Source organism: Hungatella hominis (genome assembly GCF_014288005.1).
GTDB lineage: Bacteria > Bacillota > Clostridia > Lachnospirales > Lachnospiraceae > Hungatella > Hungatella effluvii.
On the sequence record NZ_JACOPB010000003.1, the window covers coordinates 1 to 57,671 of the forward strand.

The window sequence follows — 57,671 nt, forward strand, 5'->3', positions numbered from 1 at the left end:
TTTATATCTTATCACAGTGATTTGTTTTTGTCAACCACTTTTTTCATTTTCTTCAAAACTTTCTCAGCGGTTCAGCTGGAAGATTTTTGGAAAAGTTTGCCGCCGTTTTCAGCGGCGAGATATATCATATCAAAGCAGCCGACAAAAGTCAACATGTTTTTTAATTTTTTTCATTTCTTTCACAACTGCAATTTATCCAAAAATATTCAATCCTTCAAACACATCCATATTCTGCATCTCAGTCCCGTCTGGCTGAATATATATGGAGCCTTCAACTTTAATCCATCCGATTTCTCCGGAGACTTTCTTTTTTAGACAAATCCATTTACGGTTATCGCCTCCCACAATCACAACTATATCTTCTGTCTGAATGACCGGCCCATTAAGACTGCCCTCCTTTTTATCATAAGTCGGAATCTCTATCAACGCCTTCACTTCATTACCATGTTCATAAAACTCTCGTTCTGTTTCCTCCATTTTTCCGCCCTGCATTTGATACAGACGTTTTGTCATCCAACATTGCAGATGGATGGTATATTCATATGTATACACACCTTTAGCAGTAATTTGAATATTCCCCGGAAAACCTGGTATTCCCCACGCTTGCTTTATCTTTCCATTTACATAACTATAAGCAGTAATCCAACCATCATCACCATCAACTCTGTCTCCCACCAGTAACTGTGTTTGTTTTCCATCCAGATTAGCTATGTATAACCAGTTATATACATTATCTTCCCCACAGACGATGCTGCTGTCCACTTGTATCCTGTATCCACTATAATGAATAGTTGATTCAGACGTATCACCACTCTGAAATTGGATCTTCTCCTTTATACCATCTCCATCCAAATCATGCCATGATCCGGACACAATCGCAACTGGCAATTCATACTCTTGTCCTGGTTTCTTTCGATAGCCCCTGTTAATTTCATTTTGTACAATCAGCTTTATATTTTCCTTCTCAATGTCACTCAGCAGCTGATCTTCCTTTTCGGCAAACGTCATTGCATCATAACGGGGCAGATACCATGTATTTGAGGAAAATACTGCATTAAGAAACGGATCCTCAAAGATTCGGCCATGCCGCGCATAGATCAGGTTACGATAAATGGAGAGTTCTGTCTGACTGTAGTCATACAGACACAATTCATCAATAAGCTGAGTTGAAGTATTTAGTCCGTACTCCATATCACCACTGACATCAAATCCATTCTCCAGGACTTCGCAGAATCCAGCCTTATCAAATTTATTCCCAGCCAGAATCAGACGGTAATCATTTTCCTCACATTGAGAGTCCCGCCCGGACAAAAACAGCATAATACTTCCATCTTCCAGAGTAATATCTATCCGTTCCCGGGATTGGTTGAAGGTTCCCATATATCGGATATCTTCCATGTCTAAAAAAGCTTTAACCTGTGTCAAATCGGTTTTTTCTTCCGGCCAGCCAGTGGCGTTAATCACCACATCAAGCGCGCTATGCTCTGATTTATCCGCCAGTAATTCAATATATTCTCTGGTTCTCACAGTCTCAGCCAGCTCGCTGTCATCTGCTGAATGAAGATAATAGATTGTTTTCTGCTCTCCTCCTGACTCCATCTCAGAAATGCTGTCTGCCAGCTCCTCTGCTGTCACAGATTTCCCATTGACAGTTAATCCGTTACTGTTCCATCCATCTTCATACTCCAACTCTGCCACTAATACATTATCACGAACAGTCAGGTAACGGGTAAACTTCCCTTCCTGTGATTCCATAAGATAAACTTTACCTTCTTTATACAGAAACGTTGTTTCAGGACTTACATCTGTTCCCGGATTACTAATCCTGCATGGCCCCATGATATTCATCAGACCCTGTTCTGGTGAATATCCATAGATTACCTGCTGATCAACCACCTGACGCTCCGAATCACCAGCATACGCACAATAAAGTTCTTGTTTTCCATCGCCATCAAAATCAATCAACCTGATAATTGCAGTTCCATTCATAATCCCACCATTGTCGAAAGGCATACGATCAATTGCACCTTCTCCATGTAATAAGATTAACTGGTCTATAACGTTTAAGTATGCCTTTGCAGCCTCCTTAGTCACCCCATCACCTGTATCCACGTTCCTTTGCCTTATCGTTTCCTCTGCCGTCATTTCAGTCTCGATTGTCTCATGTACTGACTCCCTGAGCTGTGTCATTTCTTCTGGTAATGCATCCGTTGAGTCCGGAATGCCTGTCACTATCGTTTGGCTGCATCCACTAACGCATAAACTCACTGCCAGTAGTATAATAATAGCTTTATTATTCATTTGATTCTCCCACGATTTTTTTCACACACATCAATATATGGCAACTTTATTTTACAATCAACCTCCATTAGTGTTTGATTAGTCAAACCAAAGTTACCTATAATAATTATTAATGGCAATACCGATAGTAGCCCAATGATTTGCTTTCCTCGTTCCATCTCAAGCTTTATCTGCTTCTTCTATCATTTATTGGATGCTTTCGGCAATGGAGGGATGAAATACTCCAACACTACTATTTAAAAAATCAAAAAAGCGGTTCCGGGAAAACCCGAAACCGCAGATTTTCACTATAAATCAGGATAACTGAAGCAGCTTCCTGCAATACCAAATGATTACAAATCAAAATACCTCTGGAATTCCGCCGGATGCGGAATCTGAGACAGTTCCCGGCTCTCCGCTCTTTTCTTCTTAAGCCATATCTCAATCAGGCGCTCCGGGAACACACCTCCCGCTGTCAGATATTCATGATCGGCCTCCAGAGCATTAAGCGCCTCATCTAATGTCTTCGGCAGCGACTGGATCTTTGCTTTTTCTTCCTCCGAAAGATCATAAAGATTACAGTCAAATGGCCCCCAGCCATGTTTTTCCGGATCGATCTGATTCTGAATACCATCGAGTCCCGCCATCAGAATCGCCGCATATGCATAGTAAGGATTCGCTGTTGCATCCGGATTTCTCAGTTCAAACCGTTTTGCCTTCGGAGTCTTTGCATAAGCCGGAATCCTTATCACGGCGCTTCGGTTGGATGTGGCATATCCGATGGTCACCGGCGCTTCGTATCCAGGCACAAGACGCTTAAAGGAATTTGTGGACGGATTGGTAAATGCACATAAGGATGGGACGTGTTTTAACAGTCCTCCTATAAAGTAGTGTGCAGTCTTACTGAGACCGGAATATCCATCCTCATCGTAAAAAACCGGCTCCCCGTCTTTCATCAGCAGCATATGGACATGCATTCCGTTGCCGGCCTCTTTGTAAATGGGTTTCGGCATAAAGGTAGCAGTCCTTCCATCCTGAACCGCAGCGTTATGGATCACGTATTTGATAATCATGGTCTTGTCCGCCATATCCACCATATCGCCAAGCTCCACTTCGATCTCCATCTGCCCTGAACCGCCTACCTCATGGTGATGGTATTTTACATCCACGCCCCATTCCTGAAGCATCATACACATTCTGCTTCTTAAAGAATAGGCTGCATCCTGAGGCGCCGCGATATGATATCCGCCGCCTCCGGGTACTTGAAATCCTTTGTTGTCGGCCGTCTCCCTGCCGCTGTTCCAGGCCGCCTGCCTGGTATCCACGGTAAAAGCCATTCGCTGCGGTTCCACCATGTAGCTGACACTGTCAAATAAATGGAACTCGAATTCCGGCCCAATCAGCATCTGGTCCGCGATCCCCTGTTCCTTCATATATTGAATGGCCCGCAGGCTTACATTCCTGGGATACTGGTCAAATGGCTTGTTTTCCTTTCCTATGACGCATACGTCTCCGCACATGGTCAGCGTCGGAATCTCTGTAAATGGATCCACCACAGCAGTTTCGGGGTCCGGTATAAATACCATATCACTCTTTTCCACCGGGGCATATCCATAGTTCGAACCATCAAAACCAATCCCCTGCGTAAAAATCTCTTCATCAAACCGTTCTACCGGAATGGTGATGTGTCTCCAACGGCCGTTTAAATCCGTCATCTTGAAATCAATCATCCTGATTCCCTTTTCTTCGCAGATGCGCAGAACCTCTGTACTCTTTGACATAGTTTCCCCTCCAAATCAGATTGTCAGCAAAATTTGCCTGTTATATTGATTCTACCATATTCCGAAGAAATTATCGCCCCTTTAAACGGCTTTTCCTGCAATATTTTTTGTATTTTATCCTATGCCAATTGTTTTCTGGCAGCTCCGTATATTTGCAGTCCGCCTCCCTCATCAGCCGGGAGGCGGATATCCATTCCATACGGTAAACAACTGTACCGCCCTTCATTCTTGTTACATCAAAAAGGTTATGGATCAGACGCTGGATATCCAGGTTCTTATGGTATGCGATCCCAAGGTATTCCGCATACTGTTCCACAGTTACAGTTCACTCCCCACCAGTGGCACCGCAGTCCGGTTCGGCCGGGCAGGCTTCCTCAGCCTTTCCTGTGACTTTGCAGGGTATTAGAAGTTCTTAACGCGCAAAATTTTTCGTTCAGGTAAAATTCCCACTTGTCTGAGCGCAGCGAGTTTGGGAATTTCACCTGGTTTTTAGAAAAATTCTGCGCGTTTAGAACTTCTTATGCCCGAAACCGGAACTGGAAAGGCTGAGGAAGCCTGCCCGGCCGAACCGGACTGCGGTGCCACTGGTGGGGAGTGAACTGTAACGTTCCACAAGCAGAAACTTTCTCATCAGTAAAAGTTTGCTTGACAGTCCCCCTTTACAGGCATATAATTATACTGACCAGTCAGTACAACTTTGGAGGGATCACAATGGCAAGGGCAAGCAAAAAAGACTTAATTATAAAGACTGCAAAACAACTATTTGCGGAAAAAGGGTACGACGCCACAGGCATGGAGGAAATCGCAACCAATGCCGGTGTACCCAAATCTCTCATTTACTACCACTTTAATAGCAAGGAAGATCTGCTAAACGCTGTCATTACAAAATTTGTTGACGAATACAATGAGATCCTGCATGACAGCCGGGCTGAAGGAATTGAAAAGATATCCGTGTACATGGAATTTCTCAAACAGAATCGGGACTGCGCCAGAATTCTCATGAGCGAGTCTTTAAAAAGCGGAAGCAGCCAGACGATACTGTATCAGGTGCTGGCTCCGTTGATGGAGATCGACGGGGAACAATCATCAGATAATCCGAAAATGAACCATGCCCATTGGCTGACTGAATTCTTCACAAGTATTCTTCCCAGCATACTGTTTGTCTGTTATGAGGACAGTTGGTGCGATTACTTTGGCATATCGGCTGGTCAAATGGAAGAAGACTATTTTACCGCTTACAGCCTGACGCATGGGGCTTATCATGAGCATATCCACAAAGTTAGTAAATGAGAAATAATATAGGATGGGAAACAGATAAAATCAATTACACAATAAAATCCAGCGATAAACAGGGAGGACACACGAATGAATCAGGAACAAGCCCAAGCATCACAAGACAGATCCAGATCTATGCATAACATCTTTACAGTTGCATTCAGCCTGCTTCTTTTCATCGGGATAGCGGTATGCGCTATCTGTGATACCGCGATTTCACGATCGTTTACATGGTCGCTGTATCCGATCAGTGCGATTGTCTTTACATGGCTGGTATTCATCCCCATGATCAAATTCGGTAAAAAAGGAGTTTGCGGTTCCCTGCTCATGTGCAGTATTTTTATTGTACCGTTTTTGTATGCGCTTGATAGACTGATCGGGGTCAGCGATTTATTTTTTCCTGTCAGCATCAATATGGCTTTCATTGGAATTGTGTATCTGTGGTGTATTTTCTTCCTGTTCCGGGTATTTCGGACACGTAAATTACTGGCGTCAGGTATAACTCTGCTGTTGGTAATTCCTGTCGATCTGTTCGTTGCATTTACTCTTTCCAGATTCATCGCCGAGCCGTTCAATGCATGGCATATAATCAGTTATTTTACAATCGCAGTAATGGCCATGGTACTTATTATATATCAAAGTTATTCGCGTAATTAATTCTACAAAAAATGGCTGAAGTCTCACGACCTCAGCCATTTTTTCTGTTTGGGGAGTTTTTTCAGCCCCTTTTTCATCTATGCTTTTACACCTGTACTCCAGAACCAGCACTTTATGACATTACTGATAAATATTATTGATCTTCCAAACACCATTAAAACGATACATCGATAATCCGGAATCTCCGCCCATCTGCACGCCGGCGTCACCGACATTGGTCAGCTTATCCACGTCCGTCCGGTCTATGGCATCTCTCAGCTTTTCCGTAAACAGCTTATCTTCGCCCATTGCGACTAATTCCTGCGGATTTCTTATTTCTTTTAAATTACCATTTTCCTGGACGATCGTCAAAGGATAGTTGCACAGCTTTGCCATGGTGTCCATATCCTTGTATGAAAATGTCTTCTGGATCGTGACTGCTGCCTCCTTTATGTCTTTTATCGCCAGTCCGTCACCAGCCGCGGTATCCAGATAAATACTGTTTACTTTCCATTTCTTCTTGAATTTGTACAGGTTCAGGCCATTGTCTCCGCCCATCTGCGCGCCTGCGTTCCCCTCAGCCTGAAGCTTCGCTGCGTTGGTGGAGGCGATTGCATCCTGCATTTTACTGCTGAAAATGAGTCCGGAGTCCAGTTTCTTAAACGCTGCCTTATCTTTGATCTCCACCAGGGAACCGTCTCCGTAGACGATGGTCAATGGGAAATTACATAAACCGGCCAGCTTCTCCATATCTTTGTTTTGAAATGCAATCTGCACCGCCTGGGCCGTATCCTGAAGGCCGGACTGGGACTGCCTCGTTCTTGACTTCGCGGCCATCACCACATTTCCCGTAGCCGCAAAGGCCGGGACAGACGGCACTGCTCCTGCAATCGCCACCGCACACATACAAATCACTGCAAATCTTCTCATAATGAATACCTCGTCTTTCTATTTTCTTATTACAAACGATTAGACGTCTGGTATCGGTGAAAAGTTTCAGCAATCCAGTATTTCCTCCAGCGTTCGCCATCCCAGCACCGCGCATTTCACCCGGGCGGGCATATGGGCAATGTCCTGCAGGGCGGCAGCTTCCTCCAGTGCCTCTAGATCCGCCTCCCCTGCCGTGCCCCGAATCATCTGAAAGAAGTTTTCAGCCAGCTTCACGGCCTCTTCCTTTTTCTTTCCGATCACCAGGTCCAGCATCATATCCGCGGAAGCCTGGGAAATCGCGCATCCGTCGCCCACGAAGGATCCATCCTGTATTACTCCGTCCTCCACCTTCAGCTTTAGCCAGATATCATCTCCGCAGCTGGGGTTTACGCCCTCAAGCACCAGATTGGCATCCGGCAGATCGTGCTTGTGAGCCGGACGCAGATTGTGTTCCGTCAAAATCTCATTATAAAAACTTCTATTCTCCATATCCCATCTTCCTCCTGATTCCGGCTGTGCTCTTCAAAAATGCCTCTATCTCCTCACGGGTATTATAAAAATATATGCTGGCTCTGGCAGCAGAATTGACCTTTAAATATTCAAACAATGGCTGGGCACAATGATGCCCGGCGCGGACGGCGATGCCATCTGCATCCAGAATTGCGCTCACATCGTGAGGGTGAACGCCATCTATGGTAAAGGTCAGAATTCCACAGTGTTCTTCCGGCCGCTCAGATCCCAGGACATGGACGTGCGGTATCTGCTTAAGTCCCTCCAGGGCCATCGTTGTCAATGCAAGTTCCCGGCGATGCACCTCATCAAATCCAACACGTTTCAGATAGCGGATCGCTTCCATAAGCCCCCAGGCTCCCGCCGCGTTGACGGTGCCCGCCTCAAACTTATGAGGCACCGGGGCGAATACGGCCCCTGTTCTGGTGACAGAGTCAATCATCTCCCCTCCAGTGAGGAAGGGCGGCATCTCCTCCAGCAGTTCCCGTCTCCCGTACAGCACACCGATGCCCATGGGTCCCATGAGCTTATGGCCTGAGAAAGCCAGAAAATCCACGCCGGATTCCTGTACATCGATCGGCATATGAGGCGCGCTCTGTGCTGCATCCACGACCACAACAGCCCCTCGCTCCCTGGCCATGGCCGCGATCTGGCGTATGGGGTTCTCGCATCCCAGCACATTGGACACATGGGCCACAGCGACCAGCCTTGTACGGTCAGTAAATGCCGCCTCCAGACGTTCCTGCGTAATCCGGCCGTCCGCCTCGCACTCCAAAAATCGTAAAACTGCTCCCGTCTTTTCCGCAGCCATCTGCCAGGGCAGCAAGTTACTGTGGTGCTCCATGATGCTTACCAATACCTCATCCCCGGCCTTCAGCCGGGACAGTCCGTAGCTGTAGGCCACCAGATTCAGGCTCTCCGTGGTGTTTCTGGTGAAAATGATCTCGTCGGAGGACGACGCATTGATAAAGCGCCGCACTTCGTCTCTGGCTTCCTCCAGGCGTTTTGTGGCCTCCATGCTCAGGGCGTAGAAGCCGCGCATGGGATTTGCATAGCTGTGCTCATAAAAATCCCGCTCCGCCCGGAGTACACAGGAGGGCTTCTGAGCCGTGGCCGCACTGTCTAAGTAAATCACCGGATTCTCCTTAAGCAATGGAAAATTTTCGCGGTATGGATTTCTATCTTCCATTTTTCTCCACCTCCTCCAGATAATCCTGCACTATCTGCTCCGCGGCTTCGTCGCCAATCTTCCGACAGACGGCATCCAGCCGGGCCCTTGTTATCATTTCAGAGGCAGCCTCATGGCTCATGCCTCTGGAACAGAGATAGAACAGCAGTTCGTCATCCAGTCTTCCGATGGTAGCTCCATGGTTTCCCTGGACATCCTCCTCTGCACAGAGAATCAGGGGAATGGTCTGATTGATCACGTCGTCTCCCAGAAGCAGCACCTCCTCCTTCTCCTCTCCCTCTGCCCCAGCGGCTCCAAACTTAAAATCAATGGTTCCGCGAAAGAGCTTAAACGCCCGGTCCTTAAGCACGCCACTGGCCAGAATCCGGCTCCGGGATTTCTCTCCCCGATGGTTCGCCACGTAGTTCATGTCAAATCGCTGGCTGTCCCTTCCCAAGTAACCCACGTCGACGTTCATCGAACTCTCTTTCCCTGTAAGGTCCGCCTGGCAGCCTGCGTAAGTCTCCGCACCGCCCAAAAACAGCTGGATTACCTCCACGGATGATCCCTCGCCGCAGCTTCCGCCGATATCGCTTAAAAATGTATAGCCGCTTCCCAGTAGCTGGAGCTGAATCAGCCTCAGTCTGGCGTTTTTCCTGACCCGGAACCGGGTCTGGACAGCGGTCAGCCCCGCGGCCTCCGGCGCAGAGGTGAAATCCATAACCACGTTTAGAGTTTCGTCCTCCTGTACCAGAAGCTCCACGGTCTGGAAGCTCTTTGCTCCGCTGCCGCAGACAAAATGCAGCGCGGCCCGCCGCTCTTCTTTTGACGGCCCGGACTGGATCCGAATCGCGTCCGTATTCGACTCTCGCGCCAGTCGGTCCATATCTTCTCCCATCCCGGTAGCAATGGCCGAGAAATCTTCTCTCCACGCAACCGCTTCCGCAAATCCTTCCGTGATTATCGTGGGGGATTCCCCTGCCTCTATCCCATTCAAGCCTGCCTCATTCATTTTCAGCCAGTTCCAGGTCCTGGCCGGCAGCCTGTTTATCTTCAAATCAAGTCCCTGTCCCATAGGAGACCTCCTTTCCTAAACTAACCAATACTGCCCTTCATCTCCAGCCGGATCAGGTTATTCATCTCCACGGCATACTCTAATGGCAGCTCTTTGGATACATTATCCGCAAATCCGCTGACGATCATTGCCCTGGCATCCTCCTCGCTCAGTCCTCTGGACATGAGGTAAAAGACGGCCTCGTCGCTGATCCGCCCGATCTTGGCCTCATGGCCGATGTCCGCGTCCGGGGTCCGGATATCCATAGCAGGAATCGTGTCCGACCTTGATATCCGGTCCAGCATCAGGGATTGGCAGGAGACAGCCGATTTGCTGTTCTTCGCCCCCCTGGCCACCACCACGGAGCTGCGGAAGGTGCTTACGCCCCCGCTCTTGGATATGGATCTGGTGTTCATATAGGAGGTCGTCTCCGGAGCGGCATGAACCACTTTCGCACCTGTGTCCAGATTCTGCCCTTCACCTGCAAAGGTGATTCCGGTGAACTCCATTCTGGCCCCGCGGCCCTTAAGGATGCTCATGGGATATAAGTAGGAAACATGGGAGCCAAAGGAACCGGACACCCATTCGATGGTGCCTCCTTCCTCCACCTGGGCCCTCTTGGTGTTCAGGTTATACATGTTTTTAGACCAGTTTTCAATCGTGGAATAACGAAGCTTCGCATTCCTTCCCACAAACAGTTCTACACAGCCTGCGTGAAGATTGGCCACATTATATTTAGGTGCGGAACATCCCTCGATAAAGTGAAGGTCCGCCCCTTCATCCACGATGATCAGTGTATGTTCAAACTGCCCCGCTCCCGGCGCGTTCAGCCGGAAATAGGATTGCAGCGGTATTTCCACGGAAACTCCCGGCGGCACATAGACAAAGGAACCACCTGACCAGACGGCCCCGTGGAGCGCTGCAAATTTGTGATCCGAAGGCTTCACCAGCTTCATGAAATGCTTTTTCACCATGTCCGCGTATTCCCCCTTCATGGCGCTTTCCAGGTCCGTATATACCACGCCCATCTCCGCCACCTCCTGGCGGACATTGTGATAGACCAGCTCCGAGTCGTACTGGGCGCCTACGCCAGCCAGGGATTTCCGCTCCGCCTGGGGGATTCCCAGACGCTCGAAGGTATCCTTGATCTCCTCCGGCACATCGGACCACTTCGTCTTCATCTTTGTGTTGGGGCGCACATACGTGGCGATGTGGCTCATATCCAGCCCCTCCAGGGAGGGACCCCAATCGGGAACTCTCATATTATTGTATATCTGCAGGGACTTTAGGCGGAACAGCTCCATCCAAAGCGGATCCTTCTTCTCTTTTGAGATTTGCTCCACGATTTCCGGCTTTAAGCCTTCCTCTATACGGTAAACATCCGTTTCTTCATTTCGGATGTCGTAAATACTTCTGTCGATATCATTTACATATGTTTTTTCTTCCATCTCTGTCTTCCATCCTTTCCGGATGCGCGGACTGGAGTGTATCTGAAAATTACTTTTCGTCACACTCTCTAACAGCCCGCCTGATCCAAATATTGTTCAAACCCATGTTCGTTAATCTGTTCCACCAGGGAACCGTCTCCTGTCTTCACGATTCTGCCGTCTACCATAATATGGGTTTTGTCCACACGCAGGGACTCCAGAATCCGGGTGCTGTGGGTGATAATCAGAAGACCTCCATCCCGGCCCTTCTGGTACTCTTCCACGCCCTGGGACACGGTTCGTACCGCATCCACGTCCAGACCGGAATCCGTCTCATCCAGTATAGCCAGACTGGGCTTTAAGAGCAAAAGCTGAAGAATCTCCGCTTTCTTTTTCTCACCGCCGGAAAAACCTGCATTTAAATCGCGGTCTCCATAGGCCCGGTCCATCTGCAGCAGTTCCATGGCCTTCTCCAGCTCCTTGCGGAAATCCCACAGCCGCACTCTGGCGCCCCTGCGCTGTTCCACAGCGCTGCGGATAAATGTGCCCAGCGGAAGGCCCGGAACCTCCAGCGGATTCTGGAAGGAAAGAAACATTCCTGCCTTAGCCCGCTTATCGGCCGGCTCTTCGTTGATCCGTTTTCCCTGAAACCAGATATCTCCTTTCGTCACTTCATAGCGAGGATTTCCCATCAGCGCGTACCCCAGCGTGGACTTACCCGCTCCGTTCGGCCCCATCAGCACGTGAGTCTCCCCCTTTTTAATCTCCAGATTAATACCATGTAAAATCTCTTTATCTTCCACATTGACTGATAATCCATTTATTTTCAGCAATTGTTTTGACATATAGTCCTCCATTCCGCCTGAAAAGGCTTTTCTCTCAATAACCTACTTATTTACTTGGTTATATTCATCATAATATCATAAACCTACTTTGTCAATAGGTTTGTAACTATATTGGCTATTGATATTCCTATTTACCTTGTTGTATAATAGGATTATATAACCAGCGCCGCCCGGTACTGGTATTGCGGAAGGGAGGGATGTCAAATGATGATTTCAACGAGGGGACGTTACGCACTGCGGGTTATGCTGGATCTGGCACAGCAGAACACCGACAGGTACGTTCCTCTGAAAGAAATTGCGAACCGTCAGGACATTTCCGAGAAATATCTGGAGATTATCATAAAGGTCCTCGTTCAGAATCAGCTTCTGGCCGGCCTGCGCGGAAAAGGCGGCGGTTACCGTCTGACGAAGGAGCCCGGCGAATACACTCTGGGCGAGATTCTGCGTCTGACAGAGGGAAGCCTGGCACCGGTCGCCTGCGTAGAGGAATCCTATGCGGAATGCTCCCGGCTTGAATGCTGCCTGACGCGGCCTGTATGGCAGAAACTGGATACGATCATTAATGAGTATCTGGATGGGATTACGCTGGAGGATTTAATTAAAGCTCCGCAGAAACTGGTGTAAAAAGGAATGGAAACTTAGAAAAAAGGAACGTCGAAATTGACGTTCCTTAATTATCTCTATATCAACGCGTTAATTGCTCAACTGATAAGTGCTATCAGTAAATGCTATCCCTTTGCAGCGGCAGCGGTTTTCCTGTACTCCCCAGGAGTCATGTTCAGGGTCCTTTTAAACAGCGTACAGAAAAATTTTACATCCTCGTACCCTACAGACTGCGCGGCCTCCTGAATACACAGATCACTGCCGGCCAGCAGCTCACAGCACTTCTCAATCCGGATCTTCTGCAGGTATTCCAGCGCTGTCATCTCCGTCTCCTGACGAAATTTCCGGCTGATATACTGCTGGCTGTAATGGTATTCCCGGCAAAATTGCTTCAGTACAGCCTTTTCTCTGTAATTTTTATCCAGATACCGGATCGCTTCCAGCACTGCCGTGCTCCGCGGCTGTCTCTCCCTGTCATCCTTTTTGCTGTCACAGACGATTTTCCGTATGGTCAGAATCAGAATCTCGGTCAGCCGGCACCGGAATACCTCTGTGTATCCCACTTTTTTCTCCTGGTATTCCTCCTGAATTCCCAGGATCAGTGACAAAATACTCCCCTCCTCATCATGGAACACCCGATTCGCAGAAGGCTGCCCGAAGCACCATTTATAGTAACGGATCAGGGACACCCGCAGCACTTCTTCAAAGGACCGGCAGTCCGCCAGTGTATCATCTATCATCTCGGGCAGAAACAGGCAGTTAATCAGAGTAAAATCCCTGCATTCCCTGTAACTGTGCCTGCTGCCGTAATCAATGATAAAATAGTCTCCGGCCTCCACCTCTCCGGATCTCACCTCTCCGTCCGCATCACGGATCGTATGCAGCGCACTGCCTCCTGTAATATAGGCCAGTTCAAAAAAATCATGGTCATGCATCTCCACGTCCTGCTGGCAGAAAGGCATGACCACAATCTTGTCCTCCCGCTCCGCTGTCAGTCCTATCAGTTCAATTGTATTCCGTTCTCTCATAACAGGATAAATTCACCCCCCATTTTAGTCTGAAACAGTTCTTTTTATTCATATTACAATCTGGTATCCTAGAAGTCAAGACAAACACAAGCAGGAGGAATTCATTATGGATTGGAAAGCAAAATGGCTCAAGCCGGCCAACGATTTCGGAAACGCGGCTCCCGTATTTTCCACAGATTTTGCGTTGCCACGGACTGTAAAACAGGCCCGTCTCTTTATCACCGCGCTGGGCGTATATGAAGCTGCACTTAACGGCCGCAGGATAGGCCAGTTTGTGCTGGCTCCCGGATGGACGACCTACTACAAACGGCTTCAGTATCAGGAGTATGATGTGACGGATTTACTCAGGGCGGAGAACCGTCTGACTGTCACCGTCGGAAAGGGCTGGTATCACAGTCCCATGCCCGGATTTACCACATCGGACTTCCAGAAGGGCCTGGCCGCCCGCCCCATGGGGCTGCTGGCACAGTTGGAAATCACCTATGAGGACGGACAGCACAGCTTCATCGTCTCAGATGAAAGCTGGTCCGTTTCCGAAAGTGCGGTCCGCTTCTCTGAGATCTATGACGGAGAGATTTACGACGCTTCCTTTATCCCTCCATGCTCCGGGACGGCCGAGACCTTTGACGGGCCATACGAAACGCTGATTGAACAGCAGGGCGAAGAAATCCGCGAGCAGGAACGGATTGCGGCGGCCCGCATCTTTACGACTCCCAAAGGCGAAGTTGTGGCAGACTTCGGGCAGGAAATCACCGGTTACGTGGAAATCAGCGTAAATGCCAAAGCCGGGGAAGAGATCCGGCTTTCCCACGCAGAGGTTCTGGATAAGGATGGCTGTTTTTATACGGAAAATTACCGCAGTGCCAGGGCGGAATACTGCTGTATATGCCGTGATGGACTACAGAGCTGCCATCCGCACCTGACCTTTTTTGGTTTTCGCTATATTCGGATCGATGCATTTCCCGGAGGTCCCGGTGCGGCGAAACCGGAAAATTTCACGGCTGTGGTCCTCCACTCCCAGATGAAGCGAACGGGACGCTTGAGCTGTTCCAATCCTCTCTTAAACCGTCTCTTTGACAACATCATCTGGGGGCAGAAGGGGAATTTTGTCGATGTCCCTACCGACTGCCCGCAGAGGGATGAACGCCTCGGCTGGACCGGAGACGCCCAGGTATTTGTGCGCACCGCATGCCTGAACTATGATACCGAAAAATTCTTCACGAAATGGCTGGCTGATCTGGCTGCCGACCAGGGGGAGGACGGCTATGTGGGCCACGTAATTCCGGATCTGCTAAAGAAACAGCCTGCCAGCGCCGCCTGGGGCGACGCAGCCGCGATCTGCCCCTGGGCAGTTTATCAGGCATATGGAAATACAGAGATTCTCTCCCGCCAGTTTGAGTCTATGAGAAAATGGGTCGATTATATCACGGCGCATACCACGACGGAATATCTGTGGACCGGAGGCGCCCATTACGGGGACTGGCTGGGTCTCGATGCCCCCTCCGGCAGCTATAAGGGTTCCTCCAGAGAAGACTTCATTGCCTCCGCATTTTACGCGCATTCGGCTGCCCTGGTGATTAAGACCGGACTCGTTCTGGGAAAAGATATGGCAGCGTATGAAGCGCTCCTTCAAAACATTGTTTCCGCTTTCCGCAGGGCCTATCCGACTTACACGACACAGACAGAATGTGTTCTTGCCGCCCATTTTCATCTGGCCGAAGACTGCCAGGCCGCGGCGGATCAGCTTGCGCTGATGATAAGAGAATGCGGAACAAAGCTCCAGACAGGCTTCGTCGGAACGCCCTACCTGCTGCACGTGTTAAGCGATTACGGCCATACGGATCTGGCTTACTCCCTGCTGCTGCGAGAACAGTATCCGTCCTGGCTGTATCCGGTAACAAAGGGGGCCACCACCGTCTGGGAACACTGGGATGGAATTATGGAAAACGGGGATTTATGGAGCAGGAACATGAATTCCTTCAATCACTATGCCTACGGGGCTGTGGCAGACTGGGTATACTGCTGCGCGGCGGGAATTACCCCGGCAGAGGGATATCCGGGATACAGTAAAGTCCGGATCGCCCCCGCCCCCGATGCACGTCTCGACTGGCTTGAGGCCTCCCTCGACACGAGGCATGGCCGGATTATCTCCCGGTGGAAGAAGCAGGATTCACTCTGGCGCTATGAGATCACAACACCGGTGGACGCCGAAGTTGTGATAGATAGGAAAACCTTCCTCGTGGGAGCCGGGAGTTATATTTATCACAGTGAGAAACAGTAATCCCGGTCGATAATTCTGATATATGGTCTGCTTGCGGACAGTGATAAAATATTACAACAAAAAAGACGCACTGTGTATTGTATGGTACCCCTGGCTGGCAAACAGCAATGGCTCCGCTGTACACAGCGCGTTTAGTAAGATGTTTTGTTTATTGATTTATTTGTCTGTTTATATACTATTCTTTATAAAGTTAGTAACTAAATTTTCTCGTATGCAACCAGCGTATCCAACGGAATCCGTGTCTTCCCATGTCTGTCCGGATCTGCCGGTTCTTCATCAGCATATCCAATCACAAGGATATTGACCGGTTCCAGGTTCTCAGGAAGGTTGAATTCCTGTGAAAGAATATCCGGCTTAAAATAGCATACCCAGACAGTTCCCAGTCCTAATTCTGAAGCCTGCAGCATCATGTGATCGGTGAGAATAGAGGCATCGATATCTCCAGTCTGCTTCTTATCAAACCGCCTGAAAGCCTGCCTTCGGACCGAAATTCGAACGGGTGATGGATTTGAAAAACTTTGGAACGAGCCTGCAGCATCCGGGTATCTTCATCAGCCTATGAAGCATATCCGCCATGCGCCGGCTTCTCCATGCATAATAATCCTCGATGAAATCCGCAGCCTGCTCTCTCGATTCTCCGTTGACAGTCAGTGCATCAAAGGCCGCTATCCCCGGATAAATACGTTCTCTCGTATGCATATACATGGCCTTTGGCTCCTGTGCGTTTTCTTCGCAGATCTCCTGGTAGAGGAGGAGCTTGAGAAATTCGAGTTTCTGGAAGAATACACCCTGGCGCAGATCGATGACAGCTGCCCGGGACTTCAGGAACTCATGACTGAAAGTGATGTAAATGAGATCAAGGGAATTAAAAAGACGGTGAACCGGAAATTGCTGAAAAGCATTTTGATTTCTTTTCTGGCAGCGGCTGTCCTGGTTCTGCTCTCCGGCCCCATATGCAGCCGTATTTTCTATAATCCGAACCGCGGTTATCAGGAAACGTATGGCGGAGACGGTCAGTTTTTTATTGATGCGGCGGTATTTACCGAGCTGCACTCTCCTGGCTATACGACGAATTGGGCCAAGGCGGTCCCCGGCTTTCCGGGCAGCTATCATGTGGAGATACGCCAGAGCAATCTCTTCCACGGTCGCGAAGAAACATTTTCCGGCAGAATCGTGCGGGGGAAAATGGCGGGCAGCGAATCTTCCCTGACCGGTTACTATTCCAATATTTTAAACCGGACAGGATCTGTACTGGAGACGTACTGGCATTTTCCTCCTATGAATGCATTTGGCCGAAAATTAGAAACCTTCTGCATGACGGATGAGGATGGAAACGATGAGTATCGGCAGCCGCAGGAGGAAATCGACAGCCAGCTAGAGCAGCTGGATGAGCTTCCTTCCTCCTCCTGGGCCGCCGCCTATATCACATTTGACGCCCCCATGTCCCTGGAGGCCTTCAGCAGTCTGTATCGTCAGTGGGTGGCCGATCAGGGCAATCTGGATATCACCTATGCAGCCGTAACGTGCAGCGAACCAGGGTATAACATGAACGTCGCCGGATTTGATCCCGCTGGAACAGGTGTATTCTCAGAAGCAGGCGTCTATCCGGAAGAAACGTATCCATATCTGAGGCCAACGACGGCCAGAGAACTGAACGGCGGAGAAGCACTGGAAGAAATCTGGGAACAGCATTTCACTTCCATGCTGCAGTATATGTCTGACAGGCCGCAGTTTTTAACAGCCATGGCCGATGTAAACGGGATCAGCCAGGAATATTACGAAGAACTGGCTTCCTATGTGAAGGATCATGGCATTCAGATTTTCGGCGTTATGATTCAGGGAAATGTAAGTCAGGTGATCTCCTTTGCAGAGCAGGAAAAGGTGGATGGTGTGTATGTGGAAGACGCGAAATTGTCCGCGCTTTCACGGTAACATATCACAATCAATTTCCAAGTAATAATTGTCAGAGTAATAATAAAATGCAGGCGTAAGATTAAGAGGACAGGCTTATCCGATCTTACGTCTGCATCTATTTTCTTTCATGAATGTAACATTTACCTTCCCTGGTTCCAGCACCTGCACTGTTCAATCCGCCTGCCGCCGTCTCCCTGCGCTTCATCATATGCAAACTGCTTCAGCAGCTCACAGGGAAAATCCCCGCACTGGCCGCAATGCTCATGCTCCCGGGTCTCGCAGCAGGTTTTGACCGGACATCCCTCACCCCAAAATGGCTTATCAATATGTACACAGCCTTTACACCCCATTTCCTCCTTATAACCGCACGAACTGCACAGGATACCGCATCTGGATTCAATCATCATAAAAACTCCTTTTTGATTTCCATTATAGCAGAGGGAACATGACAGCTATGGGTCATGTCTCCTGATATCTCTGCAAAATATTTTCAGACTGCCGTCGGATATCCGCCCTCAGTTCTTCCGGTTCCAACACGTGCACCTGATCGCCAAAGCTGAGAATCCACTGCCGCATGTTCTGATAGCCCGCAAAATCCCATTCAAACAGCAGTCCCCCGCTCTCACAAGGCACGTAGCTGTCCCTGCCGTATTCGTCAATCAGACGGTGTCTTTCCGTTTCTGTAAATATCGCCTTCAAGCGAATCGTATGAGAGGAAAAGTAAGCATCAAAATCCAGCCGTTTCTCCGGAATCTCGCGCGGAACAAAGTGTTCCTCCAGGACGGACAAGTCCCATAGGCGGTTCAGCTTAAAGAGACGGTAATCGTTTCTGCTGTAACAGAATCCAAAAACGTACCACGATGACCACTTGAAAATCAGCCGGTATGCCTCAATTCTGCGCTGGCTTTCCCCATTTTCACTGTAGTACTGGAAAGAGATCATACGCCTGCACCGGACTGCTTTTTTAATCAGGCCGATTTTGTGTGTCAAAGCGTCGTGGTAATGGGACGCAAGGTCAATCACCATGGTATCGTCAACGACAATCTGCCGTTCCCTGCTCGACAGCTTTTCCATAATTCCACTCAGGTATGCGCCTGGGGATACGCTGTCAATTCCTTTTAAACCGGTTAAAATGGTCTGCAGTTCTTCCTGCGTAAAGAGCGTCTTGTCTATCTTATAGCCGTCTGAGATGGAGATGCCTCCGTCGAATCCCTGAATCGTGATCAGGGGAATCCCGGCTTTACAGATCGCTTCAATATCCCTGTTGATGGTTCTTCTCGAAACCTCAAAACGCGCCGCCAGCTCCGGAGCGGTCACTTTGTCCTGCTGCAGCAGGATTGTAATAATTCCAATTAAGCGTTCGATCTTCATATTTTATCACCCAGTGACATTGTATCACGGGAAACATGACATTACATAGTCATGTTTTTTATTTATTCCATTTATTTTTCCAGCCGCACTACGTTCCAGCTATGTCTGCCCAACACCGAAGTAAATATACCATTTTCCACTCTGGAAGCAGCCGAATGCACCGGTTTTACTGTATCAGGCGCAAGTTCCGTGTTCTCCGCCTTCAGATCATCATGTGTCAGCACGAGATGTTCTTTTACCTGGTATCCCTCAAACTGGCGCAAATCGCACTCAATTTCTGCATCCTCCTCTAACTCTTTATTCACTGCAAAAAGTCAGAACACCTCAAAGCAGTCAAAATAAGCGGAACCGCCGGTTACCTTCGTCGCATAGCTAAACAGCGCAAATCGATACCCCACAAAATGGGTCAGCCGGTAGGACATCTTTAACTGGCTGCCAATCCGGTTCCAGTTGCTGCAGTCCAGGCTGTAATAAAACTCTGCGGTATCCGCCATATCCCGAAAATCAAAGTCAACACGGAGATATATTTTGCTCTGCTGCAGCGCTGTGCTTTCCACAATCACCTCCGGCTTTCCGGTCTCATAGTGCATCCTGGAAGGTTCAAACGGTTCCGGCTCCGCCATCGCCATGATCACCTTAGCCGAAGCCTCCGTCTTCATGACGCCTACGTATCCATACTGATCCTGGAAAGCGCCAAGGCCAGCGAAATCTCCCGCCTTCATCTCCGATGTATCAAGCACCACACGGCCGGAACAGACAGGCCCAAAGGTCCTCTGTGTCAATGTGTTGTGCGCATTGGACAGGTTATCGCAAATCGTACCGTTTATTAATTTAAGCCATCCCGGCCTTTCACTCAGCGACCAGAAGCGGTCATCACAATTATGATTCCACTGCCACCACAGCCCCAGCGCTGTCTGATCATCAAAACCATCCGACTGCACAACATCAATCCTGCAAAAAGCCTTAGAATTTACTGTGTTTATATCAGGCAGCCGTCCATAGTCTCCAAACACCGGCCATCCGTCCTCCCAGGATACCGGAACAAGCACCGGTATCCTGCCTGCCGAACCGTGATCCTGAAACAGCAGTGCATACCATTTACCATCTCCCGTTTCAAAGATTCCGCCCTGTGCAACTCCTCTGTTATGAAATCCCATATCGCTGTCCAGAACCACTCTTCCCTCATACACGCCGTCAATTCTGTCTGAGCGGTAGCACAACTCCATCCTCCTTCCGGAAGACCGGTCCGCAGGAGGCCACGCAATCAGAAAAATATAATACATGCCATTCCGTTTATAAATATGCGCTCCTTCGGCAGGAAGGCCGCCTGTTCCTCCCACATCGGCACTCGGAATAATCACCTGATTCATGCCATCTGCTTTAACCCCCTTCGCATCAGAGGTTAATTCCATCACACGGATAGTCCCGCTGCCGTATACCATATAGACTCTGCCATCATCATCAAACAGCAGGGACATATCGTGGTAAATGCCGGGAAGCGTGTATCTCTCCCATGGCCCGTCTTCGATGCTCCGGGTCTGAAAAATATACGTTTTATCGGAATTATATGCCGTAAACACAACATACCAGGTATGGCCGTCATGTCTGATACAGCTTGCCCAGGACCCTCTCCCATAGTCGTGTTTTCCATTCCTTAAAGACATCTCATCGCTGTTTTCCAAAACATCATACACGTAATTAACAATTTCCCAATGAATCAGGTCCCGCGATCTCATAACAGGACAGCCCGGCGTAAAATGCATCGTCGTGCTCGTCATGTAATACGCATCACAAGCCCGGACCACATCAGGATCGGGTATATCCGTCCACCACAGGCGCATTTCTCTGGTCTCTTTCATCGGCTGCCCCCTGTTACTCTAAAGAGAAGGAAGCCACACTGATCCCGCCTTCGCCTTTGAATTCAAAATACAGCGCATGGACACCATCCGGAATCGTAATCTCAGCAGAATTTTCCACCCATACGTTGGAATAGCCTGCCGGAATCGTACCCAGGCACTCCCCATCCCATCTGGTTTTCACTTCAAAATAACCGCTGCCATAGCCTCTTGTTTTCAGCGAAATCCTCGTAATACCGCTGCAGTCAAAATACTTGAATCCTGCGATTGTGGAATCCTGCATATTGGCGATGTATCCAGTCTCTTCATCGCCATCCCGTCCATCCTGTGTGATTCTGGCATATTTTCCGTCGATCCAGCCTGCATGGTGGAGCAAGTGGTCGTTATCCATTGTTTTAGAAAATAGATTACAGGCAATATACGCGGGATACTCTCCCTTCCCGACCAGTGGGCCTCCATTTAAACCGCATGAGGTCATCTCGACCTGCTCTATGGAACCATCTTCCCCGATCTGAATCGGCTCAGCGCAGCCCTGTCTGCTGAAATTAGTTCCGTTTGTATGCCTGTGGTAAAAGATATACCACTGATCCTTTATTTCTGCCAGCCCGCCGTGATTGTTGCCCGGTACATACGTACGAAGGCCGGCCGGTTTCTGGTGCGTGATGTTACCATCGCAATTGCTGACAATCACTCCGCCATACACATATTCTTTCGTTGGATACCGGCTGACCGCATAACACAATTCATGCATTTTACTCGAAGAATAGACAAAATAATACGTATCTCCACTCTTTCTGATCGAAGGCCCCTCAAAGAACTCGTGTCCCTCAAAATCAGTTCCGGCACTGTAACAGTTTCCGGGAACTATGATGACCGGTTCCTCCGTTATGGTCACCATATCCGGTCCAAGCACGGTCGCCATGGCGCCTTTCCGTGATTGATCGCCGGGGCCGCAAAATCCCGTATAGAGACAGACGCTGCCGTCCTCCATCATGACTGCCGGATCAAATTGAGGCTGATCGCTGTCCCGTTCCCCCAGACGTCTCCCGTCTGAATCGTGTACATATCCATAGAAACGGTATTTTCCAGCGGGTGTCTCACTGACAGCCACCGATACAACCGGAACTTTATCGAGTACATAATATAGATAGTATCTGCCATCTGCTCCTTTAACAACGTCCGGCGCATAGAGACACATATGGCCGTCTGCGTTTAGCGGATCAGCCGTCTTTTCATAGATAACGCCCTCATACTTCCAATCGCTTAAATCATCCACCGGCGCGGAATAACACACATAATCATTCAAACAATACGCAAAGCCGTTGAAACGGTCATGGGATCCGTACACATAAACGCGGTTATCAAATACATGGGGCTCGCCGTCGGGAATATATTCCCATGACGGCAGATAGGGGTTAAACGCCTGTTTTTTCATTTTGGTAATTACCCTCCCTTTCCGGGCATACTCAGCCCTTTACGCCTCCCAGCACGATGCCTTTTACAAAATATTTCTGCAGGAAAGGATATACCGCAACAATCGGCAGGGAGCCTAAAAATATCTGTGCAGAACGCAGCGTGCGGTCCGAAATCGTCGCCATCTGCTGTATCTCTTCTCTCGTCATCATGCTGAAAGAACGCTGAACCGCAATCGTCTGTATGTATGTCTGCAGCGGATAGTTATCCGGATTGTTCATCAGAATCAGGCCATCAAACCAGCTGTTCCAGTTTGCCACCAGGGAAAACAGTAAGAGCGTGGCCAGCGCCGGTTTTGACAGAGGCACATAGATGGTCCACAGAGTCCGCCAATGGCCTGCTCCGTCGATAAAGGCGGCCTCTGCAAGCTCTCTGGGAACCTCACGGAAGAAATTAAGCAGAAGAATCACACTGAATACAGGTACGGCGCTGGGAAGAATCAGGGCCCAGATGCTGTCCAAAAGACCGAATTGCCTGATTACCATATACCACGGAATTAAGCCGGCATTAAAAATCATTGTGACAAAGAAGAACCATGCATAAACAGTCCTGAACCGGAAGCTTCCTTTCGGCTGAGACAGCGGATAAGCCGCCGTAATCGTGAGTAATATGCTAAGGCCCCCACCCATGATAATTCGTATAACCGAAACCTTCATGGAGCGCCAAAAAGCAGGACGCTTTGCCACAAAGGAGTAGGAGTTCAGGGTAAATTCCTTTGGCCACAGTGAGACACTTCCCGCTGAAGCGGCTGCGCTGGAACTAAAGGATACGGCTGCAACATGAATCAGCGGAATCACACAGATCAGCGCTAGTAAGAGCAGAAAGGCTGTATTCAATACAGGAAACCATTTAAATTTTTTTCGAGTTTTCATATTCCGCTCCCTCCTTAAAATAACTGATAGTCTGCAAACTTATAGGCAAACCAGTAAGAAACTGAAATGAGCGTCAGTGAAATGACCGATTTAAACAGGCCCACTGCCGTAGCCACTCCAAACTGTGCCTCCAGCATACCGATACGGTACACAAACGTATCTATAATATCTCCGCTTGCATACACAGGCGGGCTATACATGTTAAATACCTGGTCAAATCCGGCATTCAACACATTTCCAAGGCTTAATACCATCAGCAGGACAATCACCATACGCATACCGGGGAGGGTAATATGCCATATCTGCTGCCAGCGGTTTGCACCGTCCACCTGAGCCGCCTCATATAAGCTTAAATCAATGCCGGTAATAGCCGCCAGGTACACGATCGTCCCATACCCGAATGATTTCCAGGTCTCCGTTACAATCAATGTAAACGGAAACCATTTGTTATCTCCCAGAAAGAAGACCGGCTGCCCTCCGAAGGCTTTGATCACCTGGTTGACCAGGCCGTCTCCAGGAGCGAGTATGTCGATAAAAATACCGCCAAGCACCACCCAGGACAGGAAATGAGGCAGGTAAATGGCCGTCTGAATGCCTTTTTTTAATGTGTTGTGTTTTACTTCATTGATCAGTATGGCAACTATGATCGGAATCACCAGTCCGAAAATAATCTTCATAACAGCGATAGACAGCGTATTCCATAGTACGCTGGTAAAATTCGGCAGCTTAAACAAATAACTGAAATTTTCAAATCCAATCCATTTTTGATCGCCAAACAGGCCTTTGGCCGGAATAAACTTCTGGAAGGCGATAACAATTCCTGCCATCGGCAAATAGCTGAAACAGATCAGCATAATTACACTGGGGAGTATCATCAGGTGTAATGGCAGTTCCCGCATTTTTCTGCGCTTCATAAATGCTCCTCTCTTTCCTTTTAAAAAATGAGAGGAAAGGTTTTTATGAAACCCTTCCTCTCGCAACCTCATTCCTGATTTTTAACGGACTGATACCATTCGTTAACCTCTTCTGTCATCTCAGCTCCTCCAAGAGCGTTCCAGTTTTCAACGAACTTATCAAACTCATCAATTGGAGCGTCGCCCATGATGATCCTGACAAACATTTCCAGTTCCATTGTTTTTAAAGATGCCTGTTTTTCTACCATTGTCGGTGTAGGCGCGCCAACAAATTCTTCTCTCATTACCTGGCCGTTCTCGATATAACTGTTCAGCGCGTGGAAGACTCCGTTTTCTCCATATATCTTATCCCAGCCCCACTGAGTCGTATCTCCAGCCTTCCATGCCTCCAAATTACTCTGAATTACGGCAGGTTCGCCCACTAAAATACTCATATCACCAAGCTTTCGTGCTTTTTCAATTTCATTAAATGCCTCAAGATTCTTATTCGTCGGAGCCGGCGCAACCGGTGAGAACTTCCATACGCCAACCGCCCCATTTTCTACCGGCATATAATAATGATTAAAATCATTATCCTCGCCCCAGTTTTTTTCAAGGTGCATATTTACTAATTTGACAACAGCTTCCGGATTCGGATAGTCTTTGCGTACCGCATAGTACCACTGGGTACGGAATTTCTGCGGAACCTTCGGCAATGTGTCATCCGCGGATACGATCGGATAACCAACCCAATCCGCTTCCGGATCATTCTGATAGTTGCTGATCAGCGGATACATCGGATTCCACTGCTCTCCAAAATCAATACCAAGCTTTCCGGCCGCGATCATCTCTGCCACCTTTGCGCCATCCTTAATTCCGAATTCCGGATCTATCTGCCCGGCCGCATACATATCGGCCAGCGCCTTTAAGGCATCCTTTGTTTCCGGCAGCACGCTGCCCCAGGCCAGCTTTCCGTCATCCGTCTTCACCCACATGTTAGGATACGAATGGTATCCTGCGAAAAACCCTTCTACGCCCATGGCGCCGCTGTACAGAGTTTTCGTAATTGCCAGTGAATACGTGTCATCTACGCCATTTCCATCGGGGTCCTGTTTAGCAAAGGCTTCTGAAATACTGAGTAAATCCTGCATAGTCTTTGGCGGTTCCAGATTCAGCTTATCCAGCCAGTCCTGCCGAAGCCATAGATAATGGGTACTCTCTACCGATGCATCAGCGTAAGGCACAGCCATTAATCGGCCGTCGAAGGTTGCCGACTGAAGGATTCCCGGTCCTTCCGAATCATAAACCTCCCTCGTTAAATCGCTGGCATATTTATCGTAATACTCCGTCATATCTGCAATCATGTCTGACTCTGCCAGCTGCTTCAATTGCGTACGGTTTACAATCAGAACGTCCGGCAGATCGCCGGAGGCTATCGTAACATTTAACTTCTGTGTATAGGCATCATCGTTAAGACCGCCTCTTACCGTCCAGGCGTAACTGATATCAATGCCCAATTCCTCTGAATACAAATCCAGCCACCGGTTCTTGTCAATGGTCTCCCCCGGAGTTTTTGGCAGGATGTTGTCGTTCAGATCATTATCTACCGTACGTGCAAATGTCATTTTCACAGGCGGATCATATTTTCCAAATGGATCTCCGTCCTCAGCGGCAGCATTCGCTTCCACGGCAGAAGTACTGTTTTCACCTGTTGCATCTGCAGAAGATGACGAACCGCCTGTATTATTACCCCCGCAGGCAGTCAGCAGCATACTGCCGATCAATATAGCAGATATGCCGGTACTAAAAATACGTTTCCTCATATAGCCCTCCTTGTTTTATGATTTATCACCAATTTGTATTTTTATTATACCTGTATTTTTAGTCATATTCTACAATCAACTTTTGATTTTCTTAACATATCTTTACTATATTTTTTTCCACGTCTTTACATATCTTTGCATATTTTTACATCTGCTTTTTACTTTCATGTCTCTTGGCAGAATGAAACGTATCCCGGTATTCCTGGGGCGACATACCTTCCGCTTTTTTAAACAGGCGTGTAAAGGAGGCGGCGGTATCATAGCCAACCTTTCTTGCAATTTCGTAAATCTTTTCATACGGATTTTCAAGTAATTCCTTCGCCCTTTTTATCCGCGCATTCTCTATAAAGCTGGAAAGCTTATGGCCGGTCGTCTGATGATAGAGCCGAGAAAGATAGGAGGAATTTAAATATGTTTTTTCAGACAGGCTCGTCAGGGATAAATCTTCCGACAAATGGCCTTCAATATACTGCTGCACAAATGCTATGATCTCATGTGTACGCTTGCACTGCTCTTCTTTCTGTAAATCAAAAAGCTTATGAAATAATTCCAGAAGATGATCGGCCGCCTCCTTCCAGGTGCCATAGCTTTCGCTGTCCTGCAGTTTATTTATATTGTAAAATTCGGAAAACTGAGATGCAAGCTGGGAACGGTTCATACAGGAAAGAAAGAAGGTGATAATCGTCTGGTATGCCTCCAATGCAATACCATCATTTTTATCCTGTATTTCGCCGAGGGGCACCAGCCATTTTTTTAAGGACTCAAAATAGTCCTGCTCTTCCCCGGTTTCAATGGAGTGATATAAATCGCTTAAATCTTTGCGGAATAATAACCCCTGCAGCTCAGCCGCCGCATGGTCAGCTTTTGCATCCTGAACCGGAACGAAGTTCTGCCTCTGCTTCCGAAAATCCCTTTCGTCGAGAATGGTTTCCACATCATGACTGATATGGTGGCTAAGTAAGTCCATCAGAGAAACATACTTTTCTGCAATCTCCTTCCACCCGCATGGCCTTTCTGCCAACGCAAAATTCACTGGGGCATCCAGCTTCTCCCGACAGGCCGACTGAACGATCTCAAGCGTTCCCTTCAGGAAAACGCTCATACTGCCGTCATCACGATCCGAAAATGGCTGTGACTTTCGCGGCTGGACAAAAACAGCAATCCTATCATCTTTCAGCGGGACAGCAAGACTGTCAACGTGCATGGAAAAATATCTGACAAGCAGTTGTTTGATCGAATACATGATCTGATTTTTTTCCCAGAAATCAATCGACTTGGGCAGCGTCAGTATTTCTCCCAAAACCAGCATCACCGGTTCGTCTGCTTTCAAATGGATAAAGAGCCGTTCGAATTCTTCCGTATTGATTTTTAAAGAATGGTCACTGTTAAGCAATGCATAAAAATACTTCTGGCAAAACAAATCCTGAGCAAGATTAATCTGATCTTTGGCGTTTTGAATCATCTCATTCGTTTGATTCTCATCTTTCAACTCCTGAACAACGCTTTCCACGGTCTTTATAATCTTGTCATATCCCTCCGTCTTTAATAAGTATCTCACATTACTGTATTGAATCGCCTTATACGCATAGTTAAATTCACTGTGTCCCGTCAGGAAAATCACGCGGCACCAGGACCAGCGTTTCTTGATCTCATCCAGAAGCTGAAGGCCATCGATCTCCGGCATATTGATGTCGGTCAGAGCAATATCAATCCTGGTCCGCCCCAGCCACTGGATTGCCTCCTCACCCGAATACGCTTTATACACATCCAGTTCTAAATTCTCCAGATTGGAGAAAATGTCATATAGCCCATTTACAATAATTTCCTCATCATCTGCAATTAGCAGCCGGTACATACTACCCCCTCCTTACTCCCAATACAAGCTCTGCCCGCAGTCCTCCCAATGAGCTGCGTTTAAGCAGCACGCCGCTGGCTTCATCGTACTGTAACTGTAAACGTCTGTTAATATTCAGCAATGCAGTCACTTCCGCATCATCCGATTGGACTGACAATCGGTTTTGCAGTTCTGCCAGTGTTTCATCCATCAGGCTTTTGCCGTTGTCTTCGACAATAATATGCAGCCTGTCCTGACATATCTCAAAGGATATGGAGATGATCCGGTCCTTCATTCTCTTATCGACCGCATGTTCAAAGGCATTTTCGATCAGCGGCTGTATGATAAGCCTCGGGACCGGATATTGTTCGAATTCTTCCGGACATGGACTGAAATCCACTTCGAGATTCTTTGAAAAACGCATGGTTTGAATGCTGGTATAAGTGCGCGCATGCTCCACCTCCTCGCAAAGAGGAATAATGTCCGTGGAATTTCTGGTAAGATAGCGGTAATACTCCCCCAGATGATTTGTGAACTCTACCAGATTTTCATCCCCCATTTGTGCCATTGTATTGATGATAAAGAAACTGTTATACAGAAAATGAGGTTTGATCTGCGCCTGAAGCTGCTTCAGTTCTGCGCGCTGTGTCAGAATTTTCTGCTTATATGCCTGATCGATCAGCATATTTAAGCTCTCAACCATTTTATTGAATCTGGTGTATAAATAAGCAAATTCCGTGGATCTGACGTCCTCCGGATTCAGACTGATCTGCAGATTCCCCTTTTCCACCTGGCGAAAGACTGCTACCAGGTTTTTGATCGGTTTATTGATGAAACGATGCATAAACAGCGTGAAAACAATGATTACCGATATCGAGGCAAGGATAAATATCCATATCCATCTGGTAAAATTCTGCATTGGCGTGAACACCAGATTCTCCGGCAGATATCGAAGCAGCAGCAGGCTTAAATAGTCCGACCTCGCATACACCGAGTAGTAACGGTAATCGTCAATTTTACCCAGATTGGTACCGCTTTTACCGGATATGGCAAAATCGCTCAATATATCGTGGGGATGCAGGGATCTTCCAGTGCTTGCCATGGCAATCTCATTCGAATTCGTCAGATCAATTAAAAATGATCCGCTGTCCGGATAGATATTAAACTGCTTTAAATCCTCTTTAAATACATCCGGTTTCAGTTTCACTTCTATCACATAGTTACTGTTCTGGCCCGAATTGTCCAAAGGATAGGCCGTCGTAAGATATAATCCGTCCTCATACCGGATAATCTGTGCTCCCTTAAGTCCGGCCGCGGCCTTGATCCGTTCATAAACCTTCGGGTCTGTTTCATCCACGCCCCGGTCTGACGATACGGTCTTATCAATGGAAAAGATGTGTGCACTGACATTTTCCACATAGCTGCTGCTGTACACAATCGTCATAAGACGCGCCTGAAGCTGCCTCATATTGCTGACAATATCGTACGGACTCATAATGCTGTACTGAACTGCAAGGCGGTTAAGATGCTCGTCGTTGAGGCACGTATACTGCAGTATCTTGAGCCGTTCGATTTCATCCTCAAGCTGGTTTAAATAGAATTCTATTTGGGCCGTTGATGACTTTGACAATTCTTCCCGCACGGTATTGGCCCCCCAGTTGCGGATATAGATGCCCAGAATAAAAATAGGCGCCAGAACGATTAAAAAGAGCGTGATTATTTTCTTAAACAGGCTGATATTGAATCTGCGAACGAATGACAGCATACTTCCCCCTCCAAAATATGACGTGTTGCATAATACACTGTATGACATGTTACGCTGTATCAATGGTTATGCAGTGATATACTGAATTTATCATATCAGGTCTGATTGTTTTTAACAATCCTATATTTAACGGCTTATTTGGCGGCGAATGCTTAAGATTGCTGCCCTGGCATTTACCCACCCTCCAAACAGGATTGAAAATTATCAATGGTCAACGCTGCACTGCTTTAAAAACGGGGAACATTTTTACCATGTGTTCTTTCGAAGCTCCTGGCTGTGCAGAGAATACGGTCATCTGTATCAGACTCCGATCATTATGCCCATGGCCGAGGCCAAGGCGATATACTCCAGCGGCACGGAAGACAACTATCCGGCGATTCCGTCCATTTTCAGGAAAATAAACTGCCCGAACTGCGGAAAACCGCTGCAAAACCATCTTCTTGATCTTCATCAATTATTTTAAGAGCATAATAAAAATACCCTAATCGCAGGATTCAGAAGAAAGTCTGTATCATACGATTAGGGTACCAATTACTTTTAGTTCTGCCTGCTGCTTTTATTCATGCGGCATACGCTCATCAATATCCGTTATTTTTCCAATAATGGAATCTATGGCGCTGCTCTTATACAGATTCTGATACTGCACCAGACACCAAAAGTATTCTTCGGTATCCGGGCGCATCACGCGCACTCGGATTTCACCGTATTCCCCGCCAGTCTGACCGCTCAGTACACGCTGAACCTCCTCCTGATCTCCCGCGTAAATAAACGCCCGGTCCAGCCCATTCAGAAAATGGTTCTGTGTCAGCTCCCGGATCTTTAAAAGCTTCGATGCATTGGAGGTGAATCGGATGGTATCGTGCCTGCAGTCATAGTCAAACAGTACCGTATCTGAAAAGTGTTCCAGCAGAAGATAGCGCTGCTGTTCTAAGGAAATCCTGCTCTGAACTCTCACCCAGAAAAGAATCATTGCCGCCGAAACCAGGGCAACCGCCGCAATCAGCCCGGCGATACTCCACATCATATTGTTTACAATGTAGCGCAAATGCATGGTTGCAGCATCGGCCTTCAAACAGACGACCAGATGCCAGTCGTTATATCTCAGCCCGGTCATGGATAAGTAATACGGACTCCCGTCAAATCTGCCTGCCCGGACGCTTCTTGCCTGAGAATCCCCTGCGTCATAGGCGTCATGAAGCTCTTCTATCACCTCTTTTTTTACTCCATAGATATCTAAAAGTTCCAGGAGGCTTTCACCAACGCCTCTTCCATTCGGTTCCCGGATCGGAAGAATCCTGCTGTCCCCGTCAGTAAGAAATACATTGCATATCTCTCCCAGCCCCGGGTCAAACAGCTCTGTAGATATCAGAGCTTCTGCGTTGATAATCCCCTGCACAGTGCCAATGAACACCCCCTCCTTCATCACAGGAACTCCGACTCCGACGCAGTAGATGTCTCCCAGCCGCTCAGAATAAATGATATCCGTCACCACTGTCTCGCCCAGTTTCAGGCGTTCTAAAATCTCGCTGTCCTCCGGCCTTGCCTCCCCGCTCGTAATCAGCTCCTGATACATCCCGCAAGTATAATAGGTATACTGAATCTTCGGACTCACCTTATTCAGCTCACTCAAAAATGTATTGATAAATCCCGGCTCGTCATTTTCCAAAATCAACACGGCTAATGACTGCAGTGTATTCACAACACCATCGATTTCCGTCAGGGTATTTTCGCGCTGTCCCGCAGTGTAAGCATTCAGCGTTTCGATTATCAAGCTGGTAAATTCCTTCTGCGTCCGGTTTCGGTTCACGTTCATCACACCGGTGATGCAGACTCCCAGGAAAAGCGCACAGCAAAGAATGACGATAACATAACTTTTAATCTTACTCTGCGCCCCGCCTTCGTCAGCCGCCTCCTTCGTCTGTTCGGACTGGTGTTCTGACTTATCGGAGCTCAGCAGCGCGGGAAGCGGATATTTTCCGCCCTGGCGTTCACAGACCTGGCACAGTTCCTCCGGCGGCAGCGGTTTTGAGAAGTAGAATCCCTGCACGACGGTACAGCCCAGCCGGAGCAGATAGAGACACTGTTCCTCCGTTTCCGCTCCCTCACACAGCACCTGGACATGGAGACGGTGGGCGATGTTGATAATATTGGGAACGAGCGCCTGATTGCGTTTCTTCAACAGCTCATCATCGGACAAAAACTTGCGGTCTAGCTTCAGGCAGTCGAAGTTCAGTTCCTGCCATACATTAATTCCTGCGTATCCGGAACCGAAATCATCGATGGAGACGTGATGGCCGTAAGCCCTCAGCTGATCGATCAGATGCTTGGCTCCGGCGAATTCCTCCAGCAGAATGGTCTCCGTCAGTTCAAATTCCAGAAGCTCAGGCGGAATCCCATATTCGGCTGCAATCTGGTGGAACACATCTGCCGATTCGGGATTTCGTATATGGAGACGCGACAAATTAACTGAAATACAAACAACCGACAATCCCCGGTTCATCCGGTCTTTCAGGAACTCACAGACCTGTCGGCAGATGATCTGATCCAACTCAATCACAGATCCCTTCGCTTCCATCAGATCCATAAATTTATCGGGCGGAATTACAGTTCCGTCATCACCGATACGCCTTGCCAGCGCCTCCGCCCCTATGATCATCCCATTCGTCAGATCCACCTTCGGCTGCAAATAGAAACAGAACCGGTTTTCATGGAGCGCATTGTAGATTTCCAGTTCATTTTCATGCACGGCTGTAATCTGATCCTTCATGTAATGATCGTAAACCACGGTTTTGAAGGAATACTGATTTTTTGATATTTTGCGCGCCAGATTTGCATTGTCGATGGCCTGTGCAATATTATCATGCTCAATGAGGCAGAGGCCGCAGGCCGCTTTTAATCGGCATGCAGGATATCTCGACTGCAGATCCGTGAGGAATTCCTGCAGTTCTCTGTCCAATCCGCTGATTCTTTCGCCGATATTCTGTCCATTTTTCAGGATATAGAGTCCTACAAAAAAATCGGCAAACAAGCGGCGGCACAACAGAATATTGGGCCGGCTGTCCAGGAAATGATTCATTTCCTGCAGAAGGGAATCCCCGATTTCATTTCCGTAAATGTAATTAACCAGATGAAAATCCGTGATGTCGGTATAAAGTATATAAAACTGTCCGTCTGCCGTTCTCTCTTGTATTACACGCTCCGATTCTTCTATAAAATAGTCATTCTGCTTCATATTCCGTCTTTCCTTTTTCAGTTGGATGGCAGCGTGTATCTTATAATGCAAATTATATTTACCAATCACATCGGATAATGAAAGAAAAATCATTTTCCTGGCAGAAAAAGAGATTAAAAAAACAGACCTGATGACCAGATCTGCAAAACGTCTTATGTAATACAGTAATCTTACCATTGCAATTCGTATAATTTGCATTATAAGAACTGATAAAATCTTCCATATATTACCATAATTGTACTATATCTTCTGACTTATTACAAGACGCCTTCTATAAGACTTTTCGTAACCCGATATGCAAAAGTAAATTATAACTCCTTTTTTGAGGGATTGTAATTTTTAAGTACGGTATATTCTGGCGTTCTCATGCTTAGACACTGACATACTCTGCGTATATGAACAGATGCATGCCCTGCTGGCAAAAAGTATATATCATCAACCTCCGAAATAATGGTGTTTTCCGAACCGCCAACACCTCTCTACAAGTACTCCTCCGTCAAAAGCCCGGCGATAACGGAATTGCCTGCTGCAATATCACTTACCATATCATTGCCCGCCTGGGCCCCGTTAAAAGATAAAACACTTCCGCCGGCTTCCCGCACCAGAAGCATCCCTGCCGCAACGTCCCATATTTTTAAGTTTCGTTCAAAATAACCGTCTAATCGTCCGCACGCAACATACGCAAGGTCCATGGCCGCGGATCCGCTTCTTCGGATATCCTGACAATCCATAAACAGGCGCTTGAATATATCAAAGTTCTTATCCGCGGTCTCTTTGTAATACGGGGAAGTCCCTATGGCGATCAGACTATCCTCCATACGCGCCGCGCGGCTTACCGCTGTACTCTTTCCATTGAGCCGGCAGCCCCGGCCCTTCTGTGCCATAAACAGCTCCTCACTGTATGGATTGTATACAAAGCCAAGCACTACCTCACTGCGCTCCATCAGTGCCAGTGAAATGCAGCTGGCATGGCAGTCATGAATCAAATTGGTGGTTCCATCCACAGGATCGAGGATCCACACAAGGCCGGATTTGTCTATCTCCTGATTCGTCTTTTCCTCACTCAAAAATTGAACCTGGGGATAATCCGCTTCCAAACGCCTGCGTATAAACTGCTGCACCCTGTAATCTACCTCGGTTACGTAATCCGCCTCTCCTTTTATCTTCACACAGCCAGCGGCTTCCCTATCCTGAAACAGTTCCCCCGCCTGCCGAAGAAGTGCTTCCAGTTCCTCAATATTAACTTTTGCCAGTTCCATCCGTTATACACCTTTCCTGATTATATGCTGCATACAGCCTTCCATCCCGCATTACCCGAAATACTGCTGCTGTGTGCGGTTCTATTTTATCCGCAAATGGGGCCACCGTCGGACAATCGCTGTAATAAACCGGTATGCCGGATTTGTAAAGCTGCTCTAAAACTGACGGAGCCGCACTCTCATAGCGCCTGTCACTGGAAGCGCAGATCACGGCGTACTGGGGCGATACCGCCTGCAGTATTTCCGGAGTCAGGCTATTGGCCTGACCATGATGCCCCACCTTAAATACGTCTGCCTTTATATCCCCCCAGCAAGCTTCGTAGTCAGATGCCTCCGCATCGCCAGCCAGCAAAAATGTTTTTTCGCCGCAGGCAATATGCAGAATCATACTGGAGCTGTTCATGCATCTGTCAAGAGCCGGGAGCAGATCCCGTCTTCCTTCCTGGTACAGGGCTTTTAGCTGTGCCGTCTGCCTGTCAAGAGCCTGTTCTGCCGGCCCGAGAATATGAATCTGGATTCCCTTTGCCGGGAACATGGTGCTGCTGTCCGGATAACCTGGTTTCGCCTGAATAACACGGCCTCCCTGCGCTTCCACATAACGGCATAAAGCGGCGCAGCCGTTCAGAGCAGCAATTAGCTTACGGCCGGATTCCTCTCCAGTCCCGTCATTGAGAAGCTTCATGATTTCTGATAACTCAACGGGAAAAGGCTGCCACAGAAATTCAGGACACCATTTTAAAGCAATCGGAAGCAGACCGCATGTATGGTCTTCATGAATATGCGTACATACCATTATGTCGATATGCTTAATGCCTCTTTTCTCCATATAATCGACTGCTCTTAACCTGCCTGTAGACTGATCCGCATACTCTGCCTGCTCTCCGCTTCCACCGTCAATGACCATTACAAACATGCCGTCGCGGCGCTCCGGATCCGGCGCTTCAATCAGAATTGCATCCCCATTTCCCACATTCATAAAAGTGACTTGCGCTGTCCATTCTTCCATTTTATTTCATCGCCTTTTTCATATAAATACTGCTCATAATCAACACAAATACGGTCATAACTATGGCACAGGCACTGGCTAAACCGAATTTCAGGCTTTTTATACCGTATGTATACATGAACTGTGTAATAGTAGTGGTCGTGTTAGCCGGGCCTCCGCCCGTCAGAATATTTACCTTTTCAAACAGTCGGAACGTATCAATCGTACGAAGCATGGCACACAGCGCAATCCCACCGCCAATATTGGGAAGCGTAATATGGCGAAAGCGCTGCAATGCTCCCGCTCCATCGATACTGGCCGCCTGATACTGGCTTTCCGGCACGCCCTGTAAATGGGCATAGATCAGCAGAAAGGCAAATGGAACATTCTGCCAGACATCAATCACCAACAGCGTACCAAAAGCAGTCTTTCCATCATAAAACCAGTTATATACCGGGAGTCCAAGTGCGGTAAATACATCGGTTATAATTCCATAATTCGGCGACAGCATCATACGCCAGATCAGCGCGACGGTGACGGCCGGAAGCAGGTAGGGAAGCAGAAGAAGGGTTCTGACCACCTTCTGACCCCGCTTTAGACTTTTGACAAAGAGAGCCGTCAGAAGTCCCAGCATCACCTCCAATACCACCGCAATCACTGTAAATTTCACCGTATTTGACACTGCCTGCCGGAAATACATATTCTGAAACAGTGCGGTATAATTGGCAAAGCCGGAAAACGGGTGCGTCCCCTTTAAATAGTTATAATCTGTAAAGCTGTAATATATTGTAAATAGTACCGGATATACCGTCATAACCAGCAGGAAAACAATCGTTGGCGCCGTCATCTGACTGACGAAGATTCCCTTTTCCCTCTTTCCAAATTCCCGTCTGACCATCTATGTATTACCATGCCTTTCCATAATTCTAATTTTGTACGGTTTACTGCATTAACAGTTCCAGCTGTGCCTGTGCATCCGCCAGCCCCTGTTCCGTCGTCTTGACGCCTGCCATAATGCTTCCCATTTCAGCGCCCAGAATGTTCGTAAATTCTGTCCACTCAGCGATGGCCGGGCGATAGACTCCACTCTCCAGCGCTTTGCATACGGTTTCCAGGTGTGGGTATTCATTCAGTATCTCTTCATTGGTGAGGCAGCTGTATCTGCATGGTACCCCTCCGTTTGCAATACTCTCCAGCTGTACCTGAGGATCCATGATGTACTGAAGCAGTTCATATGCAAGATCCGGGTGGGGGCTGTTTGCCGGAATACCGATTGTCCATGTGCCATACTCCGAGGTATTGTATACCTGGCCGTCCTTCGCTGCCTTTGCAGGGCTGACCATGTAATTGGCCGCACTGTCCGCGCTTGGCACATACCAGCCAGGCCAGCCGATCGCAAGTGCTGCGGAGCCATTATCTACGGCTGCTGTCACATCATCCTTGGACATTGCAGCGCCGGTTTTAATCAGTTCTGTATAGTAATTCACAGCTTCTGCAAATTCTGCTGTATTTACCGATGGCTTATTATTATCATCGACTACCCAGCCGCCGTATGCCAGCAGGATCGGCAGAAAATCAGATACAATATTATCTCCGGTATCTCCTCTGTAGGCAAAACCGTTAATGCCGGATTCCTTCGACGCTTTCGCTACAGCAAGCATGTCCTCTAAAGTAGTGATTTCCTCCGGCTTGTAGCCTGCCGCCTCCACATTTGCCTTATTGTAAAGCAGAACCGTCACATTGCCAAAATACGGCGCCAGGTAGATATCATCTCCTACCATACAGATTCTGGTAGTGTTGGGAATAATATCATTATCAAACTGGTATCCCATCTCTGATAAATTAGCCAGTACATTGTTTTCCGTAAATTCTGCCATCCAGCTTCCATCTACCATACATAAATCGTAAGTTCCCGTTTCATTGACCGCATCCAGCGCGATTCCCGTATGTAAGTCGTCAAATGACATTTCCAGAACCTCAATCTTACAGTTATGATCCGCCTCGAAATCCGGGAGCGCCTTTTTAATGACCTCTGCATAGGAACCGCCTCTTAATATAAGTGTCATCTCTGCTGTTTCTCCCGGAGCCGCCTCCTGCGCCTGGCTGTTCTCACTCTGCATGGCGCTGTTCGTCTTTGTCTCCGTGCTGCTGTCTGCTGACTGCACAGTCTCCCGGACACTGCTTCCACACGCGGTCAGCGAGGCCGTCATCGCGAGGCCCGCAGCCAGCAATTTCAAATTTTTCATTTTCATCTTTTTCATATACATTTTCTCCATTTCCTTTCATGCTAACTTTTCTTTACTCTATTCTTTCACAGCCCCACTTGATAATCCGCTTATGAGGTAATTCTGTGCAAAGATCACAAAGACTGCCACCGGTATAAACGAGCTTACGCCCCCTGCTGCTACCAATCCAAAGTTTGTAACATTATCTTCTGTATTCAGCACCGCCAGGGCCAAAGGTATCGTATAATTGGATGGGGACCGTGTCAGAATCACGCTGTATGTATATTCATTCCATGCATACAGAAAGGAAAGCATGGCAATCGCCGCAATCCCCGGCAAAACCAGAGGCAGTACAAGACTGGTGAAAAGCTGCCACTCTGTTGCACCGTCGATCTTACCGCTCTCTTCCACTTCCTCCGGCAATTCCTCGAAGAAGGACACCATAAACCAGATAACCAGAGGGATATTAACCAGCATGCACGCCAAGATTATCGGAAGTCTCGTCCCCATCACCCCCATCCTGGTAAACAGGGTATACAGCGGAATGACAAATGCTACCGGCGGCAGCACTCTGATCAGCAGCACCCACCCGGTTACAGGCAGCCTCAGACGAAACCTAAAGCGTTTCCGCGACAATATGTAGGCTGTGGTAAGCCCCAGCGCCAGAGACAGCACAAGCGCAGTCCCCGCATTGATCAGGCTGTTTTGAAGGGCTGTACCAAATGACTTCTGATTAAACAGTTCTGTAAAATGGGAAATGGTAAGCTGTTGAGGAAATAATCCCGCTCCCGAACTGGTTTCCGCCGTCGGACGGATTGCCATGATTATCAGCCAATAGATCGGAAACAGTGTGACAAACAGTAAGACGGACAAACCGATTCCCTTCCATAAAAATATGCATTTTTTTCTCATAAGCCCTCTGTTCACCCGGCTTATATCCCGTTCAGCTGCTGCTTTTGTTCTTACCGGCAGCGCACGCTCTGTCATTTCCATGTTGAATACCTCTCTTTCTACATCTTTCTTCTGAGATGAAGATTCATAATATCTGTTCTGATATAATCATAGGAAAACAGAACAGGGATTCCTTCATCATTTATATGCAGCTGTTCAAGAAGCACTACTGGCTCTTTTAGATACACAAGCGCCAGTTCGTCCCATGCGTTATTGGGATTAACTCCTTTAATGAAGGTATCCGCACCGGCAATTGTGACACCGCACTTATCTCTCAATAACTGAAAGATACTGCCCTTTAACCCCTCATCGAAGATATCACCCACCAGCTTCTCCGGAAATATATTATAGGAAAATACAACCGGCACCCCATTGGCCGTTCTCTCTCGGTTCATCACTACGATCCGATCCTGCTGTGTCAGCCCCAGCCGCTCCGAAACCACCAGATCCGGCGTTTCATGGGTGACGCTGTAGAATATACTTCCCGCTTCATATCCCGCATTTTCAATCATCTGCCCGATGGAGCTTAAAAACATGATTGGATTCTCCATCTTCTGCTTGTTCTCTTTTACATAAGTTCCTGAACCGTGACGCTTGTCCACCATTCCCTTTTGCTGCAGAATATTCAAGGTTTCCCTTATGGTGGATCGCCCCACATGGAATTCTCCTGCAAGCGCTAACTCCCCTGGTATCTTCTGGCCGATCTGCCATTCTCCGTTTCTTATCTTGTTTTCCAGAATTCCTGCTATCTGTTCATAACGGTACTGCATCCTGTACTCTCCTGTTTTCGTTTTATGTCTCGCAATAGTTGTCAGACATCTTTTATGTTTTTAATTATAGAGAGAGGAAGTAAAATCTGTAATCATCTTTACGTAAACTGTTAGTAAAACCGGGCATGTACTGCCAAAGTAAGCAAAAGCGAGTATAATCAGGCGAGGGGAACTAATCAATGAAAGCCAGTGATACTCTGATCTTTATCATCAGCTTATCACTGGCCGGAAGTATTTTATATGGAATTGTATCAAGGATAAACTTACTTTTTAAAGACCAGGAGCATCTCCAGGGAACTGCAGAACATTACGCAGTTCATCCGCCGCTGCGAATCCACTCCACCCATACCGAGTAATATTTCCCCAGAATATGTGCGCCATCAGTGGAATAAGCCACAGACAAATTTCCGTTCTCATCGTCAAAGAGGCTGTTGACATCGATGTAACGACAGCCGGTATCTTCCGCTATATTTTTAATAGATTTATTTAGGGCATCAATTCTCTGGTTATTAAAAATATTGCTTTTGGCGGCTTTTTCCCCTGTTACGTGTAAATTGGCCTCAAGCACCAGGGCTGCCGCAGGCTGCTCTGCGCGGATTCTCTCCACGACAGAGCGGTATTGATTGACAATTGCCTTATCTTCATATCCAAGCTCGTTGATACCCAGCATGAGATAAATCGTTCGATAGTTTTCCGACGCGAACACTTCCTCCAGCGTCTTTTTCTCGCCGCCTTTCACGGATACCCGAGCCTCAAAGAGATTAAATACCGACATACCGGAATTCGCAAATACATCCGCCTGCCCTAAATCACCATATTCGGAAAGCCCCACAGTCCGTGAATCTCCTATAAACAACACACTGGAAAAATCTTCATTAATATCACTCACACTTACAGCCGTTTCTCCTGTCTCCGGAGATGATGGTGTACTCTCCTCTGCGTTCATTGCTTCCATCTTTTCCGTCTCTTCCGCTTCCACCGTCACGGATGCCGCCATTTCTGCGCTCTGTGCCTCCACCATACGGTTGTCCGCAAGTATTGCCCCCGTCTCCCGGGCTATCGATTCGTTTTTCGGTATATCCATTGACAGTTTCGTGGCTGCCATGACAATCATACTGCCTGTCAAAAGAATACTGTACCAATATCTTCTCATCCCACACCTCCGCCTTCAATCATAAATCTAAAATCTGAAATATAAAAACGGATCGTCCATTCCAATACGTATACAATACACACAAGCCCAGAAAACGGCCAGAAGCACAACTGCCGTAACCAGGGAGTATTTATGCCGATTATAAATTCGACAGGGGATATCCGTCATAAACACAAGCCCAGCCGCAATGGAGACCGCGTAAAGTTTTCCATACTTCAAATAATCCCCACTGAAATAGAAAAGGCTCTGTTTCATTAAAAATGGGAACAGTCTCTGAAAATACAGCAGGATCTGTCTGATGTCCGTAACGGCAAACACAAGCCAGGTCAAAGGAATCGTAAGCATCATATAGAGATGTCCGATTACCCGCCGCCGTTCCAGCACCCGAAGCAGTCCAATGCGCTCGATGGACATGATCAGGAACAGCAGAAGCCCCCATATTATAAAGTTCCAGCTGGCTCCGTGCCAGAATCCGGTTAAAAGCCAGACTGCCAGCAGATTCCGAAAGGTCAAAAGGGCCCCTCTCCGGTTCCCTCCCAGGGGAATGTATACGTACTCCCGGAACCAGCTGCCAAGAGTTATATGCCACCTTCGCCAGAATTCCGTCATGGACAGAGACATGTATGGATGATTGAAGTTATTCGGAAGCTTAACCCCCATCATAGTACCCAGTCCCTTTGCCATAAGTGAATACCCGCAAAAATCAAAATAAATCTGCAGGCTGAAGGCTGCAAGACCGAGCCAGGCCAACGGGGTGGAAATGCTCTCATAACCAATCGTCTGCACTTCAGTCCATAAGCCGCCGACCCGATTTGCCAGGAGCACCTTAAAGCCCAAACCAATGGTGAACTCCCTCAGCCCATCCTCAATGGCGCGGAAGGTAACCTTCCTTCTGCCAATCTGTGCCCGTATAGAGGAATACGTCACAATCGGACCTGCGATCAGCTGCGGGAACATGCTGATATACATGCCGAAGCCAACCATAGACCGCTCATAGGGAACCGTTTTTCGATATACATCCGCCAGATATGAAACAGCCTGAAAAGTATAGAAACTGATCCCCACCGGGAGTACCGGCGCAAAAACCGGCAAATGCAATGGAATCCCCGCTCTTCCCAGAAGCAGATTAACGTTTTGGGCGATGAATGCGGAATATTTAAAAAGGATCAGCCAGGAAAGGTTATAGATTATACCGCAGACCAGCCACCTCTTTCGCATCCTCCCCAGCCTCCGCCGTCCTATCAAAATCCCGATTCTGTAGTTGACCAGAATAGAAAGGACCAGGAGAACAAAATAAAAAGGGGTATCCCTGACCCCATAAAAATAAAAACCAAGGCTTCCCGCAAAAAGCCAAAAATTCTTCCAGCTGCATGGGATTATGTAGTAGATCATCAAAAATAGCGGAAGAAACCGAAATATAAATTCTAAACTGCTGAATACCATGTTTTCCCTCTCATTTGTAAATTCCTGCTTCTTTTTTAGACAAATAATTAGGGCAAAAAGTTGCAAATATCGAGTCTTTTTAGAAAACAATTTAAAGATACATACGATAAACAGATAAGAGCTACTACGAAAATAAAATGTTAAAAGGATAACAAAAACAAACGCCCCGGCAAGATGGCTGCTGGAATGTTCGCACAAACTGCACCATCCAAATCCTTTGCAGCCGCTTTCCGTCAGTACAAATGAAAACAGATGCCCGAATCACTTCTTCTGCTAAATGGATCGATCATCCTGACTAAAAAACATTCTTGGCCTGCTCCAAATCCGACGATCCATCTGACTTCAATCCCACCGTTCCCGGTACATCGCACCTGAATAAATGTAAGTTCCCTTCTTATTCCTTACTGCAATTACAAAGAGTCCGGCAAACCGGACTTGCGCGCCGGAGCGCGGTCGCTTCAGCGGCCATACTTCCTTAGCGCGGAGTGCGCATGCCCGATAAAACGGGGCATCGGCATCTGAATCCCATGCACTTTACTTTGAAAAAGTGCATTTATGAGAAAAAATACCTTTTGACACCCGAATCTCACCCAATCTTTTTCAAACCTTTATTCGAAAATAAGTGTTCTATCATCAAATTTTCTGGTCTCCTACAGACCAGACATGTTTTTCCCTGCGGGTATCCGGTCTATTTTGTGCCATTACACCCACCAGGCGATGCGGCACATAAGCCTCCTCAAGGTATGCCAGTTCTTCGCCCGTCAGTTCTGTTTCCGCCGCTGCTGCCGCGCCTTCTATGTGGCGGGACTTTGTAGCTCCAACAACCGGGGATGCTGTCTTTGTTAAAAGCCAGGCCAGTGCAATCTCCGTCATGGATACATTCCGCCGGTCCGCCAGCTCCGCCACTCTCCCAATAATGATATTGTCCTGTTCGGCTGTTTTATCGTACTTAAGACGCGCATAGTTGTCTTCTTCCAGCCGTCTTGATAGTTCCCCCGGATGTCTTGCCAGCCGTCCGCCAGCCAGCGCGCTGTAGGGAGTCAGCGCAATATGTTCCTCCTGACAGTATGGAACCATCTCCCGCTCTTCTTCCCGAAAAATCAGATTATAATGCCCCTGAACGGATACAAACTTTGCAAATCCTTCCATTTCCGCCAGCGCATTCGCCTTTGCCAGCTGCCATGCAAAGCAGTTAGAGATTCCGATGTACCGTGCTTTCCCTGCTTTTACAATCCGGTTTAATCCGTCCATCATGTCATAAAGTGGTGTCTGATAATCCCACATATGATAGATATACAAATCCACATAGTCCATACTCAGATTTTTCAGGCTCTTATCTATCATACGTTCAATGTGCAGCTGCCCGGTGATGCCTTCTGCAATTTCTTCCGTTGTTCGCGGAAGAAATTTCGTGGCGATTATCACCTTATCCCGCTCAGCATAATCCCGCAGCGCCCGTCCCACATACTGCTCACTGGTACCGCTCTGATAAGCGGCTGCGGTATCGAAAAAATTAATTTCCAGGTCCAGAGCCCGTTTGATAATTTCCCTGGAATGATCTTCATCCAGTGTCCAGGTATGCTGGCCGTTCTGTGAATCTCCAAATCCCATACAGCCCAGACAAATGCGGGAAACCATCAGATCTGAGTTTCCCAATTTAGTATATTTCATGTTCTCAGCCTTCCTTCTCCCCTTCTATATTATCTTCTTTCATTTTTCACATGCTTTCTTTATATCTTACTTTTCAAATGCCTGTCTATACTGCTCCGCATCAACTGGTTCACACCACTCATTGCCCGCATTTTCGCCCGGGACTTCCACTGCCAGATGTGAGAACCAGCTGCCCGGCGCCGCACCATGCCAGTGTTTTACGCCTGTTGGAATGTTGACCACATCGCCCGGTAACAGATCCCGTACCTCCCTGCCCCATTCCTGGTAATACCCACGCCCTGCGACACAGATAAGTATCTGCCCGCCACCCTTATCGGCACGGTGGATATGCCAGTTATTGCGGCAGCCCGGCTCGAAGGTTACGTTGAAAATACCCACCTGGTCTGCGGAAACAGGTGCTAAGTAGCTCTGGCCGGTGAAATATTCTGCAAAGCTGTCATTCGGCTCCCCAATTGGAAATATCATGCTGTCCGCGTACTCTTCTTTGGCGCTGGCGGTCACCTCACCAGCCGTCCAGACCTCCTTCGCCATGCGGAATGCCGCCCACGCCTTGGGCCAGCCTGCATAAAACGCCGCATGTGTCAAAATCTCGGCGATCTCTGTTTTCGTGATTCCATTTTTCTTCGCGGTCTCTAAATGATATTTAAATGAGGAATCGGTAAGTCCTTGTGCCATTAACGCCGTCACGGTAACCAGTGAACGGTCTCTAATGGAAAGTTTATCCTCCCTGGACCAGACCTCCCCAAAAAGAACATCGTCATTTAATTCTGCAAATTTAGGTGCAAACGTACCAAGTGCCTCCCGGCCTGCTGTCTGTTTTACTGCCATTTTTTCATTTCCTCCGTGAATTATTCGTGGTCATTTACTGTCATTTTAGCTGTTTGCTGTCATTTCAGCTGCCTTCTGTCATTTCAGCCATCTGCGTATCTCCGGTTCCGCAGATCCGGCGCTTCCGCCTCGGATCGCCAGACCTTTTTTCAGCTTTGCGCCGGGACAAAGGCGGTGGATATCCGCCTCACTGCTGCCCATACCGCTGCCCTCGTGGGTGCAAAACGGACAAATCGTTTTACCAGTGAAATCAAAATGCTCCAGAAATGTGAATACTGCCATCGGCATCGTGCTCCAGTAATTTGGAAAGCCCAGATAAATTGTATCGTACTTCTCAAATTCTTCCGGATAATGCTTTAACTCCGGCCTGGCGTCCCGCCTCTGATCCACCTGCGCCTCCGCAATGCATTCGTTGTAATCCCTGGAATATTCGTGAACTGGCTCCATTTTAAAGAGATCGGCTCCTGTCAACCGTTGAATAATGCCTGCAGCAATCTCCGTATTGCCAACTTCCAGGTTTTTGAGCATTCCGTTCACATAGTTTTGATGCTTTCTTGAAAAATAAGCAATGAGTTCTGCCATATTACCTGCCTCCTTTTTAATTTCTGGCTTAATTATAAAACAGTATTTCTTGACACGGAATCTCCAATATGTTACTTTGGTATTAACTTATAGTTAATACTCTGTTTAATCCAGGAGGCTGACCATGTTTAATCCCCAGCTGACCGTCTTTGTATGTGTTGCCGACTGCGGCAGCTTTACAAAAGCAGCAGAAACTCTATTCCTCTCACCGACCGCTGTAATGAAACAGATCAATGCACTGGAAAAGCATCTGAATCTGAGGCTTCTTCTGCGCAGTGCGCACGGCGTTCATCTGACACCTGCCGGAGAAGTCATCTACAGAGATGCGCGTTTTCTGTTCGATTATTCCAGGCGTTCCATCGAGCAGGCAAGGCAGGCCATGGATGATGCCGACCGCATGTTCTGTGTGGGAACTTCCCTTTTAAATCCAGCTAAACCGTTTATGGATCTTTGGTACAGGGTCAATCGGGCCTTTCCCAATTACAAACTTCACCTGGTTCCTTTTGAAGACAATCACGAAGGCATCCTCTCCGAGATTGCACAGCTTGGCAAAAAATTCGATTTTCTGGTTGGAGTCTGCGACTCGAGACTCTGGATGGAAAAATGCAGTTTTCTCCAGCTTGGACGCTACAAAAAGATGTGTGCCGTGTCCAGAGAGCATCCCCTGGCCTGTAAACAGAATCTGGAAATCTCTGACCTCTACGGAGAAACGCTTATGATGGTTGCCGAGGGCGATTCCGGCACCAATGACTTTATCCGGAATGACTTAAATCGGAATCACCCGGAAATTCAAATCGAAGATACTCCACATTTTTACGATATCTCAGTCTTTAACCGGTGTGCCGAAACGGAAAATGTGCTGCTTTCGCTGGAATGCTGGCAGGACGTGCATCCGGGACTTGTCACTATACCGGTAAACTGGGAATACAGTATTCCTTACGGCCTTCTGTATCCCTTGAATCCTGAGGATGATATCAGGCAGTTTGTCGATGCGGTGAAAGAATTGATTTGACATATTACGTATCCTGTTTAAGGAAAAAAATAGCTCCTGCCGTGTAACTTTGGCTGGAGCTATTAATTATTTAGGATCGCTTTACTCTGCACATCAACATTTTTTGTTTTATTGAACCAGAATACTTCACAATCACAGCAGATAATTATTTTCCCGATTCGCAACCTGCAATTCAACCAATTTATATGTTGCATATCCACCGGTAACCAATGGCTCTCTGCTGCAAATATCTTCTGCCTCCTCACGACTGTCTGTTTTCAAAATATACATACCTGCCATCCCCGGATAACCTTTAAACACGCCGCAAATTTCCAGCTTTCCCGCATCGTCCAGCCTTCTTATATTCTCAACATGCTCTGTGACTGCTTTCTTTGTCAGCTTATTATAGGTCCTGCTCTTCTCGATCATCATCATGTACATTAATTTTTCCATGCTACACACTCCTTCCATCTATTCCAATTTACCATCTCGGTATAAGAACCAAAAACTCATAAAACTACGTTTCACTCGTACTGCCGATTTCAAGAAGATTTCCCTCCGGGTCGGCAACATAAAAGTTGCAGTTTCCCGTAACTCCCCCAACTGATAAGCGTTATTTTTCATCACTTGATCAATTAATGTATTTTCGGAAAACCATACTTTTATTCCCTCTAAACAATATTCTTTCATCAAAACATCGACTGAAACAATATAAACTTGGTTTTCAACGTGAAAAGAATGATTCTCACATACAATGATAACACTCCTCTTATCTTTTACACTGTTTTGCGCTCAGCTCCCGGTTCCACTTTATCATATTACACTGCAGATTGAAAGCATAAAATAATAAAAAATATTAAATGAAATAATTGTAATATCGTGATACGGTACATTCATGGACTAATGCTTAGTTGAATAAAATACCATAAGACTACTATGATAATTATATTAAATATCTTTTTAATAAGCGTTTTAATTCCATAACATCGATAGGCTTTGCTATATGGGCATTCATACCGGACTCCAGGCAACGCTGTATGTCATCAGAAAAGGCATCCGCACTCATGGCAATGATTGGGATAGATAAAGCGTCCGGGTGATTTAATCCCCGAATTATCTTTGCAGCCTCATACCCTGTCATATGCGGCATTCGTATATCCATAAGAATGGCATCGTAATACCCCGCTGGTGATTTTTGAAACATGTCCAGGCAAATCCGTCCATCCTCTGCCCAATCCAGTTCTACACCCAGGTCAGATAATAATTCACTTGCAACTTCCCAGTTAAGCTCATTATCCTCTGCAAGCAAAATACGGCATCCGGACAAATCAATATTTTGATTCAATTTCTGGCCGTGCTCCGTTTCAATGTCCATATACTGACACAAAGCATGATACAGGGTAGATTTGAAAAGTGGCTTGGAAATAAAACCACTAATACCTGCTTCACGGGCCTCCGCCTCAAATTCACTCCAGTCGTATGCAGAAATCAGCAGAATTGGTACTTCATCTCCCAGTTTACGCCGGATTTCTTTTGCAGCCTGAATCCCATTCATACCAGGCAGTTTCCAATCTAATAGAATAATTTGATAATCATCTCTTTTTTTATGGTGTTGGATTACCAGTTCTATTGCCTTTTCTCCACTTAATGCCCATTCTGCTTTTATTCCGATGGATTTTAGTACGTCCATGGCTGCCTTACCTAATAATTCGTCATCATCAACCACCAGCATATTCCAGGAGGGAAGAACCATATCCATTTCCACTGCAGCCGCTTTTTCAAAATCAAACGTGAGAAAAAATTCGGTTCCTTTATCAGGCTCACTTTTTATATCAATGGTTCCTTTCATTGCGTCCACAATGTACTTAGTAATTGCCATTCCCAAACCGGCACCTTCAGTTTTATGTATTCTGGTTTCATCCGCACGGCTATAGGATTCATATATTTTTTTCAGAAAATCCGGCGACATACCGATTCCATTATCCTTGACCTTGATGTGAATTCGGACATACTCTTCTCCTTTTGGAGATTTTTCTTCAGAAAGGGATAATTGTATCGAGCCGCCCTCCGGTGTATACTTCGTTGCATTTGATAAGAGATTTAGTAAAACCTGGTTTAAACGAACACCATCGCACCACACATTTTCTGTCAGGATATTTTCAACATGTATGTCAAAGGTTTGCTTTTTACTCTTAACCTGTGGCTGCATAATATTAACAATTCCTTCAACAACCTCCTTTAATGAAATCTGTTCTGTTGTTAAAGTTAATTTACCACTTTCTATTTTCGACATATCCAAAACATCATTGATCAGCCCTAATAAATGTTTACTCGATAATGCAATTTTTCTAAGGCAATTCTGTACCTGTTCCCGGTCATCTATGCGGGCTGTGGCAATCGCGGTCATGCCTACGATTGCATTCATGGGTGTACGGATATCATGGCTCATATTAGCTAAAAATTCACTTTTAGCTCTGCTTGCCTCAAGAGCCACCTGACGGGCCTCCTCCAATTCATGCAGCTGAGAACGGGTTATGGAGAAATACCATCGAAAGATCAATGTCAGGATCATCAAAACTGATGCACAGGCTAACAATGTCATCACCATACGTTGACTGCTCAGACGGTCTATCGTACCACTCAATACACTGTAAGGCATTACTGCTACCAGATACCACTCAGAATAAGGTAATGGCGTACCATAAATTTGTCGTGCTTCATCGTTTATTTCAAGTATTGCAGCATACTCTTTATGCGCTCTTAGAGCAAGGCCAAATTCTTCAATAGTATTTTTTGCAAATGACTTATCTGTTACAGATGCAAGTTGATTTTGTAATTGTTCAAAAAAATCCAATAACTCTGTGTTGGGATTTTGTATGACAAAACTGCCGTCTGGCCGAATAATATGATAATACATCAATTGATTTTCATCCTCCAGAGAAAGGAAACCAGTGATATACTCCAACGGGAGAGCAGCCACCAAGCCGATACTGTTACCACCGTCCTGCATCGGATAAGCGGCTTCAATGCCAAACAGTACCACTTCATTACCAGTCGAATCAATACCTACAGCGACTTTCTTTTCCCCCTGTGTTAATGATTGTATAAAAGGGGCCGGATTAATCGGCTGTATGGGCTGTCCATAAAGCATTTCAAGTTTTCCCCCGGCTGAACAAAGTGCTACATAGTCAAAATCTCTGACTTGTGCCCTGTAAACAAGTTCCTCGTATAGTTTCTCTTTGTCTCTATTATCCGATGAAACTACGGAAGTAATACCACTGACCTGACTAAAACGTAATTCAATAACACTTTCAAAATGTCCGGACATTTGTTCATTCATTCCAGACATGTATATTTCACCAACTTCACAGATGGTGTCTCGGCTTTTTCGATTCATATAAATTCCCAGCAGGCTGAAAACAGCAATACTAAAGATCAGAAGTCCGATAAAGCTATATATAAGAAATCGTGCTGCAGCATTCTTTTTATCATTACCCATTGATGTTATCAGGTTCATAATCACATTCCCTCCGTTTAGATGAAGTATCTGCTGCCCTTATCCTCGTTAAGGAAACATATAGTCACTTTATTTTTTGTATTTTTTGACTGGTACATCATATTGTCTGCAGCTTTAAAGAGTTTCTTTGTAGTTCCGCTTCCATAAGAGCCACCTAAGCTTACAGACATATGTAATTCAGGACAGTCATCAATTATCAAACTATCAACAGAGTGCCTGATCCTCTCCAGTTTTTTCTCGAATATATCCGGGGGAATACTGAAAAAGATAATTACAAATTCATCTCCACCATAGCGGATTACGGCATCTGTTTTTCGTACACAGGATAAAACCGTTTGCGCAATTCTCTGTAACACGATATCGCCTGCATCGCGGCCATAATTATCATTGATATATTTAAAATTATCTACATCTATTATAACCATCGCCTGAATATCATCTGCGTCTTGAAAATGCTCGTCATAATACCGGCGATTGTAGACGCTGGTTAACGAGTCAATATATAGTAATTGGAGATCTTTCTGTTTACGAGACAGGAAGGTGTATTTTTCATAGGAAAATAACCTGTCATAGTCTATTTTATTTCTTATGTTCTGAATATTTTCAGTCTCCTGTTCAGAAGAGATGTCCATAAGCTCACTTTCAAGTGTATCAGCAATTTCCTGCAGACACCGTAAAAGAATAGGATTAAATGCACCACATTGTCCTTCCAGAATCATTTTTAAAGCCTCTTCATGTGAATAAGCTTTTTTATAGCAGCGCTCACTGGTCAAGGCATCATATACATCGGCCAGCGCTACCACCTGGGCAGCTATGGGTATTTCTTCCCCCTTTAATCCATCCGGATAACCATTGCCGTCATACCTTTCATGGTGCCATCGGCAAATCTCAGAAGCTACTTTGACAAGCGGGGCTTCCTGTTGCTCAATGGGCAAGTCTAACAGCATATTGGCGCCGATCATTGAATGAGTTTTTATCACTTCAAACTCCTCTGATGTCAGACGTCCATGTTTATTCAATATTGTATCTGAAATGGAGATTTTCCCAATATCGTGCAGCCCGGAAGCAGTGCTGATTAAAGAAATATCTGCTTTGGACAAAGAATATTGATCTGTAAGCCGGACCAACTGCTTTAGCAAATATTTTGTAATAGTATTCACATGCAATATATGTAAGCCGCTCTCTCCATTACGGAATTCCACAATATGAGACAGGATTGAGATCATTAGCCTATTATTATTTTCCTGCTCGTGAAACTGTTCTGCGATAATTTTCTCAAGTCGCTGCTGGCGTGCATATAAAAGCATCGTATTAGAAATTCGGCGCTGGACAATGGTCGAATCAAAAGGACGGCTGATATAGTCAAACGCCCCCAAATCATAGGCTAGCTTTATATTCGCATGGGAATCATCAGCCGAAATCATAATAACAGCCAGGGTATCATTCCAGTGGTATTTATTTATGTAGGCCAATACTTCAAATCCATCCATTTCAGGCATCATAATGTCAAGAAGCAGAAGGGAATAATCTGTTCTATGCCTTGAAAGGAGAGAAATTGCTTCTGCACCATTTTCAGCCTCAGCCACATCATATTGTTCTTCCAGGATATCTATCAAAAGCGCGCGATTCATTTTTGAATCGTCTACAATTAAGATTTTTTGTTTTTCCATGGCTCTAAAGCTCTTTCATAAAAATTATACGGTTTTTATTATACTATTTACCTTAAATATTGACAACAGCCATATTGGTAAGGTGTACAAATAGGTTAGTGTCTTTTGATACTGACAAAACTGTTTTGCCGTGGTATAATTCAGTCAGAAAGGAGGCGGGTTATGAAACCACAAGAAACAAAATTTACTTTTGTATATAATGAAATTAAGCAGTGTATTTTGGAGGGCCAAATACCTCCTGGAAATACCTTGCCGTCTTCAAGAATGTATTGCGAGCAATTTCATGTTAGCAGATATACGATTAACCGTGTCTTTGACGCATTGCGCGCAGAAGGGCTGGTTACTATTCTGCCTCGCCTTGCACCAATTGTTGCTTCAAAAAAAGATACTTGTAATTCAACAAGTACTGTTTACGAGATTTTAAAACAAAAGCAGGGCATTTTACAGATATATCAGACTTTTGCTCTCATACTTCCTTCACTTATGGTTTTTTCTTTGCAGGGCTGTGATGTGGAGATAATGCCCCACTATAAACAGGCTATGAAAGCGTTGCGTTTGGGATATGCCTCAGGAGGCTGGTCTTCTCCTTCTAAATTAGGATATGATATATTAAGAATAGGTGGGAATTCCTTATTCAGCGAACTCTATTCTACATTTGGTCTTTATAATAAGCTTGCATTCTTTACAGAAGATTGCCCTTATTTCTCTAAGCATTTTGTGCAGGGGTCTGTATCTGTAACCAGTGTTATTATAGATACATTAAAGGACAATGATCCACTCACAAAGTACAACCAGTTATCAACTATGTATCAGGAACTTACGGATTCCATTGAAAAAACGTTAAATTACCTGGCAGAGACAACTCCACATTGTCCTGCACAAACTGGTTTGAATTTTTCGTGGAATCCCATGCGCGGTCAGGATTATTATTACTCAAAAATCGTTGATGACATAAATCTGAAAATCGGTCTTGGAGAATATCCTGTTGGAACGTATCTCCCATATGAAAAGCAACTGGCCAGCCAGTATGATGTCTCTTTATCGACCGTCAGAAAGGCATTATCAGAGCTGGAGCAGAGAGGCTTCGTAAAGACGTTAAATGGCAAAGGCACGGTAGTTATAGAACCGGATGATATGAAACTTCATCAGTTGGCTCTTAATTCCGGGTATGTAGAAAAGGCAGTACGTTACCTTCACGCCTTACAGCTAATGGTATTAATTATTCGTCCGGCAGCTTTAGTTGCAGCTCCACAGTTTACCCAGGCAGAACTGAATGAGTTAGCAGACCGGTTTACTTCTCCAGATTCTATTTATTTAACGGATATTTTGGAATCCATAATGAAACATACCACGTTAGATCCTTTATCTGTTATATTATCTGAAACCAATCACCTTCTTGAATGGGGACACCATTTTGCATATTATCCGTCCAAGAAACATACACTTTCACATCTTAATAAGCAGGTCATTCTGGCGTTTCAGCAGTTAAGAGAAGGGAATGCGGTCTCCTTTGCAGATGGCATAGCAGATTGTTACCGCTTCAATTTGGTTCATATGAAAAAGCGCATGGTAGAAAAATATAAGTTTCATAATGCAGCCAGTATTCGAATTCCAGAAAACTACTACTTTTCCAGTAATGGAAAGGAATAATGGTGGCTGCCGCTTCTGCCACTGTTAAGTAATAACTGAATCATCTGCCATGACATTCTATTCTTTACATAAACTTACCCAGGTTCAGAAAGATTCGAACCTGGGTATGATAATTTTACGATTAATACTGCCAGTACCATTAAATCCACGCCATACTGCTTCTCTCCTCCTTGCCAGTTCTTCATGAATTTCATCAATCTTCCGAGGTGTGAGATCATATCTTTCCATGCATCAGAAAGGGTATATCTGAAAATGCGTCTTTCTTCTCTTTTGCTTTTTGTTTTATCTGAACTTTCTGTATTCATCATTTTCCACCCTTCCGAAATGATTCTTTTATTAAGTTTAATGGATGCAAACTGCTTTAGGGACTAAAACTCATATCTCGTACCATGTGAAAGCAATAGGCCATTGGTTAATTCTACGCATAAAATTATTGTATTTTCATCATCAAAATTGTTATGTTCATTGTCAATCCATTCCCTAAATGCATCTTTCAATCCCACTGGATCGCAGAAGTTTTCAATCAAAAACACGTCAGATTTATCTCCCATGCAATATAAATAGCCGCATAATAAACGGATATATTCAGAACTCCCTTCTTGAAAATGGATAATCTCGTCTTATTCTTCCATCGACTGTTCATTTTGCTCACAGTACCGATGAAGCTTCTGTTCCTGCTTAAGTTCCCTGCATCGTTCCAGAATCGTTAACCAGTCTTTCTCTCTGAGTTCTTCCGGCCGATCCATTTTCAGTACATTATCGAATTTAACCTCCGTATGCCCTACTGCTTTTATCGCTGCCTCCTGCAAAGTCTCATCAAACTCAGAGGTCTGGGACGGGATATCTTTTTCTTCCGAAAAAGCGTGGTCATGATCCATCAACGGATAGAGTCCTTGTAGTTTGCCATTACTATTATCCATAAAAAATCCAAAGTTTGCCCCATGCCGGTCTTCATTTCCCAGAATATAATCTGCCACCTGCATGCTGTAATATCTGTCAGAATCCTTTTTTCTGATAAAATCATACTCATTCTCATCATGATAACTGCAGTAAACCTGGAAATCCTCCCACGAAACGATAGCTGTTTCTTCAGAAGATATGATCTTACACTTAACAATTTTCTCTCCACTATCGTGAATTTTCTTGATATGAGCCTCATCTGCGATCTGTTCAAGCCTGTACGAATCTGCTTCCTTATAAGCCACATGAGGAACTCCAATGACATCTAAAATCTTGCTGGCCGCCAGTTCTTTTTTCCCTACTTTGTACAGATAAAGCCCGTCATCTTCCCGGATCCACGCTTTCGCTGCCATTCCCTGAACGGTAAATTCTGGCGTATGAATCTTCTGGATTACCGGCCAGAAGGTCTTGCTCACTCCGAGAAGTGCCGTTGCGGATACCGCCTTTTCTAACGGATTCCGGAACAGGCTCACCTGATCCCAGGTAAGGTTCTCTCCTTCTTCCTTCAGCCAGTAACAGTCTGAAAGCGAGGCAAAATGGAACAATCTGGCAATCATATAGGGATTGCTCTGACTGATCCGAAACCCTGCCAGCAGCTTCTTGGCATTGGTTTTTCCTATATTCATCGTCCGGTTTTCTGTCCAGCCATGCATCACATCGTCATAATTAACCCCTGGATATCGCAGGGATATCGGAAGCAAATCGTAATCTAAAATCCTGCAGTTATAGTTTTCTATTTCCAAAACCGGTCTTTCTTTCAGCATAATCATAACTTTATCCATTACGAACCACCTCTCTTATTTTACCTGCGTAAAAAGTCTGTGTGTCTCATTATACCATTTTTTCTGCTTATATTCTATTTTTTTATGTTCCTCAAAATGATTTTCTCTCGACAGGAATCAACAGAAGGTTCCTTGAAAAGTTAGTACCCCAATTAAAAGTCACCTTATGCCCCGGTCAATCTGAAACCCATAGTACCCCTGATATATTTTCTTTATCCTTGCATTCAGTACATCGGACCATTCCGTCTTTCCATTTTCCGTAAGTGTCCTGTCATTCAACTCTACGATTGTCAGAGACATTTCATCGATCCCATCTGAGGGCAAATGAACCTCCTCCAGGGAGAAATCCAAAAGTTCCATAAGCCTTATTCCATTAGGTTTGTATGTGTAACCTTCTTCCTCCTGGTTTAATGGAACGAAAGAACGAAGAACTCCCATTTGCTCCACACATACATCTCTAATCTCATTTTTTTCCTGATCACCGGAAGCAGATAATAAAACAATTTAACCAACTAATTATCTTTCTTGATCCATTTTCTATGCTCTAAAGCAGAGAAAACATAAAATCATATGATCTTGCATGATCAACTGCTTCCAGTATATCACGCAGCGGTTCCCCCCCCCACAGTCAGTCCATCCTCTAAAATAACTTTTGTTTCGCTCTCAGTCAGTGAATTCCCTTCTAATGCGTTAGAGGTCCATGTCAATCCAATCCGGTAATACTTCCATAACATCACCAGCCTCTCATGTTTTTCATGATTATCATACCACAAAGTAACCCCTTCCATCATATCAGCCCACGCCCCAATTGAATTTATCCTTCCGATTGGTCAGCCTTCCTTGCCGGTTCCATCATTTTTTTCGCCATCCTCTCATCACCTTTGGACTTTAAAATGCCCTGAAACTTATTCTTTACTGTAACGGTAGTATAATAATGCTGCTACCGGTCTCCTTTTCTGGATGCAATCTCAATTTAATATAAAAAGTGCTATGGTCAAGGTGAATATTTATGATAATCTTTACCTTGACTTCAGGGAAATTGAGCAAATGCTCACTTTGTGAATATAATAAAAATGAGGTGTGATTTTATTTTTCATCGACGTTAAATCTTGCCACAAAAGAGGATTTTCAAATCACAAATGTGAAATGAAAATCCTCTTTTTTATTCGGACTGTTTCTTCACAGCCCCTTAGAACTTTTAGAGGGCAGCCTGCTATTATTTAATTAAGCTCCACAATGGAAAAGCTCCACCAAATATATAAGATCTCATCAAGCAGCACACACTAACAGTCAAAACCAATCACAACAATACCAACCAGCGCCTGTCCCCCCAGCAAAAAGTACAGAAGTATAACCCATATATCTAAATATATTATTATATTGTCAACTCGTTACAATTTTTAAAATATTTTTTTTTAAATAAAAAATAGCGTAATTAAACACAGCCAGAGCTCCAAACGCTGCAAGATATGGAATAGCAACAATTACCACAAAACCAATAACCAGCAAAGCCACTCCAAGAATAGCGAAAATAATTGTGGGAACAATCCATAAAAGGAAACGGAGAATCATTCCCAAGACAGCAAGAATATTGGCATCACTCAATTTTGCCGTAAATACACTGGAATCCAGTGAAAGAAACAAAGGTTTAAAAATTGTTGTATATAAGCTAAGACAGCTTTCGAAGCAGTGTCGGCACCAGTTAATTAATTCAACATGACCCAGTTCATAATTTTCATAAAAGTCTGTTCCCATTTTTAAAAATAAAAGCTTTGGCGCATCAAGAAAATGAAGGCGGTAAAAGAAGAACCATATAATCGGAAGCACTACAAGCATGGAAAATAGAATATTTATAATTTTATGTTCTGATAAATCACGGACAAATAACCGCATTAGAATAATGATAATTGAACCTACGAAAAATACCAGTTTATTATTCCCTATGAATACCCACGATTTATCAATGAGCAGTGGAATAACAAAAGGGGTCAGTATGATAAATGCTAAAATATAAGCAAATATCATAAATATTGCAAATATCCCGATGCCGATACCAAACAGTCCATCTTCCGGCGGGTCAAACATAAACCCATTGCCGGTTTCCGGATTGTATGTAAAAAATTTAAAATTATCACCTTTCTCATCGTGAATATGGCCATGCCCATCCCTGTAGTAAATATGTAAAAAATTCATATGGCGCCTCACATCTCGGAAAGCAGTTGATTAATTTCTTCCCATTCTCTTTCTGCCCGTGTCTGAGGATTTCCAATACCGGAATTTTTTTTTGCTGCCTGTCGGGCAAACATTCGGAACGGATTGACGTATCCCAAACTGAAGGCAGGTTCATACAGTTCAAAGAGTGATGGTATAGCGTATACTTCATTTGTAATTTCGCCATCTTGAAGTCCTTTTGCATGCTTATAAAAAAACAGTTTCCAGAAAAGACGTTTTTTGCCCCAGTATGTGATGGAAAAAAGTGATATTCCCAATACCAGTCCCAGCGTCTGGTTGATCGTAAAGGTAACGAGACCAACAAGCATTCCCCAGATCAATCCCATAATGAGTGGGTACTTTTTACTTTTAGCCATAGCTTCTTCAAATAAGCGTTTTCTTGATTCCAAAAAATCTTTGGTACATCCCTCGTATCTATTTTTGTTTTGCATCACTGCATACCTCCATTCTCCTGTTCTTCTACAACTTTATAAAAAGAAACGGTTTTATCACTATTTTCAACCGGTATGACTCCGTACTGAAGTCCGAAGAGATCGCATTCAGGGATCGTTCCGTTTTTGTTGATATAATGACCTGTTTTATCATATACTGTTATGGTATTGTCCCCCCCGTAGTATCCCGGGCCATAGTTTGCTTTGATGATATAATTTTCACGAAAAACATATTCACGCGCCATGTAAGGACTGGCTTCCTTGGGAAGTGGTTGAATTTCACCGGTTTCCAGGTCATAGGTTCCGAAAACGTAATCCGCTGGCTCTAGAGGGCTGAAACCAACCTTCTCATAGCTTAAAGAACCAAAAAGGTCATTATTCCGTGCTTTAAATATGATATCGCCCTCCTTATTAATCACGTGCCTTACTTTATCCTGACCGAGAGGGACAGCCGACAGATAATCAGTGCCTCCTAATGGCTGCATATCCGTATATTCAAATTCACCCAGAAAATTGCCGGATGTATCATACAGATAAGTGGATATATAGGAATTGATTTTTGCTTTTACAAAGACATACTTATCAGAACAGCCCACGGAAATATTGCTTATCCCCGCTATCTCAGGCAGTTTATTAATTTCAAGTATAATATTTCCCTCTCCGTCTATAATGAAATATCCATTTTCCTTGGAGTAGGTAACGAGATAGTTTTCGCTGTAA

At 46.0% G+C, this 57,671-nt stretch carries 50 protein-coding genes and 2 pseudogenes (1 of these 52 running past the window's edge); 8 read left to right on the forward strand and 44 right to left on the reverse strand.

What is annotated here, in order from left to right; all coding sequences use genetic code 11:
- Positions 1 to 192: 192 nt before the first annotated feature.
- Positions 193 to 2,301, reverse strand: a complete 2,109-nt coding sequence (locus H8S75_RS08120) for a YARHG domain-containing protein (RefSeq protein ID WP_187020632.1) — start codon at positions 2,299 to 2,301, stop codon at positions 193 to 195.
- Positions 2,302 to 2,633: 332 nt separating this feature from the next.
- On the reverse strand, positions 2,634 to 4,061 hold the full coding sequence (glnA, locus tag H8S75_RS08125) for a type I glutamate--ammonia ligase (RefSeq protein ID WP_187020633.1): 1,428 nt from the start codon (positions 4,059 to 4,061) through the stop codon (positions 2,634 to 2,636).
- Between the two features lie 711 nt (positions 4,062 to 4,772).
- Between glnA and H8S75_RS08130 the strand changes: the two genes are divergently transcribed.
- Both H8S75_RS08130 and H8S75_RS08135 read left to right on the forward strand, forming a co-directional pair.
- Entirely contained in the window at positions 4,773 to 5,351 is a 579-nt protein-coding gene (locus H8S75_RS08130; RefSeq protein WP_187020635.1) for a TetR/AcrR family transcriptional regulator, read from the forward strand.
- Positions 5,352 to 5,426: 75 nt separating this feature from the next.
- Positions 5,427 to 5,993 (forward strand): hypothetical protein, encoded by a 567-nt coding sequence (locus H8S75_RS08135; RefSeq protein WP_187020637.1) that lies wholly within the window; start codon positions 5,427 to 5,429, stop codon positions 5,991 to 5,993.
- 120 nt (positions 5,994 to 6,113) lie between these two features.
- Here the strand turns inward: H8S75_RS08135 and H8S75_RS08140 are convergent, their stop codons facing one another.
- From H8S75_RS08140 to sufC, 6 genes are all read right to left on the reverse strand, one after another.
- The gene (locus H8S75_RS08140; RefSeq protein WP_187020638.1) at positions 6,114 to 6,902 is read right to left on the reverse strand and encodes a hypothetical protein; all 789 of its coding nucleotides are present in this window, start codon (positions 6,900 to 6,902) and stop codon (positions 6,114 to 6,116) included.
- 66 nt (positions 6,903 to 6,968) lie between these two features.
- A complete protein-coding gene (gene sufU / locus H8S75_RS08145; protein WP_187020640.1) occupies positions 6,969 to 7,391 on the reverse strand; it encodes a Fe-S cluster assembly sulfur transfer protein SufU in 423 nt (140 codons plus the stop codon).
- A complete protein-coding gene (locus tag H8S75_RS08150; protein WP_187020642.1) occupies positions 7,381 to 8,601 on the reverse strand; it encodes an aminotransferase class V-fold PLP-dependent enzyme in 1,221 nt (406 codons plus the stop codon). The genes sufU and H8S75_RS08150 overlap by 11 nt, the downstream gene beginning before the upstream one ends.
- The gene (locus H8S75_RS08155) at positions 8,591 to 9,655 is read right to left on the reverse strand and encodes a SufB/SufD family protein (protein ID WP_187020643.1); all 1,065 of its coding nucleotides are present in this window, start codon (positions 9,653 to 9,655) and stop codon (positions 8,591 to 8,593) included. The genes H8S75_RS08150 and H8S75_RS08155 overlap by 11 nt, the downstream gene beginning before the upstream one ends.
- 20 nt (positions 9,656 to 9,675) lie before the next feature.
- Positions 9,676 to 11,082: a Fe-S cluster assembly protein SufB gene (sufB, locus tag H8S75_RS08160; protein WP_156834509.1), complete on the reverse strand. Its 1,407-nt coding sequence runs from the start codon at positions 11,080 to 11,082 to the stop codon at positions 9,676 to 9,678.
- Positions 11,083 to 11,150: 68 nt separating this feature from the next.
- Entirely contained in the window at positions 11,151 to 11,906 is a 756-nt protein-coding gene (gene sufC / locus H8S75_RS08165) for a Fe-S cluster assembly ATPase SufC (RefSeq protein WP_187020645.1), read from the reverse strand.
- Between the two features lie 204 nt (positions 11,907 to 12,110).
- Here sufC and H8S75_RS08170 point away from each other — a divergent pair, with 204 nt between their 5' ends.
- The gene (locus H8S75_RS08170; RefSeq protein ID WP_187020647.1) at positions 12,111 to 12,530 is read left to right on the forward strand and encodes an RrF2 family transcriptional regulator; all 420 of its coding nucleotides are present in this window, start codon (positions 12,111 to 12,113) and stop codon (positions 12,528 to 12,530) included.
- 104 nt (positions 12,531 to 12,634) lie between these two features.
- Here the strand turns inward: H8S75_RS08170 and H8S75_RS08175 are convergent, their stop codons facing one another.
- Positions 12,635 to 13,537 carry an AraC family transcriptional regulator gene (locus H8S75_RS08175; protein WP_187020649.1) on the reverse strand — a complete coding sequence of 301 codons (903 nt, stop codon included), beginning with the start codon at positions 13,535 to 13,537 and terminating at the stop codon, positions 12,635 to 12,637.
- A gap of 106 nt (positions 13,538 to 13,643) precedes the next feature.
- Here H8S75_RS08175 and H8S75_RS08180 point away from each other — a divergent pair, with 106 nt between their 5' ends.
- On the forward strand, positions 13,644 to 15,818 hold the full coding sequence (locus tag H8S75_RS08180; RefSeq protein WP_187020651.1) for an alpha-L-rhamnosidase: 2,175 nt from the start codon (positions 13,644 to 13,646) through the stop codon (positions 15,816 to 15,818).
- A 197-nt stretch (positions 15,819 to 16,015) separates the two neighbouring features.
- On the opposite strand, the pseudogene H8S75_RS08185 reads toward H8S75_RS08180, so the two are convergent.
- A pseudogene (locus tag H8S75_RS08185) lies at positions 16,016 to 16,285 on the reverse strand (nitroreductase family protein); the annotation flags it as partial.
- A complete protein-coding gene (locus H8S75_RS08190) occupies positions 16,275 to 16,523 on the reverse strand; it encodes a hypothetical protein (protein WP_187020655.1) in 249 nt (82 codons plus the stop codon). The gene H8S75_RS08190 and the pseudogene H8S75_RS08185, both read right to left, overlap by 11 nt.
- On the opposite strand from H8S75_RS08190, the gene H8S75_RS08195 reads away from it, so the two are divergent.
- Entirely contained in the window at positions 16,512 to 17,750 is a 1,239-nt protein-coding gene (locus H8S75_RS08195; RefSeq protein ID WP_187020657.1) for an anti sigma factor C-terminal domain-containing protein, read from the forward strand. The genes H8S75_RS08190 and H8S75_RS08195 overlap by 12 nt on opposite strands.
- Positions 17,751 to 17,872: 122 nt before the next feature.
- Here the strand turns inward: H8S75_RS08195 and H8S75_RS08200 are convergent, their stop codons facing one another.
- The 10 genes from H8S75_RS08200 to H8S75_RS08245 all read right to left on the reverse strand — a co-directional run bounded on the left by H8S75_RS08200 (position 17,873) and on the right by H8S75_RS08245 (position 29,619).
- Entirely contained in the window at positions 17,873 to 18,136 is a 264-nt protein-coding gene (locus H8S75_RS08200; protein WP_187021346.1) for a DUF3795 domain-containing protein, read from the reverse strand.
- A 55-nt stretch (positions 18,137 to 18,191) separates the two neighbouring features.
- Positions 18,192 to 19,103, reverse strand: coding sequence for a helix-turn-helix transcriptional regulator (locus H8S75_RS08205; RefSeq protein WP_187020659.1), 912 nt, complete (start codon positions 19,101 to 19,103; stop codon positions 18,192 to 18,194).
- Positions 19,104 to 19,174: 71 nt separating this feature from the next.
- The gene (locus H8S75_RS08210) at positions 19,175 to 19,408 is read right to left on the reverse strand and encodes an alpha-L-arabinofuranosidase C-terminal domain-containing protein (protein WP_349768888.1); all 234 of its coding nucleotides are present in this window, start codon (positions 19,406 to 19,408) and stop codon (positions 19,175 to 19,177) included.
- A gap of 9 nt (positions 19,409 to 19,417) precedes the next feature.
- Positions 19,418 to 20,962, reverse strand: coding sequence for a glycoside hydrolase family 43 protein (locus H8S75_RS08215; protein ID WP_187020660.1), 1,545 nt, complete (start codon positions 20,960 to 20,962; stop codon positions 19,418 to 19,420).
- A 13-nt stretch (positions 20,963 to 20,975) separates the two neighbouring features.
- Entirely contained in the window at positions 20,976 to 22,394 is a 1,419-nt protein-coding gene (locus H8S75_RS08220; protein ID WP_187020662.1) for a family 43 glycosylhydrolase, read from the reverse strand.
- A gap of 31 nt (positions 22,395 to 22,425) precedes the next feature.
- The gene (locus tag H8S75_RS08225; protein ID WP_187020664.1) at positions 22,426 to 23,304 is read right to left on the reverse strand and encodes a carbohydrate ABC transporter permease; all 879 of its coding nucleotides are present in this window, start codon (positions 23,302 to 23,304) and stop codon (positions 22,426 to 22,428) included.
- A 14-nt stretch (positions 23,305 to 23,318) separates the two neighbouring features.
- Positions 23,319 to 24,218 (reverse strand): ABC transporter permease, encoded by a 900-nt coding sequence (locus tag H8S75_RS08230; protein ID WP_187020665.1) that lies wholly within the window; start codon positions 24,216 to 24,218, stop codon positions 23,319 to 23,321.
- Positions 24,219 to 24,286: 68 nt separating this feature from the next.
- Positions 24,287 to 26,020 carry an extracellular solute-binding protein gene (locus H8S75_RS08235; protein WP_187020667.1) on the reverse strand — a complete coding sequence of 578 codons (1,734 nt, stop codon included), beginning with the start codon at positions 26,018 to 26,020 and terminating at the stop codon, positions 24,287 to 24,289.
- A 145-nt stretch (positions 26,021 to 26,165) separates the two neighbouring features.
- Positions 26,166 to 27,875 (reverse strand): response regulator, encoded by a 1,710-nt coding sequence (locus H8S75_RS08240; RefSeq protein ID WP_187020669.1) that lies wholly within the window; start codon positions 27,873 to 27,875, stop codon positions 26,166 to 26,168.
- Between the two features lies 1 nt (position 27,876).
- Entirely contained in the window at positions 27,877 to 29,619 is a 1,743-nt protein-coding gene (locus H8S75_RS08245) for a sensor histidine kinase (protein WP_187020671.1), read from the reverse strand.
- 148 nt (positions 29,620 to 29,767) lie between these two features.
- Here H8S75_RS08245 and H8S75_RS08250 point away from each other — a divergent pair, with 148 nt between their 5' ends.
- Positions 29,768 to 30,082, forward strand: coding sequence for a hypothetical protein (locus H8S75_RS08250; RefSeq protein ID WP_187020673.1), 315 nt, complete (start codon positions 29,768 to 29,770; stop codon positions 30,080 to 30,082).
- Positions 30,083 to 30,175: 93 nt separating this feature from the next.
- On the opposite strand, the gene H8S75_RS08255 is transcribed toward H8S75_RS08250, so the two are convergent.
- From H8S75_RS08255 to H8S75_RS08310, 12 genes are all read right to left on the reverse strand, one after another.
- Positions 30,176 to 32,851, reverse strand: coding sequence for an EAL domain-containing protein (locus tag H8S75_RS08255; RefSeq protein WP_187020674.1), 2,676 nt, complete (start codon positions 32,849 to 32,851; stop codon positions 30,176 to 30,178).
- Between the two features lie 479 nt (positions 32,852 to 33,330).
- A complete protein-coding gene (locus H8S75_RS08260) occupies positions 33,331 to 34,110 on the reverse strand; it encodes an inositol monophosphatase family protein (RefSeq protein WP_187020676.1) in 780 nt (259 codons plus the stop codon).
- A complete protein-coding gene (locus H8S75_RS08265) occupies positions 34,091 to 35,116 on the reverse strand; it encodes a ComEC/Rec2 family competence protein (protein ID WP_187020678.1) in 1,026 nt (341 codons plus the stop codon). The genes H8S75_RS08260 and H8S75_RS08265 overlap by 20 nt, the downstream gene beginning before the upstream one ends.
- A 1-nt stretch (position 35,117) precedes the next feature.
- Positions 35,118 to 35,993: a carbohydrate ABC transporter permease gene (locus H8S75_RS08270; RefSeq protein WP_187020680.1), complete on the reverse strand. Its 876-nt coding sequence runs from the start codon at positions 35,991 to 35,993 to the stop codon at positions 35,118 to 35,120.
- A gap of 43 nt (positions 35,994 to 36,036) precedes the next feature.
- Positions 36,037 to 37,356, reverse strand: coding sequence for an extracellular solute-binding protein (locus tag H8S75_RS08275; RefSeq protein ID WP_243270210.1), 1,320 nt, complete (start codon positions 37,354 to 37,356; stop codon positions 36,037 to 36,039).
- Between the two features lie 42 nt (positions 37,357 to 37,398).
- Positions 37,399 to 38,313: a carbohydrate ABC transporter permease gene (locus tag H8S75_RS08280; protein ID WP_187020684.1), complete on the reverse strand. Its 915-nt coding sequence runs from the start codon at positions 38,311 to 38,313 to the stop codon at positions 37,399 to 37,401.
- Between the two features lie 17 nt (positions 38,314 to 38,330).
- The gene (locus H8S75_RS08285) at positions 38,331 to 39,041 is read right to left on the reverse strand and encodes a GntR family transcriptional regulator (protein WP_187020686.1); all 711 of its coding nucleotides are present in this window, start codon (positions 39,039 to 39,041) and stop codon (positions 38,331 to 38,333) included.
- 316 nt (positions 39,042 to 39,357) lie between these two features.
- The gene (locus H8S75_RS08290; RefSeq protein ID WP_187020688.1) at positions 39,358 to 40,194 is read right to left on the reverse strand and encodes a GDSL-type esterase/lipase family protein; all 837 of its coding nucleotides are present in this window, start codon (positions 40,192 to 40,194) and stop codon (positions 39,358 to 39,360) included.
- Positions 40,195 to 40,221: 27 nt separating this feature from the next.
- Positions 40,222 to 41,637, reverse strand: a complete 1,416-nt coding sequence (locus tag H8S75_RS08295; protein ID WP_187020690.1) for an MBOAT family O-acyltransferase — start codon at positions 41,635 to 41,637, stop codon at positions 40,222 to 40,224.
- Between the two features lie 633 nt (positions 41,638 to 42,270).
- Positions 42,271 to 43,308, reverse strand: a complete 1,038-nt coding sequence (locus H8S75_RS08300; protein WP_187020692.1) for an aldo/keto reductase — start codon at positions 43,306 to 43,308, stop codon at positions 42,271 to 42,273.
- A 66-nt stretch (positions 43,309 to 43,374) separates the two neighbouring features.
- Positions 43,375 to 44,136, reverse strand: coding sequence for a carboxymuconolactone decarboxylase family protein (locus H8S75_RS08305; protein WP_187020694.1), 762 nt, complete (start codon positions 44,134 to 44,136; stop codon positions 43,375 to 43,377).
- A 78-nt stretch (positions 44,137 to 44,214) separates the two neighbouring features.
- Positions 44,215 to 44,718: a flavodoxin gene (locus tag H8S75_RS08310; RefSeq protein WP_187020696.1), complete on the reverse strand. Its 504-nt coding sequence runs from the start codon at positions 44,716 to 44,718 to the stop codon at positions 44,215 to 44,217.
- A gap of 124 nt (positions 44,719 to 44,842) precedes the next feature.
- Between H8S75_RS08310 and H8S75_RS08315 the strand changes: the two genes are divergently transcribed.
- The gene (locus H8S75_RS08315; RefSeq protein ID WP_187020697.1) at positions 44,843 to 45,730 is read left to right on the forward strand and encodes a LysR family transcriptional regulator; all 888 of its coding nucleotides are present in this window, start codon (positions 44,843 to 44,845) and stop codon (positions 45,728 to 45,730) included.
- Positions 45,731 to 45,862: 132 nt separating this feature from the next.
- Here the strand turns inward: H8S75_RS08315 and H8S75_RS08320 are convergent, their stop codons facing one another.
- From H8S75_RS08320 to H8S75_RS08330, 3 genes are all read right to left on the reverse strand, one after another.
- On the reverse strand, positions 45,863 to 46,162 hold the full coding sequence (locus H8S75_RS08320) for a YciI family protein (protein WP_187020699.1): 300 nt from the start codon (positions 46,160 to 46,162) through the stop codon (positions 45,863 to 45,865).
- 490 nt (positions 46,163 to 46,652) lie between these two features.
- Positions 46,653 to 49,208: an ATP-binding response regulator gene (locus tag H8S75_RS08325; protein ID WP_187021348.1), complete on the reverse strand. Its 2,556-nt coding sequence runs from the start codon at positions 49,206 to 49,208 to the stop codon at positions 46,653 to 46,655.
- Between the two features lie 35 nt (positions 49,209 to 49,243).
- On the reverse strand, positions 49,244 to 50,896 hold the full coding sequence (locus H8S75_RS08330; RefSeq protein WP_187020701.1) for a diguanylate cyclase: 1,653 nt from the start codon (positions 50,894 to 50,896) through the stop codon (positions 49,244 to 49,246).
- Positions 50,897 to 51,058: 162 nt separating this feature from the next.
- Between H8S75_RS08330 and H8S75_RS08335 the strand changes: the two genes are divergently transcribed.
- Positions 51,059 to 52,546 (forward strand): GntR family transcriptional regulator, encoded by a 1,488-nt coding sequence (locus H8S75_RS08335; RefSeq protein WP_187020703.1) that lies wholly within the window; start codon positions 51,059 to 51,061, stop codon positions 52,544 to 52,546.
- A gap of 74 nt (positions 52,547 to 52,620) precedes the next feature.
- On the opposite strand, the gene H8S75_RS08340 is transcribed toward H8S75_RS08335, so the two are convergent.
- The 8 genes and pseudogenes from H8S75_RS08340 to H8S75_RS08370 form a co-directional block, all read right to left on the reverse strand.
- Positions 52,621 to 52,854, reverse strand: a complete 234-nt coding sequence (locus H8S75_RS08340) for a hypothetical protein (RefSeq protein WP_187020705.1) — start codon at positions 52,852 to 52,854, stop codon at positions 52,621 to 52,623.
- Between the two features lie 60 nt (positions 52,855 to 52,914).
- Positions 52,915 to 53,043 (reverse strand): annotated as a pseudogene (locus tag H8S75_RS33580) (pyridoxamine 5'-phosphate oxidase family protein); the annotation flags it as partial.
- A 123-nt stretch (positions 53,044 to 53,166) separates the two neighbouring features.
- Entirely contained in the window at positions 53,167 to 54,288 is a 1,122-nt protein-coding gene (locus tag H8S75_RS08345; RefSeq protein ID WP_187020706.1) for a hypothetical protein, read from the reverse strand.
- Between the two features lie 159 nt (positions 54,289 to 54,447).
- Positions 54,448 to 54,648: a hypothetical protein gene (locus H8S75_RS08350; RefSeq protein ID WP_187020708.1), complete on the reverse strand. Its 201-nt coding sequence runs from the start codon at positions 54,646 to 54,648 to the stop codon at positions 54,448 to 54,450.
- Positions 54,649 to 54,890: 242 nt separating this feature from the next.
- Complete coding sequence (locus H8S75_RS08355) at positions 54,891 to 55,022, reverse strand: hypothetical protein (protein WP_349768890.1); 132 nt, start codon at positions 55,020 to 55,022, stop codon at positions 54,891 to 54,893.
- Positions 55,023 to 55,671: 649 nt separating this feature from the next.
- Positions 55,672 to 56,481, reverse strand: coding sequence for a hypothetical protein (locus H8S75_RS08360; RefSeq protein WP_187020710.1), 810 nt, complete (start codon positions 56,479 to 56,481; stop codon positions 55,672 to 55,674).
- Positions 56,482 to 56,489: 8 nt separating this feature from the next.
- On the reverse strand, positions 56,490 to 56,951 hold the full coding sequence (locus tag H8S75_RS08365) for a hypothetical protein (RefSeq protein ID WP_187020712.1): 462 nt from the start codon (positions 56,949 to 56,951) through the stop codon (positions 56,490 to 56,492).
- Positions 56,951 to 57,671: the 3' end of a WG repeat-containing protein gene (locus tag H8S75_RS08370; protein ID WP_187020713.1), read on the reverse strand. It continues 782 nt past the right edge of the window; 721 of the gene's 1,503 nt are visible here — the last part of the coding sequence; its start codon lies off the right edge, out of view; its stop codon occupies positions 56,951 to 56,953. The genes H8S75_RS08365 and H8S75_RS08370 overlap by 1 nt, the downstream gene beginning before the upstream one ends.

Excerpts from the sequence above, each read along its gene's own strand:
- H8S75_RS08120 (WP_187020632.1), bottom strand. The coding sequence starts at position 2,301 with ATGAATAATAAAGCTATTATTATACTACTGGCAGTGAGTTTATGCGTT.
- glnA (WP_187020633.1), bottom strand. The coding sequence starts at position 4,061 with ATGTCAAAGAGTACAGAGGTTCTGCGCATCTGCGAAGAAAAGGGAATC.
- H8S75_RS08130 (WP_187020635.1), top strand. The coding sequence starts at position 4,773 with ATGGCAAGGGCAAGCAAAAAAGACTTAATTATAAAGACTGCAAAACAA.
- H8S75_RS08135 (WP_187020637.1), top strand. The coding sequence starts at position 5,427 with ATGAATCAGGAACAAGCCCAAGCATCACAAGACAGATCCAGATCTATG.
- H8S75_RS08140 (WP_187020638.1), bottom strand. The coding sequence starts at position 6,902 with ATGAGAAGATTTGCAGTGATTTGTATGTGTGCGGTGGCGATTGCAGGA.
- sufU (WP_187020640.1), bottom strand. The coding sequence starts at position 7,391 with ATGGAGAATAGAAGTTTTTATAATGAGATTTTGACGGAACACAATCTG.
- H8S75_RS08150 (WP_187020642.1), bottom strand. The coding sequence starts at position 8,601 with ATGGAAGATAGAAATCCATACCGCGAAAATTTTCCATTGCTTAAGGAG.
- H8S75_RS08155 (WP_187020643.1), bottom strand. The coding sequence starts at position 9,655 with ATGGGACAGGGACTTGATTTGAAGATAAACAGGCTGCCGGCCAGGACC.
- sufB (WP_156834509.1), bottom strand. The coding sequence starts at position 11,082 with ATGGAAGAAAAAACATATGTAAATGATATCGACAGAAGTATTTACGAC.
- sufC (WP_187020645.1), bottom strand. The coding sequence starts at position 11,906 with ATGTCAAAACAATTGCTGAAAATAAATGGATTATCAGTCAATGTGGAA.
- H8S75_RS08170 (WP_187020647.1), top strand. The coding sequence starts at position 12,111 with ATGATGATTTCAACGAGGGGACGTTACGCACTGCGGGTTATGCTGGAT.
- H8S75_RS08175 (WP_187020649.1), bottom strand. The coding sequence starts at position 13,537 with ATGAGAGAACGGAATACAATTGAACTGATAGGACTGACAGCGGAGCGG.
- H8S75_RS08180 (WP_187020651.1), top strand. The coding sequence starts at position 13,644 with ATGGATTGGAAAGCAAAATGGCTCAAGCCGGCCAACGATTTCGGAAAC.
- H8S75_RS08195 (WP_187020657.1), top strand. The coding sequence starts at position 16,512 with ATGCATATACATGGCCTTTGGCTCCTGTGCGTTTTCTTCGCAGATCTC.
- H8S75_RS08190 (WP_187020655.1), bottom strand. The coding sequence starts at position 16,523 with ATGTATATGCATACGAGAGAACGTATTTATCCGGGGATAGCGGCCTTT.
- H8S75_RS08200 (WP_187021346.1), bottom strand. The coding sequence starts at position 18,136 with ATGATTGAATCCAGATGCGGTATCCTGTGCAGTTCGTGCGGTTATAAG.
- H8S75_RS08205 (WP_187020659.1), bottom strand. The coding sequence starts at position 19,103 with ATGAAGATCGAACGCTTAATTGGAATTATTACAATCCTGCTGCAGCAG.
- H8S75_RS08215 (WP_187020660.1), bottom strand. The coding sequence starts at position 20,962 with ATGAAAGAGACCAGAGAAATGCGCCTGTGGTGGACGGATATACCCGAT.
- H8S75_RS08220 (WP_187020662.1), bottom strand. The coding sequence starts at position 22,394 with ATGAAAAAACAGGCGTTTAACCCCTATCTGCCGTCATGGGAATATATT.
- H8S75_RS08225 (WP_187020664.1), bottom strand. The coding sequence starts at position 23,304 with ATGAAAACTCGAAAAAAATTTAAATGGTTTCCTGTATTGAATACAGCC.
- H8S75_RS08230 (WP_187020665.1), bottom strand. The coding sequence starts at position 24,218 with ATGAAGCGCAGAAAAATGCGGGAACTGCCATTACACCTGATGATACTC.
- H8S75_RS08235 (WP_187020667.1), bottom strand. The coding sequence starts at position 26,020 with ATGAGGAAACGTATTTTTAGTACCGGCATATCTGCTATATTGATCGGC.
- H8S75_RS08240 (WP_187020669.1), bottom strand. The coding sequence starts at position 27,875 with ATGTACCGGCTGCTAATTGCAGATGATGAGGAAATTATTGTAAATGGG.
- H8S75_RS08245 (WP_187020671.1), bottom strand. The coding sequence starts at position 29,619 with ATGCTGTCATTCGTTCGCAGATTCAATATCAGCCTGTTTAAGAAAATA.
- H8S75_RS08250 (WP_187020673.1), top strand. The coding sequence starts at position 29,768 with ATGCTTAAGATTGCTGCCCTGGCATTTACCCACCCTCCAAACAGGATT.
- H8S75_RS08255 (WP_187020674.1), bottom strand. The coding sequence starts at position 32,851 with ATGAAGCAGAATGACTATTTTATAGAAGAATCGGAGCGTGTAATACAA.
- H8S75_RS08260 (WP_187020676.1), bottom strand. The coding sequence starts at position 34,110 with ATGGAACTGGCAAAAGTTAATATTGAGGAACTGGAAGCACTTCTTCGG.
- H8S75_RS08265 (WP_187020678.1), bottom strand. The coding sequence starts at position 35,116 with ATGGAAGAATGGACAGCGCAAGTCACTTTTATGAATGTGGGAAATGGG.
- H8S75_RS08270 (WP_187020680.1), bottom strand. The coding sequence starts at position 35,993 with ATGGTCAGACGGGAATTTGGAAAGAGGGAAAAGGGAATCTTCGTCAGT.
- H8S75_RS08275 (WP_243270210.1), bottom strand. The coding sequence starts at position 37,356 with ATGAAAAAGATGAAAATGAAAAATTTGAAATTGCTGGCTGCGGGCCTC.
- H8S75_RS08280 (WP_187020684.1), bottom strand. The coding sequence starts at position 38,313 with ATGGAAATGACAGAGCGTGCGCTGCCGGTAAGAACAAAAGCAGCAGCT.
- H8S75_RS08285 (WP_187020686.1), bottom strand. The coding sequence starts at position 39,041 with ATGCAGTACCGTTATGAACAGATAGCAGGAATTCTGGAAAACAAGATA.
- H8S75_RS08290 (WP_187020688.1), bottom strand. The coding sequence starts at position 40,194 with ATGAGAAGATATTGGTACAGTATTCTTTTGACAGGCAGTATGATTGTC.
- H8S75_RS08295 (WP_187020690.1), bottom strand. The coding sequence starts at position 41,637 with ATGGTATTCAGCAGTTTAGAATTTATATTTCGGTTTCTTCCGCTATTT.
- H8S75_RS08300 (WP_187020692.1), bottom strand. The coding sequence starts at position 43,308 with ATGAAATATACTAAATTGGGAAACTCAGATCTGATGGTTTCCCGCATT.
- H8S75_RS08305 (WP_187020694.1), bottom strand. The coding sequence starts at position 44,136 with ATGGCAGTAAAACAGACAGCAGGCCGGGAGGCACTTGGTACGTTTGCA.
- H8S75_RS08310 (WP_187020696.1), bottom strand. The coding sequence starts at position 44,718 with ATGGCAGAACTCATTGCTTATTTTTCAAGAAAGCATCAAAACTATGTG.
- H8S75_RS08315 (WP_187020697.1), top strand. The coding sequence starts at position 44,843 with ATGTTTAATCCCCAGCTGACCGTCTTTGTATGTGTTGCCGACTGCGGC.
- H8S75_RS08320 (WP_187020699.1), bottom strand. The coding sequence starts at position 46,162 with ATGGAAAAATTAATGTACATGATGATGATCGAGAAGAGCAGGACCTAT.
- H8S75_RS08325 (WP_187021348.1), bottom strand. The coding sequence starts at position 49,208 with ATGGGTAATGATAAAAAGAATGCTGCAGCACGATTTCTTATATATAGC.
- H8S75_RS08330 (WP_187020701.1), bottom strand. The coding sequence starts at position 50,896 with ATGGAAAAACAAAAAATCTTAATTGTAGACGATTCAAAAATGAATCGC.
- H8S75_RS08335 (WP_187020703.1), top strand. The coding sequence starts at position 51,059 with ATGAAACCACAAGAAACAAAATTTACTTTTGTATATAATGAAATTAAG.
- H8S75_RS08340 (WP_187020705.1), bottom strand. The coding sequence starts at position 52,854 with ATGATGAATACAGAAAGTTCAGATAAAACAAAAAGCAAAAGAGAAGAA.
- H8S75_RS08345 (WP_187020706.1), bottom strand. The coding sequence starts at position 54,288 with ATGGATAAAGTTATGATTATGCTGAAAGAAAGACCGGTTTTGGAAATA.
- H8S75_RS08350 (WP_187020708.1), bottom strand. The coding sequence starts at position 54,648 with ATGGAACTTTTGGATTTCTCCCTGGAGGAGGTTCATTTGCCCTCAGAT.
- H8S75_RS08355 (WP_349768890.1), bottom strand. The coding sequence starts at position 55,022 with ATGTTATGGAAGTATTACCGGATTGGATTGACATGGACCTCTAACGCA.
- H8S75_RS08360 (WP_187020710.1), bottom strand. The coding sequence starts at position 56,481 with ATGAATTTTTTACATATTTACTACAGGGATGGGCATGGCCATATTCAC.
- H8S75_RS08365 (WP_187020712.1), bottom strand. The coding sequence starts at position 56,951 with ATGCAAAACAAAAATAGATACGAGGGATGTACCAAAGATTTTTTGGAA.